Annotated in this window: 28 protein-coding genes, 2 tRNA genes and 2 pseudogenes; 11 read left to right on the forward strand and 21 right to left on the reverse strand. The window is 37.1% G+C overall.

From position 1 onward, the window contains the following. Positions 1–37: 37 nt before the first annotated feature. The 8 genes from R3F25_12855 to R3F25_12890 all read right to left on the reverse strand — a co-directional run bounded on the left by R3F25_12855 (position 38) and on the right by R3F25_12890 (position 16,205). A tRNA-Glu gene (locus tag R3F25_12855) sits at positions 38–113 on the reverse strand. Between the two features lie 38 nt (positions 114–151). Beyond that, positions 152–227 (reverse strand) — tRNA-Ala (locus R3F25_12860). A 77-nt stretch (positions 228–304) separates the two neighbouring features. Next, positions 305–1,900: an exodeoxyribonuclease V subunit alpha gene (gene recD, locus R3F25_12865; GenBank protein ID MEZ5497691.1), complete on the reverse strand. Its 1,596-nt coding sequence runs from the start codon at positions 1,898–1,900 to the stop codon at positions 305–307. Next, a complete protein-coding gene (gene recB / locus R3F25_12870; GenBank protein MEZ5497692.1) occupies positions 1,893–5,204 on the reverse strand; it encodes an exodeoxyribonuclease V subunit beta in 3,312 nt (1,103 codons plus the stop codon). The genes recD and recB overlap by 8 nt, the downstream gene beginning before the upstream one ends. Then, a complete protein-coding gene (locus R3F25_12875) occupies positions 5,191–6,003 on the reverse strand; it encodes a hypothetical protein (GenBank protein ID MEZ5497693.1) in 813 nt (270 codons plus the stop codon). Before R3F25_12875 ends, recB begins: the two co-directional genes overlap by 14 nt. Positions 6,004–6,036: 33 nt before the next feature. Beyond that, the gene (locus tag R3F25_12880; protein ID MEZ5497694.1) at positions 6,037–8,244 is read right to left on the reverse strand and encodes an exodeoxyribonuclease V subunit gamma; all 2,208 of its coding nucleotides are present in this window, start codon (positions 8,242–8,244) and stop codon (positions 6,037–6,039) included. A gap of 137 nt (positions 8,245–8,381) precedes the next feature. After that, complete coding sequence (locus R3F25_12885) at positions 8,382–10,352, reverse strand: caspase family protein (protein MEZ5497695.1); 1,971 nt, start codon at positions 10,350–10,352, stop codon at positions 8,382–8,384. Between the two features lie 21 nt (positions 10,353–10,373). Further along, positions 10,374–16,205 carry an autotransporter domain-containing protein gene (locus R3F25_12890; protein MEZ5497696.1) on the reverse strand — a complete coding sequence of 1,944 codons (5,832 nt, stop codon included), beginning with the start codon at positions 16,203–16,205 and terminating at the stop codon, positions 10,374–10,376. A 317-nt stretch (positions 16,206–16,522) separates the two neighbouring features. Between R3F25_12890 and R3F25_12895 the strand changes: the two genes are divergently transcribed. After that, positions 16,523–17,101: a PhnA domain-containing protein gene (locus R3F25_12895; protein ID MEZ5497697.1), complete on the forward strand. Its 579-nt coding sequence runs from the start codon at positions 16,523–16,525 to the stop codon at positions 17,099–17,101. A 7-nt stretch (positions 17,102–17,108) separates the two neighbouring features. On the opposite strand, the gene R3F25_12900 is transcribed toward R3F25_12895, so the two are convergent. Both R3F25_12900 and R3F25_12905 read right to left on the reverse strand, forming a co-directional pair. After that, positions 17,109–18,524: a pectate lyase precursor gene (locus R3F25_12900; protein MEZ5497698.1), complete on the reverse strand. Its 1,416-nt coding sequence runs from the start codon at positions 18,522–18,524 to the stop codon at positions 17,109–17,111. A gap of 132 nt (positions 18,525–18,656) precedes the next feature. Continuing rightward, positions 18,657–19,235 (reverse strand): Fe-Mn family superoxide dismutase, encoded by a 579-nt coding sequence (locus R3F25_12905; GenBank protein ID MEZ5497699.1) that lies wholly within the window; start codon positions 19,233–19,235, stop codon positions 18,657–18,659. Positions 19,236–19,451: 216 nt separating this feature from the next. Between R3F25_12905 and R3F25_12910 the strand changes: the two genes are divergently transcribed. From R3F25_12910 to R3F25_12920, 3 genes are read left to right on the forward strand one after another with little or no spacing between them, the layout of a single operon-like run. After that, positions 19,452–20,456, forward strand: a complete 1,005-nt coding sequence (locus tag R3F25_12910; protein MEZ5497700.1) for a tryptophan--tRNA ligase — start codon at positions 19,452–19,454, stop codon at positions 20,454–20,456. Positions 20,457–20,504: 48 nt separating this feature from the next. Beyond that, positions 20,505–21,509, forward strand: a complete 1,005-nt coding sequence (locus tag R3F25_12915) for a hypothetical protein (GenBank protein ID MEZ5497701.1) — start codon at positions 20,505–20,507, stop codon at positions 21,507–21,509. 41 nt (positions 21,510–21,550) lie between these two features. Then, complete coding sequence (locus tag R3F25_12920) at positions 21,551–22,387, forward strand: FkbM family methyltransferase (protein MEZ5497702.1); 837 nt, start codon at positions 21,551–21,553, stop codon at positions 22,385–22,387. Positions 22,388–22,710: 323 nt separating this feature from the next. On the opposite strand, the gene R3F25_12925 is transcribed toward R3F25_12920, so the two are convergent. The 5 genes and pseudogenes from R3F25_12925 to R3F25_12945 all read right to left on the reverse strand — a co-directional run bounded on the left by R3F25_12925 (position 22,711) and on the right by R3F25_12945 (position 27,012). Continuing rightward, the gene (locus R3F25_12925; GenBank protein MEZ5497703.1) at positions 22,711–23,511 is read right to left on the reverse strand and encodes an IS30 family transposase; all 801 of its coding nucleotides are present in this window, start codon (positions 23,509–23,511) and stop codon (positions 22,711–22,713) included. 210 nt (positions 23,512–23,721) lie between these two features. After that, complete coding sequence (locus tag R3F25_12930; protein MEZ5497704.1) at positions 23,722–24,144, reverse strand: hypothetical protein; 423 nt, start codon at positions 24,142–24,144, stop codon at positions 23,722–23,724. Positions 24,145–24,152: 8 nt separating this feature from the next. Beyond that, complete coding sequence (locus R3F25_12935; protein ID MEZ5497705.1) at positions 24,153–24,341, reverse strand: AraC family transcriptional regulator N-terminal domain-containing protein; 189 nt, start codon at positions 24,339–24,341, stop codon at positions 24,153–24,155. A 244-nt stretch (positions 24,342–24,585) separates the two neighbouring features. Continuing rightward, positions 24,586–25,658, reverse strand: a pseudogene (locus R3F25_12940) (IS3 family transposase). Positions 25,659–25,830: 172 nt separating this feature from the next. Continuing rightward, positions 25,831–27,012: pseudogene (locus R3F25_12945) on the reverse strand (IS3 family transposase). Positions 27,013–27,273: 261 nt separating this feature from the next. Between R3F25_12945 and R3F25_12950 the strand changes: the two are divergent. Next, positions 27,274–28,485, forward strand: coding sequence for a pyridoxal phosphate-dependent aminotransferase (locus R3F25_12950; GenBank protein MEZ5497706.1), 1,212 nt, complete (start codon positions 27,274–27,276; stop codon positions 28,483–28,485). Between the two features lie 2 nt (positions 28,486–28,487). Then, positions 28,488–28,679, forward strand: a complete 192-nt coding sequence (locus tag R3F25_12955) for a YwbE family protein (GenBank protein MEZ5497707.1) — start codon at positions 28,488–28,490, stop codon at positions 28,677–28,679. Between the two features lie 137 nt (positions 28,680–28,816). Here the strand turns inward: R3F25_12955 and R3F25_12960 are convergent, their stop codons facing one another. Genes R3F25_12960 through R3F25_12970 form a run of 3 tightly spaced genes read right to left on the reverse strand, consistent with a single transcriptional unit; the run spans position 28,817 to position 32,725 of the window. Next, entirely contained in the window at positions 28,817–29,401 is a 585-nt protein-coding gene (locus tag R3F25_12960; protein ID MEZ5497708.1) for an aminodeoxychorismate/anthranilate synthase component II, read from the reverse strand. Next, entirely contained in the window at positions 29,401–30,879 is a 1,479-nt protein-coding gene (gene trpE, locus R3F25_12965; protein MEZ5497709.1) for an anthranilate synthase component I, read from the reverse strand. Before trpE ends, R3F25_12960 begins: the two co-directional genes overlap by 1 nt. Positions 30,880–30,937: 58 nt before the next feature. After that, positions 30,938–32,725, reverse strand: a complete 1,788-nt coding sequence (locus tag R3F25_12970) for an LTA synthase family protein (GenBank protein ID MEZ5497710.1) — start codon at positions 32,723–32,725, stop codon at positions 30,938–30,940. A gap of 38 nt (positions 32,726–32,763) precedes the next feature. On the opposite strand from R3F25_12970, the gene metG reads away from it, so the two are divergent. The 4 genes from metG (at position 32,764) to R3F25_12990 (ending at position 40,842) form a co-directional block, all read left to right on the forward strand. Beyond that, a complete protein-coding gene (gene metG, locus R3F25_12975; GenBank protein MEZ5497711.1) occupies positions 32,764–34,824 on the forward strand; it encodes a methionine--tRNA ligase in 2,061 nt (686 codons plus the stop codon). A 55-nt stretch (positions 34,825–34,879) separates the two neighbouring features. After that, the gene (locus tag R3F25_12980) at positions 34,880–37,684 is read left to right on the forward strand and encodes a DUF748 domain-containing protein (GenBank protein ID MEZ5497712.1); all 2,805 of its coding nucleotides are present in this window, start codon (positions 34,880–34,882) and stop codon (positions 37,682–37,684) included. Positions 37,685–37,844: 160 nt separating this feature from the next. Beyond that, a complete protein-coding gene (gene recQ, locus R3F25_12985; protein ID MEZ5497713.1) occupies positions 37,845–39,983 on the forward strand; it encodes a DNA helicase RecQ in 2,139 nt (712 codons plus the stop codon). Next, positions 39,976–40,842, forward strand: coding sequence for a DUF368 domain-containing protein (locus tag R3F25_12990; GenBank protein MEZ5497714.1), 867 nt, complete (start codon positions 39,976–39,978; stop codon positions 40,840–40,842). Before recQ ends, R3F25_12990 begins: the two co-directional genes overlap by 8 nt. A gap of 475 nt (positions 40,843–41,317) precedes the next feature. On the opposite strand, the gene R3F25_12995 is transcribed toward R3F25_12990, so the two are convergent. Further along, positions 41,318–42,274, reverse strand: a complete 957-nt coding sequence (locus tag R3F25_12995; protein MEZ5497715.1) for a hypothetical protein — start codon at positions 42,272–42,274, stop codon at positions 41,318–41,320. Positions 42,275–42,770: 496 nt separating this feature from the next. Between R3F25_12995 and R3F25_13000 the strand changes: the two genes are divergently transcribed. Then, on the forward strand, positions 42,771–43,001 hold the full coding sequence (locus tag R3F25_13000; protein ID MEZ5497716.1) for a hypothetical protein: 231 nt from the start codon (positions 42,771–42,773) through the stop codon (positions 42,999–43,001). A 457-nt stretch (positions 43,002–43,458) separates the two neighbouring features. Here R3F25_13000 and R3F25_13005 read toward each other — a convergent pair whose 3' ends face one another. Beyond that, on the reverse strand, positions 43,459–43,971 hold the full coding sequence (locus R3F25_13005; GenBank protein ID MEZ5497717.1) for an excalibur calcium-binding domain-containing protein: 513 nt from the start codon (positions 43,969–43,971) through the stop codon (positions 43,459–43,461). A gap of 85 nt (positions 43,972–44,056) precedes the next feature. After that, positions 44,057–44,434, reverse strand: a 378-nt coding sequence (locus R3F25_13010) for a hypothetical protein (GenBank protein MEZ5497718.1), incomplete at its 5' end; no start/stop codon positions are given.

The raw sequence follows: 44,434 nt of genomic DNA on the forward strand, positions 1-44,434 counted from the left end.
CAGATTGAATTTAAAGGATTATTTTGAGCCGTTTGATTGGCGTCCCCTAGGGGGTTCGAACCCCTGTTGCCGCCGTGAAAGGGCGGAGTCCTAGGCCACTAGACGAAGGGGACGCAACAGAATTTTCTTTCGGGTTTTAGTGCAAAAAACTTGGTGGAGCTAAGCGGGATCGAACCGCTGACCTCAACACTGCCAGTGTTGCGCTCTCCCAGCTGAGCTATAGCCCCTCGAAAGAATGAGCATTATGCTTATTTGCTATCCGCTCGTCAACATTTTTTTTATAATTTTAATATTTTCTAATTGATTATTTAGCAGATAGAAAAGTTATCCTCTGATTACTCGCTTTCAATATCGTTTTGATGGTATTTTCTGAGCACCAAAGCTGTATAGTTTTCTTTGCCCGACTGACAGCGGTATAGAGTAATTCGCGATTTAAAAAATCTTCCTCGATGTTATCGGCAATAGTAATTAAGACATGATCATATTCTGACCCTTGAGATTTGTGAATACTGATTGCATGTGCTAATTGCCAATTTTTAATTGCATCAAGCAAAATATATTGCTGTTTCCCTTGAATATTGAATAAGGCATACCATTGCCCTTTTTTCTTTGAGATAAAACCGATATCTCCATTAAAAATCCCTAAAGTGTAATCATTCTGAGTGACTAAAACAGGCATTCCTTCGTTAATTTCAAAATTATCATGGAAAACTTCTCTGCTGAGTTGATTGAGTTCCTTGACGCTGTTTTCACCGGAATTTGTAGCTGCCAATAACATTGACGTTTCACCATTTTGATGACTCTCTACCCATTGATTTAGAAACTGACTTTTTTCAGATTTTTTCTTTGGGCTTTTCCAAGTAAAATGTGGATATTTTCGGCATTCTGCAAATTTCTCGTAATCCGTTAAAATAATTGATTCGCAAAGTGCAAATATAACTGAATCATCTGCAAAACGATAATTTTTCTTTAATTCAACAAAGTTACTGATTTTTGAAGTGATTATTGATTGATTATTTGAGATTTCATTAAGCAAATTATATCCGGATTGATTCTTCATCAGGTTGCATAAATCAGCAAAGACATTTCCAACATCAACTGCCGGAAGTTGATTTTTATCACCTAATAAAATCAATTGAGCATTTGGTTTTAGTGCTTTTAATAGACCGCACATCATACTGATATCCAGCATTGATGCTTCGTCGATGATAATTAAATTATAAGGTAAGTGATTATCGTTGTTATAAAAATTAGTATTGCTTCTCGGTTTATATTTGAGCAAACGGTGAATCGTCACAGCATTTTGCGGAATTCGGCTGATAATTTCATCAGAGATTTCACTTTGCTCAAGGTTTTGGCGAATGCTTTCAATCATACGATTCGCCGCTTTTCCTGTCGGTGCTGCCAGAGCGATTGAATTGTCAGGATACAATTGCAAATACAACTGCAACATTTTAATAATTGCTGTGGTTTTACCAGTTCCCGGACCGCCGCTCAGTATAAAACGGGAATGAAATAATGCCGCAATTGCAGCCTGCCACTGCCAGTCAATTTCTTCCGTATTTACATTGATTTTAGTGATATTTTTTAGTATGGATTGCAAACTAATTAGATCAACATTAATCGCATGTTCACTTAAAAAATTGTTTCTAATAAAAATCTCATCATTATACAAACGTCTGAAACCACTTTTGCCATTCGTTTGCACGATATAGCCATGAGTACCATCCTGACTGATTAAATCATGTTCATACTCTTGCATACCCGTAATCGCCGAGTGACCTGATTCCGATGCAATTTGTATTTCACGAGCCAAATTTATTACACCCTGATTATTTGTAATTGATTTAAAAAAATGTACGATTTCCGGTACTAGGCTTGAATTCTTTTGTTTATCCATGTGAAAACTCACTTAATATTTCATCAATCAGTTTTTTGTCCGGTTTGTTAAAATAGACTCCCTGCCCCGCTTCATCCGGTTTCATGCCTCGAATAAAAATATATGCCACTCCTCCAAAGTCACGAGAATAATCAAAATCGGGAATTTTGTTTTGCAAAAACCGCGTAAATGCCACAGTGTATAACAAATATTGCAAATCATAATAATGATGCTGCACCGATTTTTCCAAATTTAAAAAGCTATAATCTTCAAAGGATTTTCCAAGATAATTACTTTTATAATCAATAATATAAAACTTTTTATTAAACTCAACAATGAGATCAATAAAACCAGTCAAAAAGCCTTTCAGACTATCATTTGAGAATTCAGTGGATTTATTTCTATGTTGACTCAGCCATCGACTGATTATTACTTTATCAACAGTTTCTAAAGGTAAAAGAAACTCCATTTCGACAATTTTATTCCTGACATTCTTGAGTTCAAACCCATCATTCCACAGCTTGGTATTAAGCACAGTGTGTATTTGCTGAGCAAGACATTCTGACCACTTTAAATCATAACCATTTTCTTTAAGTTGCCTCTCTGACACTTGCTGAATAACTGACTTTGCTGCATTAAAATCCAATTCCTCCAATATATGATGTTGCATTGTTCCGCTTTTGGTACCACCAGGAAAATCGAAGAAACTCTCGAAATTTTCTTTTTTCTTACCTTCTTCATCAGTTTCTGCATAGTATTGATGGTTTTTTGTTAAAGAAGAGAAACTGTAAACGCTTAAAGGTTGACTAATTTCTCCCTTAAATGGAGTTAATATGAGTGCCGGAGTGATATTGGAATCGTTGAAATGATTCGTTCTTTCATCAATATCAATGATGAAGTCTTTTATATTCGCGGAATTTACTTCAAGGTTTTTAAATAATCTTGTTATCGCAAGCCTGTCCAAATTTTTATCAAAGTCTGCACCAAGATAAACTCTAAATTTCGCTCGTGTAATCGCAACATAAAGCACACGCATCAGTTCAGCTTCTTGTTCCAATTGAAATTTGGCGACAGCTTCTTCAGTACCTCTCCAATCAATAATGCCATTATTATCGTTATCATGTACAGCAACAATTGAGTTAAGAAGTTTTCCATCATTTAAACCAATCGGCTTGATTTTCTCAATATTGGGTATAAAAACAATCGGAAACTCCAAGCCTTTGGATTTATGAATAGTCATTATAGTAATTTTCTGCCCATCACTTTCCAGTCGCCGTTTCTGGTTTTCATTATTGTCATTGATATTTTCAGGCTTGGAAATTTGTTTAATCAGCCATTCGTAAAACTGCTCAAGACTCAAACCATTGTCTTGCTGTTGTTGAAATAACTCTAGAAGATGAATCAAATCAGTATAATGTCTTTCGCCATCATTTCTACTCAATAAATTTTCGTAAACATTTTTCTCCTGAAGGAATATATTGAGTGATTCTGATAAACCTTGCTGTTGGCTTTGGACTCTTAAAGCAATAAATTCAGACGTTAATTCCTCTATATTCAGCGAATGAATTTCAGCAATATTCATCTGAAAAAATATTCCCTGATAGGTTGTAAAAACATTTTCTTTGGAGGGAAATAGAATTGCACGAATCAAATAATGCAATTGTTTAGCAATCTCGGTTGTAAAAATACTGGCTTCGCTACTGAGTGTGACACTGAAATTTTCAGCAATCAAAAACTCGTATAATTCAACAGCTTCCCTGTTTGTTTTAACCAATATTGCGATGTCTTTTTCTTGTAACTTTCGTGTTTCACTCGCAGTCTGAATCTCAGCAAAATTTAATAACCTTAGCAATTCATTTTTTAGTTTCTCATGTCGATTCATTGCCGGACTGTTAATAACTGCTAAAGCATTTGAGTATTCTTTATCAATCAGTTGTGAGCTTTGATCGTCTTTAGATTTAGAAGGATGGAATGCAATCGCATTGAGCAAAAAAGAATTGTTAGAGTCAAACATAGAATTTGAAACATTCAACATTTCTTCGCTACTTCGCCAATTTGTTTCCAAGTTATATATTTCATCAACCGATAATTTCGCCTTTTCATAGACAAAAACATCAGCTCCACGAAAATCATAAATCGCTTGTTTAGGATCACCCACATAAATCAAACTATTTCGACCTTGATTAAAACAACTATTAAATATTTCAAATTGCAAGGCATCGGTATCCTGAAATTCATCAATCATGACACATTGCCATTGATTGCTGATACTATGTGCTAAATTTGAGTTTGTTTTAACAGCCTGATACACCAACCTAATTTGGTCGGAATAGCTATAAATTCCATTCTCCTGCAAATTTTTATCCAACCGTTCGAGAATATAATTCCAGCATTCTTGCAGAAACTGCGAAACAAATATTTCTCTCTCAGATATGATTGGTTCCAGTTGATGAAAAAAATCAGGAAATGTATAGACGGTTTGGTCTTTGTTTAGATTCGATTTTAGGCTTTCTGCTGTAAACTTTGATACATCTGTTAATTGACCATTGAGGAATTCTTCGATATCGTTTTTATATTTTTCTCGTGATTTTTTGGGATATTTATTACCACTAAATTTGCCGCAATAAATAAAATCCATTAATAATTCTTTATCGGATTCCCATAGTATTTTAAGATCTGATAGTGTCTCACCCAGAGATTTAGAATTGATCTCTATATCTCGAAAGCCAATGCTTTTATAATGGCTTTTACTTAATAACCATTTGAATTTATTAATTATTTTTTCAATATCAGGAATCAAAGCTAACAAATCAACCGACAATTCTTTTTGCTTGAAACGCCAGAAATCATAAACATAGTTTTTAATTTCATCGTCAGTATTTATAAGTTCTGCGAGTACAGGTGATTGGCATTCGCTATTGAAGTCATCAAGAATCTTCTGACAGAAAGAGTTGATGGTAAAAACTGAAGCCTGATCAAAACAAATGATAGCTAATGAAACCAGTTTTAAAGCATCAGGGTAGTGTTGTTCATTTTTATAGGATTCATAAAGTTCAAATAAATGCTTGTTGTCATCTTTTGAAACTTCATGGAAGCCTGATAAATGATTTTTACATTCGATTAGCTGTTGTCTTAATCGTCCTTTAAGTTCAGCAGTCGCCGCTTTGGTAAATGTAACAACCAAAATTTGATCCGGTGTCAATCGCTTTTCGACGATATAGCGAATATACAAACCGGACAATGTATATGTCTTTCCGGTTCCGGCACTGGCTTCAATCAGTTTTGTACCATTTAGAGAAACCTTATACAAATCAAACAGTTGCATCAATGACCTCCGAATAATCTACCAACTCGATTGATTCTAAAAGCGGTTTAATGTACTCCTCAACATCTGATTGATAATCGTAATCCAGTAGTTGTTGAAGAAAGTATCTCTGTCCTTCGGTTGCCGGAAGTCTTTCGTTTCCTTTGAGTGAATTGTAATAAGCTATCTCAGTAGCCAAAGCAATATCATTCGTCCTTACATTAACCATTGCAGCCGGGTGAAATAGCCAAGGTTGCTGATGAATCAACCTCCACTTCTCTAAGATTTTTGATAATAATTCCGTTGTATTTTGAATTGGATTGAATTTAACAATTTTATCTTCAAAATACAGATAACTTTCACTTTCAGGTTGAGAGCATAAATGATTAATCCAGTGCTTGGTAATATATTTTCCTTTAGCTTTGCCTGTTTTAAAATCAACCAGTTGTTTTTTATCATTTAAGTGAACCACTCCATAAAATTTAAATTCTTCAAAAATTAACTCAATATCTTGTGAATGAGTTTCTGTCTGTTGATATATTTCAGACAAAGAATAGAGTTCTTTTGAGAATTTGTTGTAGTAGTTATGACTCAATGGTGAATCAGCCAGCAATCCGGTTTTCTTTGCAGTTTCGATATCATGTTGGAAAATATGACTCTTTAATTTCCATTCTTCCAGTTTATCGGGTTGATACGTTTCTGTATTTTTTAACTCATTGGAATATATCTTTAATTGCAGTTCAGCGACATTCTCTATAAAAAATCTAAAGGGGTTACTGAAAAAATTCAGACAACTGCTGAATAGAGATGGCGGTTTCAAGCGTTTTATCAATCCGAATTTCTATATTATTATCTATAGGGGGCTATGCTGATAATATTTTTTTGCCAACTTAAAATTATTGAGAATATATGATTGTTGTTCTTTAGAGAAATAATATTGATTAAAACCGTGCATAAAATGATGCTGAATTGCAAATACATCGTTGGTTTTCTGCTTTAAATAGGTAACCAAATCTTCAACAACAGTCGATGCCGGTATGATTTCATTGGTACTTTGCTCATACCCGATATAGGTTAGTACCAGTTTATCAAGATTGCTTGTTAAAGCGGTTAACATTAAATTTTTGTCTGCGGCTCTTTTGGATTGATTTAATTGAGGTAACTTATTCTTAAATATATCCAAATCGTTTTTGGTATCATTTCCGGGAAACTTTCCTTCAGATAAACCCATAATAATCAATACTTTAGCATCTTCTATAAAAGTATTTTTCCAAGACTGAAAACGAATCCCTATTTTACCTTCATAGCGAATATCATTATCTGCAAGGGCTTTTTCAAGAACAGCTTTAATGACCGATAGTGGCAATTCAAATTCACAATCCAGAGTTTGTTCGCACAAACAGGTTCTGGCAATTTTAATAATTTTTAACTTTAATTCTTCATCAAAATCGCTATATAAAAAATCTTCACAAATAGATTCGACAAACTCAAACCACATCTCCGGTGTTTTATCAGAAAGGCTTTGTTCATAACATAAATACCACAAATCCAAAAACCGAAAAAAGCGAATAAATATGCTATTTTGCCCGGCTAAATCACCAAAAGTTGATAAGTAAGAAACATCTGAAGTGTCTCCCGATAGATATCCGCTCAACCAGCGATTTCTACCAAATTCCCATGTGTTACCGATATTTGCCTGAAAGTCCTTCTTCTCTTTGTGCTTTGACGAGTAGAAACTCCTAATATTTGAGTCTGTTATCCAGTTCTTTATACGTTCCAATTCTTCGTTGGTAAATTCAAATTTATCAGATATGCTTTTTAAGGATACTAATCCAAAGATATCCTCAGCTGACATTTCGCCTGAAAAGCTATTGATAATTTGCATTAGCGCATTGACGTATTCCTGTTCATCAAGGTTGCGATTCTGAATATGAAAAGGCAACATTCGACCCTGTTCATCAACCGGATAATTGAAAACTTTGGAAATGTGAGTGATATAGTCATCAATCTGAGGTGAAACAACGATGATTTCTTCAGGTTTGAGTTCTGGATGATTATTTAAGGCTTTTAAAACGGTATCATAAACAACCTCGACCTCGCGAAAGCGCGAATGACAACTATGAATTGTTATACTATCGTCAGTTTGGTAGCTCGCGGGATTTTCTTTCAACTGATAAATATCATTTTTGATACTTTTTAATAGTGAATCTGGAGGTAAAATCTCACAATCAAGCTCAATATCACTACAATTTTCGCTGTATAGCCTGTCAAAAAGAGACAATTTTGCATAGCCCAAATTCGCTAAAACAGGGTTCCCTTGAAAATCCAGATAGGAATACTCTTCATTAAAAATACTTTTCTTTATGCTTGTTTTTTCAGGAATCATGTCTAACCAATATTCCGCCGTCGGATTGGTTAGCATGATATGAATCGTTTTAAATTCTGAAAGTTTGAGCAATAAATTCATTTGCAATTCGTTGAATTGCTCAACGGCAAACACTATTATTTCATCAGGTAATTCCGTAACTGTTTCTTGAGATATATCCTCCAGAATACTTAAAACCGGATTTTTTTGTTCCGTATTTTCTGTAAAAGCATTCCATAAATTTATTTTCCAATCTTTTGAAGATTCATGATTCTTTTGCCAAGTTAAAGTCTCTTTTGGGTAATTTTCCAAGGCATTGAGATACATTGATGCCAGCTTTTCAGCCAAATTAAATTTTTTTAATGTAGTGAAGTGATGAAACTCGGGTACAAGATTTGAGCTTTCCAAGTGCTTATAAAGTTGCCATCTCATAGTGTCCGTGGAATAATAATTTTGCCTCTCATCTTTAAAAGCTACTTTTTTAAGGACTTCCCAAACAAAACCAAACTGTAAAATAAAATTTGTTTGAGCACAAATTCCTTGCTGAATAGCCAATGATTGCTGAAACCATCTCTTGCAGGATTGGTTAGGAACTACAACCCAGGATGGCGTAAATATTGAACGATTGCCCGATAATATTTTTCCGGCTTGTTCAAAGAGTTGCTTGTAGTTACTGGCTGTGTATAAATTGATCAAGTGGATAATTCCTTTACAAAAATATTATTTTGCACAATTTAATTCTCAAAAATTGAGAATTAAAGTCTCAGCAATTTATTTTAACAAAAAAAAAGGTTGGAAACTCCAACCTTTTCTTCTGATTACGAAATTTTCAACTAAATCGAATCAGGCATGAAATAATATTCGCTTCCCTCATGACCCGCATGTTTGATAGCACTGTATTCGGGAACCTGTTTTAAACCCGCGAGACTGGAACGAAGGCTGACTTGTTGGCTGAGAGCTTTATAAAGTCTGTAACCCTCCATCACACCATCATTTTCATTCAAAACATCGAGGAATGCTGATGCGAAGATCGAATGACCGTTTCCACCACTATCGAGAATTGGTTGTAAACCGCCGGATGTCAAAACAGTTCTGGCTTTAACTCTTGATGTGAATAAAATATCTTCATTCTCGACTTCATCAGGAAGAGGTGAAATGGATGAACCTGACAATGTTCCTGAATAACACGAATCCGCAACAACCATCACATGTTTCGCAGGCATTTCTGCCATAAAATCACTCACTGCTTTGTTTGGAATCCACTTGCTTTTGTCAGTTTTTCCAGCATCTGTAGGAATCCAATAGCCCTCTTTTGAATTATCGTCGATAAATCCATGACCTGCGTAATACACTAAAAGATTGTCGTATTTCCCAAGTTTGTTTTTGTACTCACTCAATGCAGTTAACATGGTGCTTTGATTAGCATTGGTGAGTAATTTAACCTGATAGCCATAACGATTTTTCAAAACATCGGCAATTTCAGTGGCATCCTCAACCGCTGTTTGCAAATTATCAATATTGGAATAATTGTTATTGCCGATAACTAAAGCGTGATATTCGCCTAAGTCTTCTCTAAAACGACGGGTAAACAGTTCGTCAAATTTTCGTGATTTAACAGGTTCGAATTGATTTCTAACCGCCACAAATTGTTTAATTGTTTTTGAACCGTCATTTCTTACCGCAACGATATTAACAGGAGTATCTCCAGTTTGGAGATTGATAGAACTTTCAAAAATACCACCTTCTGTCATCGAGTTTTTGATATCAGAGTTGTTTATCTTTAATGCAATGACTCCATCCGGAGGAGTGACACTTCCCATTATGTCTAGCTGTAAAGCATTGGGTTGCATTGGAATTGTTTCTATTCCACGAGTTAATATCACATCGGGAGTGATTACGTTAATACCTTCTTCACTATCATTTTGCGCAAGTTCAGTATTGGTATTTTTTTCAGTGACTTTAGTAACCAAGTTATTTATTAAGTTATTCTGTTTTTCTAGCTCACTGTTTTTCTTGTTGATTTCATCTTTCAACTGAGCAATTTTTGTGAGAATTGTATCGTCATTTTTATTCGATTTTAACTTAGCTTGTAGGTCTTTAAGTTTAGTATCTGCTTGCTCAACATATTTTTTGGTTAAATCATAGTCGCTTTTAACATCAGAAAGTTCTTGTCTCAATGTAGAAACTTCTTTCAAAAGCTGTATTCTTTGATGTTCTTTTGCACGACGTTCGCGAAGATTTTGCTCGGTTACGATTTCAATGTTGGAATCTGTAATACCCGATGCCTTACGGTAAAGATTAACCGCTTTTTCGGCATCTTTAGCAACACCCAAACCTTGTTCGTAAAGATTGCCCAAGTTTAACATTGCCGGAGTATAACCTTGATCGACCGCTTTCTGATACCACATTGCTGCTGCTTTATAGTCTGGTGTTCCATTGATGCCTTTTTCATATAATTCACCAAGATAAGATTGCGCTTTGGCATCACCACTTTGAGCTTCAGGCATCCACATTTTTGCTACATTAGCAAAATTGGCTTTATCATAGGCAACATATTCACCTCCACGAACCGCACAATCTCTTGCGCTTAATCTTGCCGGTTTTCTAGCTGATAGATATGAATAGTTTTGACCTAGCTGCCGGACTTGAGGTGGCAATAAACAATCAACAATATAGAGTTGATCGGGAGTAATTTGTCCTTTTTCCACAGTTTTGACCGGTGGAGCACCACAACCTATAACCAGCAAACTGATACATCCCGGAATAAGTAGTTTTTTCAATGTTGATTTATATGTTTTTTTCATAATTTTCCCCTATTTTCAAGGTCAGAATTCAAATCTGGCACCGAGGTTAAATGTTCCTCTGCTAAACCCTTCTAATCCCAATATGCTACGATAATTCAAGTAGGCTTGCTTACCATTTGAAGAGACATAAACAAAGCCTAATCCTGCTGAACCGTAGGTTCTGTCAGGTGAATCTGTTTCAATAATAAAGATTTCATCTGTTGGAGCTAAAATAAAGCGAGCTTCAATATCTTCGGCATCATTCATGCTTTCATAGTTGTAATCAAAGTCGAACTGAGGTGTTATCACTCCATTTTTCAAACTGATGGCTTTTGAAACACGCATACCGGCTGACCAGACTAAGGATTCAATTTCCTGATTAGAGTAAACGAAATTAAAAGCACCGGCTCCGGTTTCTACAAAACCATCAATCTTGGTTCTTACATATTGAATGGATGCGTTTGGAGTGATATTCCATGAGTTTTTATTGAAGTTATATCCGGCACTCATTGCAACAGTATATTGCTTGCCATCTGTTGAGCCACTGGCTGTCCGCTGAACTTGCACATCTCCTAAAGTGAAATCAATTTCACGTGTTTGCTCAAACTCAGGTTTTGCCATACTGATTCGGGCATCGACATAGAAATTATCATTCACGTTAAATGAACCATAAGCAGTCAGTGTCATGCCTGTTGATTTCAATTTGGCTTCATCTTCAATTTTGGAATCAAAGGATGCATAACCTAATGCCAAACCAACAACGCTATTAGAGTTAACACGATAATCCAAACCAGCTGTCAGACCATAAGTATCAAAATCAAAACCAAGTTCTCGTCCAGTTGCATCTCTTTCACCCATTGAGATACTTCCGTTGATAAAGAATCCCCAAGGTGATATAAAGTCATTATTGACGTTATTAACTTCTTTGAGTTCCTCTTCAGATTGATTGAGATAAGCCAAAGTATTTATCGGTAAGCTGCCATTTCCATATCTGGCAACAAGACCGGAAGAATTAAATCCACGACCACCACCATTTCTGATTTGTGCAAGGCGATTACCAACATTTCTAAACTGTGCCTGAGCAATCTCTGTCACCGAAGTCGATTGATTAATGATTTCGTTCGGAGTGATTTGCGACATCACTCTTTCAATAGTTTCACCATCGCCGGATAATGCGGTTTCGTACAATCTTTCACACATTCCTTCCAAAGCTGTGAAGTAACTTCTTTCACAGTAGCTGGCTACATTTTGTATAGCTCTAAAAATTTGCTCATTACCTCTACCAGCAAGTGCATTTCGCATTGCATTTTCGATTTCCTGTTCCGTTGGCGTTTCACTGGTAACATTAATTCCGGAACTTGCCGAATTATTGGAGTTATCCGGATCAGCTGTAGATGATGTAATTTGAGCGGTTATTTGAATGTTTTCAGGCTCATTGACATTTTCACTTGTTTTAACTCTAAATGTTAACGTCTGTTGATAACCCGATGACATTTGAGATTGGCTGAAACTACAATTCATATCGAGGTTATTTTCTGAGCAAGACCATCCAGTCACACTTGTTGGAACAATTTGATCAATAAATCCTGTGAATGATAAACTCAAATCAGGGCTATCAGCACTAGCTCCCCCATGATTTTTTACATCGACTGTCATTTCCATCCAGCTTCCTTGTGCAATATTTGGTTCAGCATCAATACTAACAGATAAGTCAGCACTGTTAACCGGAACCGGATTAACAGTAATGCTGGCTTCAGAGGTGTTGTTGGTTAAGTCATCATCGGTAGTTTCTGATTCTACAGAAACTGAATTCGCTAATGCACCTGATGCAACATTTGCTTTTCCATGAACTGTAATGGCAACAGACTGTTGGTTATTTATGTTCGAAATGGAACAAACAACAGCATTATCTGCAAATTGACAAGTACCTGAATCAGATTGAGCAGATATAAACTCAAATCCACTGGGCAATGTATCATTTACGACCACATTTTGCGCGGCATCAGGACCATTATTCAATACTTCAATACTCCAATCAAATTCACCACCACTTGTTACATCATTGTCTGTTGATTTAGTAACTTGCAAATCAGCAACAGCATTTCCTATTGGCGGATCAACCGGTGGCGTCACGGGACTATTTGTAATGTCAACACTTACTTGCGAAGTATTATTTGCGGAGTTTTGATCGGTATCTAACATACTGACATCAGCAGTATTTTGTATCAGTCCTAATTCTGCCGGTGCTGAAACATTTAGTATAATCTGTGAAGCAGAAGAAGGAGATAATGTTGCAAGACTACATGTTACTTGAACTAATCCCGAACAAGACCATCCCGCGGCATCTATGGATTTCAAAGTAATTCCTTGTGGTAAACTATCTGTGACAACAATAGCATTTGCTTCCGCAGTTCCTAAATTTGAAACAGTCAAAACATATTGAAATTCAGAAGATGGCAACATGCTTGTTGCAGAAGCTGTTTTTGCTATGCTCACATCATGTACTTGCGTATTGATTTGATTCACATTTAGAATCGAGTTATTCAATACCGGCTGTAATAAATTTGTACCTGTCAGAACTGCGTTATTGATGTAATCTGTTCCAATAACAGCCGGAGAAATCGCCTGAACTTGAGCTGTTATCATTTCGCTGCTGCCGACTGACAAGGCAGAATCAAACAAACAAGTCATCGCTAAACCGCTAGACGTACAGTTTGGAGTCGTTGGTAAAGTTGTATATGTAAACCCAGCAGGCAAAGTATTGACCAAAACCGGATTGAGAATATCTTCTGTTCCGGTATTTGTTAATGTCAGTTGTAAATCAAATAAACCTCCTTCATCCACAGGGTTAGGGTTTTGAGTTACAGTTAAAGTTGCTGAAGTATCCGTGATAAACAACGTATTTTGAGCTGTTTGTGCGACTGCATTATCCGCTGAAACAGTTGCTACATTTATTAATTGCAAATTTGTCGAGTTTGCATCATTTGTAACAAAAAATTCAATGGAACTACTTGTACCCGGTGACAAATCTCCGATAAATACACAATCATACTGCAAAGCAGAATTTGAACAATTCCATTCTTGAGTAGCTATAGAATCGACTGAAAGCGAATCGGGCATTAAATCGCTTAAGTGAAGCCCTTGAGCGTTTTCAGTTCCGGCATTTATCACATCAATTCGATAGACAAAGCTCGAGCCTCGTGATATTTGTGCGATTGGCACATTATCCAATAATGCTTGCTTGGTAATTGTTAGCACTGTTGGATTAACAGTTGGATTGACAATATCAATGATTGCCGGAGCAGAACTAATATTATCGCCATTTGTATTACTGGAGGCCGAAGCAGTATTTTGGATACCCAACCCTGAAACTGATGCTATTGCATTGATATCAACGGTCACAGTTTGACCGGGGCCTAATATATTATTTGCATCGTTTTGGCATGAAACCTCATGATTAACAGCATCATAATTACAATTAAACCCCATCGTAGTAGTGAAACTATCAAAAGCCACATTCACAGGCAAAGTGTCTTTAATAACCAAATCGTCATAGTTAATTGCAGCTGAATTATTTGATGCTGAAATTTGATAAAAGACCGTGTCTCCAACCGCAAATTCGTTAGTTGCTCCGCTTCCACTTCCCGCTGCAATTCCACCAGCAACAGTTTTATCAATTGATATCTCCCCCATTGGAGCGGCAACAATCTCAAATGAATCACTAACAGAAGTGTTATTGCCTGGATCAGCATCAGCATCAGCAGTAATATTTGCGGTATTTATCACAAATGTTCCAACACTTCCGGTAACTTGGACGGTAATTTCCAACCCATCCTCGGCCGTTGTAAAAGGCAATGAAGTTGCTGTACAGGTAACTTTGTTGTTTACAGAATCGAATGGATCACAAATAAAATTAGGACCCAAAGCACTGTGTGAAACATAAGTAACGCCCGCGGGCAATACATCCGTAATTCTTACATTTGAACCAGGAGCAGAAGTACTACTTAGGTTTTTTCCAAGAATTTTATATACAACCGTATCCCCTTGAATAGCAACAAAAGAACCTGCTCCACCAGTAACACCTGACTGAATTGTTTTAACAACTGTAATATCAGGGTCAGCCACAGGTTGATTAATATTTACCGTAGCAGGACTGGAAATATTATCATTATCGAATGGGTTGGAGTCTAATTCATCACTTGCAGCAACTGCGGTGTTTTCTTTTAAACCTGTCGTCAGACCAACAACCTGAAGTTTAATCACATCTGCGAAATTGGGTGAGCTCGCCGGAATTGAAGGGTGTGAACATTGAACTCCTTGTGAATTATTTTGATCGATAAAAGGATCGGCTATACAACTCCAATTCCCCGAAGATATATCTCCAACAAATTGAACACCGACAGGCAAAGGATCAGTAACTATTACATTTGTAGCTGATGTTAAAGACAAGTTATCGACATGAATATGATAAGCAAAATCAACTCCGACATCGACATCAGTTATTAAAGTCCCACCTAAATCTTTGACATACTTGGTAAGTCTAATATCTGTCTGCAACTCTGTCATTTCAATATCAAAAGCATCCATATTATCAGACAGAGAGACTTCTCTGCCTGACAAGTCTGTTACTTGAATATTTATTGAATTACCATAAACGCCAGATGTTGAAGGATAAGATGAAATATCAGCTGTTAGGGTTAATACATCTCCCGGATTTATTGAATCGTCTAATAAAGTACACAGTATTCCTCCTGTTTGAGGGACACAATCCCATATCCCAGCAATCTGAGCAGGTTGAACACTAGTATTGGAGACACTAAATGCAGGGTCAAAAGCCAGAAAAATCTCCACATCTGTAGTGAAAGTAGCATTTCCACTATTGCGAACTTCATAGACCAACGGTGTTGATGCTGTTGTTCCCAATGGGATTGACAACGGAACTGAAGCAGGGTCTATTCTTGTCAATGTCAAATCATAATTTCCGGCAACAACATCAATACTGGTAGATATTGTGTTATTTGAAGTATTTGTTTCAATTCCACCAAAATCTGTAAGTGTTGCGTTCAGATTGTAAGTACCAACTGAACTGACTAAAAAGTCCAGAGTAAAACTCGTGGCAGATCCTGATGCAACCGGATTAAAAGTCGAACAATCCAAGATTCCAGTCGATGGAAAACACGACCAACCTGATGGAATAACACTAGAACCTTGTTCAAATATTAAATTAATATCATCATAAATAATTGTTATTCCAACTCCTGAAGTTGCATCTCCCCCGAGGTTGTCAACTTTAAAATCTATACTCACAGGAGTTGTTTGATTTTCTACTGCATTATAAGTCGTAAGTGTAACTGAATCATTAAAGTCTAAATCCGGTTCAGTACCTAATATGGTTACATTGATTGCCGAAGTATCATTCAAAGCATTGGTATCTGTTTCAACAAAATCTTCAACTCTGACAGTAATTGCTTCCGGACCGAGAGAAGCACTTCCGGCAGTCAGATTGATTTGAACAGATTTCGAACCTGCAACATTTAAAACGGATGCTGATTCAACAACAATCTCGCCAGATACAGTTGATTCATCAGTCCAGTCGCCTCCTGTAACAGAATTTAATGTTGACTGCTCTATGATATTGGAAGGTGTTGAGCCATCCATGTTAATAATAATTCTTTGACCACTAGATGTAGTAACTCCTGATAAATCATCAATATTGGCAATGTCAATCAGGAGTGAATAACTAGTGCCTCCATTGATCGTTGTTCCTGGATTAATTTGAAAATTTGATACTGATAAATCCAGAGCATTCGCACAATTAGCAATGAAAATCAGAACAAGTACTTTAAGAAAATTTTGTATTTTATTGTTTTTCATGAAAATTCCCGATCCATTTAGTAACTTATTAATTATACACACATTTCAACTGTTGATTCTATTGCAAACAAAAATTTATTTGCAAAAAGAATCTTTTAACCCAAAGATGTCCCCACAACTGCAACTCTATCAGTTAAATTCACTCGGGGAAAACAGAAAATTATAAAATTTGTTAATATGTGACGAGTTTCACTTTTTTAACAGTAATTATATGTATCAAAAGCATTAATAACCTTAAAAGCAAATAATTTAAAGGCTATTGTGTAAACTTTGGTTATTTGCATTTATCATTCGCACTCTCTTGATAACAGTGAAAAATCGTGACGCAAACTGCTCTATTTGAAAGAAGTGACAACAAATGTGAATTATGTGGAAACACTAATAATTTGGAAGTATATACTTTACCACCGGACAACATCCCAAGTTTCGATAAAAGCATTCTTGTATGTGGTAGTTGCATGGAACAAATCAATCAAAAAAAACCTATGGATTCCAATCATTGGCGTTGCCTGACTGAAAGTATGTGGAACGAAAATTTACCTGTTCAAGTTATGTCCTATCGTTTGCTTTCACGATTAAATTCAGAAAGTTGGGCACAAGATGCACTAGATTTGATGTATCTGGATGATGACACATTGGCATGGGCAAAAGCGACCGTAGACGGTCAGAAAAAAGATGACTCACTCATTCATAGAGATAGCAATGGAGCTCAACTTGAGAATGGCGATACGGTTGTTTTAATTAAAGATTTGAATGTTAAGGGAACCAGTTTTACTGCAAAAAGAGGAACAGCGGTTCGTAAAATTTCCTTAGAACTGGACAATCCTGAACATATTTCAGGAAAAGTAAACGGGCAAACTATTGTTATTCTGACAAAATATGTTAAAAAATCCTGATTAGAATTTATTCAAAACCATTCTGAAATATTAAATCGCTCACCATCGCAGTCGCCACGCCATTGATATATTCTTCAATGGCTGTATAACCAGATGGCATAATGGTATTATAGTCATTGCCATTGTTTGGATTTAAACCGTTCTGATTTTCCCAACTGTCGGGCATTCCGTCATTATCTGAGTCCAGTGGCGGCGGTAAAACGGTTAATCCCTCCATCAAATCCGCTGGGCGAAAATTATCCCACTGCCCGCTTCGGGTTTGTAAATCATTGATAGATGTTCTGGATACAATATCTCTTGGAAATGCTCCAACCTGTTGTATCAACAAATCTTCAATGTCATTACTGCTATGCGTTGTTATGGACACACTTCCCTCAGAAGTAAAATCAAATTCTCCGCTTTGATTAAATTGACCGGATACAATACCGCAGCAGGCAAATGTGTATTCATTCTGAAATAATGTATTGGTCCATGGATTATTCACAACTCCATTAAATACACCCGGATCTTCGACAAGATTATCCTCCATCCAGTATTCAGTTAATATTGGAGGAGCCGGATTTTCAGGATCAAACCAGAATGGAGCCAATGAAATACTCGGACCAGCGATATATTTGTTGCCGATAATATTAAATTCATCGCTCGCAACAATATTATGATGAATAAATCCTTCTCTTCCATTGTAAATCACATTATTTCGTACATCAGCAGGGCCAACAGACAATGCCGGAGTTCGATTTCGAGCGTGAGCAAAATAATTATGATGAATGGAAATAAAACCACCGGGAAGTGAAGAATCATCACAACTATTATCATCCAGACAAGGTCTGTGGTTTAGAATGCCTTTATTGTGTGTCCATCCGTTAGCAACATCATAGATGGGATAGGATATATTCGACCACTGAACCGTTATATGGTTTGCTCCGCCCCAAAAATCGATATTCTCATCAGCACCATGAGAAACATCCACATGATCAAGAATTATATTGTTTGCTGTTGAAAATTGGATTCCATCATGCTGACTGGAAGGCCATGAAGCATCAGGATCAGGCGGTCTGACCCGAATATGCCTTATAATAATATTATTTGTATCGCTTCCATAAGTGGTATAAAGATGCCCAACAATTGTGATTCCTGCTCCAGGTGCAGTTTGCCCGGCGATAGTGACATCGCCATGAGGAATATGCACATCACCGGTAATGATTCCCGAAACATCAAATACGATAATTCTGGCACCGGATTGATCTAAAGCCCATTGCAATGAACCTGTTCCCGATGCATTTAAGTTTGTCACCTTCAAAACCACACCATTCCTGCCACCGGTTGCGTAGGCTCCAAACCCTTCGGACTCAGGAAATGATTTTAGTTGAGCAAATGAAATAATAGAATGTGTGCAAAGAAGTAAGATGACCGGAAGTTTCATAATAAAGCACCAAAGCAGTTTTACGAAATTATAAATTTATAGCAAATAAAAATTTGTGAATGATTTGTGCTTTTCAAAAAAAAGGGCAGAAACAAAGTTACCACCCTTAAAAATCTCACTCTGAAGTCTTAATCACTTCATTCTGGAAGCAACTTTATCCCAATCAACAATATTCCAGAAGTTTTTGATGTAACCTCCTCTGTCATTGCGAGTGTCAACATAATAGGCATGTTCCCAAACATCACAAGTTAAAAGTGCGTGTTTACCATCGGTCATTGGAGTTCCGGCATTGAACGTGTTCACCAGTTCCAGTTCACCATTTTCATCTTGAACCAACCAAACCCAGCCCGAACCAAAAGTTGCCAAACCTAAAGCATTGAATTTTGCAACAAACTCTGCAAATGAACCAAATTTCGCGTTGATTTTATCAGCGAGCTCACCTGTAGGTTCGCCGCCACCGTTTGCTGAGAACCCTTCAAAATAAAAAGTGTGATTCCAAACCTGAGCTGCATTGTTGAAAACACCACCATCAGAGTTCATGATGATTTCTTCTAAAGATTTTCCTTCAAAATCAGTACCTTTGATTAAGTTATTGAGATTCACAACGTAAGCATTATGATGCTTTCCATGGTGATAACTCAAAGTTTCTGCGGAAATATGGGGTTCAAGGGCGTCTTGTGCATAAGGCAAAGCCGGTAATTCAAAACTCATTCTTTTTCTCCTGAATTTAAGATGTAAATAAAAACGATTCTCATTATATCAAGCATTTATGTTCATTTGTGATAATTTCAAGAGATTGTCACCGTTTGTTTGAATTTAACGTATTAGTTGGGAGGAAATAGTTTTTCTTCATTTTGCTGAAAAATTGATTATTTGAAGAACAATGCTTATGATTTACGTTTTTTAAAATTACGGAAAAGTTCATTAATGAAGACTGTACTGACAGGAATAACAACGACAGGAACACCGCATTTAGGCAACTATGTTGGTGCGATTAAACCTGCAATTGAAAAAAGCAAAACTGGAGATTATCGTAGTTTTTTCTTTTTGGCTGATTTGCATGCATTAATTAAATGCTGGGACCCTAAACAAATTGCTCAATCAACCAAAGAAATCGCCGCAACCTGGTTGGCATTAGGACTGGATACTGATAAAGCGGTATTTTATCGTCAGTCTGATATTCCTGAAATTCCTGAACTCACATGGTTACTGACCTGTATGTGTGCGAAAGGTCTGATGAATCGCTCTCATGCGTATAAAGCATTAGTTCAAGAAAACACGGAAAATGGTGAAAATGACCCGGATAAAGGAATCACAATGGGATTGTTTTCCTATCCGATATTAATGACTGCTGATATTTTGATGTTTAATGCCGATGAAGTCCCTGTTGGCAAAGACCAGATTCAGCATCTTGAAATGGCAAGAGACATTGCAGGACGATTCAATCATCATTTTGGTAACAAATTTAAAATGCCACAAACGGTTGTTTCTGAAGATCAGGCGATTCTTCCCGGTCTTGATGGTCGTAAGATGAGTAAAAGTTATGATAACACCATACCGTTGTGGTTACCTGAGAAGCAATTCCGCAAACATATTATGAAAATCATTACTAACTCTTTGGAGCCGGGTGAACCCAAAGATCCGAATGATTCGCATGTGTTTGATATTTACAAAGCATTTGCAACAAAAGAACAAACCGAACAATTCAGACAAGCCTATTTAGACGGAATTTCCTGGGGAGCTGCCAAACAGGAGCTCTTTGAATTGATTAACAAAGAATTATCAGAACCGAGAGAACGATACAATGAATTAATTCAACAACCGGAACTGATAGAAAAAGAACTGCTAAAAGGAGCTGAAAGAGCCAGACAGTTTTCTGCCCCGTTTTTGCAAAAATTAAAGAAAGCAGTCGGAATTCGTAAAATCACATAACAGTATTTTACAGTTCCGGCGATTAAATTTGATATGAGGTAACAACAAATGATGGACTTTAAACTTGGAACAGTGATTTCCACTCTTTGGAAAACCAAAGAGTTTATGATTTTTCGATTTTTAATTTATTTTGCAATCACATTGGCTTATGTGATTGGCACAGGAACCGGAGCCGGCATTGGCTGGACGATTGGCAGTGCCGGTGACGAGCAAAGTCAGGCAACAGGCTTAATGTATGGCATGTTTGGTGGCTTTGCAGTCGTGTCCGGTGTGCTTTATTACGTCCGTGAATACTTGCTTTATATGGTCAAAGCCGGACACATCGCCGTGATCATGAAACACATGGATGGTGAAAAAATTCCATCCGGTAAAAGCCAGATTACTTATGCACAAGGTATAGTCAAAGAGCGTTTCAAAGAAGCCTCTGTATTATTTCTGGTCGATCAGGCGATTAAGAAAGTGGTTAAATTTATCACCGGATTATTCTCAGGAATAATGAGCTTTTTGCCGATTATCCCCAAACCAATTGTCAATTTTATCAATACCGTTGTTAAGAATTCAGTCACTTATGTGGATGAAATTATTTTAGCTTACAACATTCGTAACGAAGTTGATAATCCTTGGGAAGGCTCGAAAAAAGCAGTCGTTTTATATGCCCAAAATTATAAAACATTTCTGAAAAATGCTGTATTTGTAACCATCTTTAGCTGGATTTTGACATTATTGATGGTAATTATTTTGTGGGCGCCGGTCACAGCAATGTTTGCTATCGGTAATTTTGATCCCGGATATTTGCCATTAATTATCATCATTGTTGCCTCCATAAGTATTAAAGCAGCAATCATTGATCCATTTGCTATGACTGCGTTGATGCAGGTGTTTTTTAAAGTCACAGAAGGACAAGAACCCAACCCTGAATGGGAAGCCAAACTGGAAAAAGGCTCGAAGAAATTCCGTGAAATGAAAGACAAAGCAGCAGCGTGGGTTTCTTCTAAATTCGGTGGTAAAGATAAACCACAAAATCCGGATGCCGACTTGCCTCCACAAGCATAATTTAAAAAATTTACTGCGGGGATTTATTCCCCGCAACTTTTATGAACGATATCAAAAAGCCATTTGGAACATACACTCCGACTATAAAAGCTCAAAAGCAAATCAATTTTTGCCAAAAGCTTTCAAATAATTGGTTAGGCAAACAATTAGCTCAATACATACGCAAGAAAGTCATTAAAAACAACAAGATGCCATTAGATTTAACTTTAGAAAAAGTTAAAATGCGTTGCTATTTGACTGACAATATATCTGAAAGAGGTTTCGTATTTATGCCATGGCGATATGATTTCGAAGAAAGGAAGCTTCTACTAGAAAACCTTCCAAAAGATGGAGTGTTTATTGATATCGGCGCTAATGTCGGCATATATTCATGCATTGCCGCAACGCATCTCAGTGACAAGGGAAGAGTCATCGCAATTGAGCCTAATCCAATAGTTGCTGAAAGGTTGAGATTCAACCTCAATGCAACTACTGAAAACAAAGGCAAGTTTCCTCAATTTGTGGTTTTACCTTATGGTGTCAGTGATAAACCCGGCGAGTTCGATCTCTATTTAGATTCAAAAAACCTTGGTGCAAGTTCTCTTGTCGAAAAAAACTCCGGAAACATTATCAAAATCAAATGCAAAACTCTGATGCAAATTGTTGAAGAAGCAAAACTCAAGCAAATTAACGCCATAAAGTGTGATATTGAAGGAGCAGAAGATCAAGCTCTTGTCCCCTTTTTACAAAACTCACCCAAAGAATTATTGCCTGAAATTATTATTTTCGAAAATAACCTCCAACAATGGAAATACGATTTATTAAACACACTTTCGGATTCAGGTTATCAATTATTGAAACAAACTCGCTTGAATTTAGTTTATAAGCGTCTCTACTAAAGCTGAGATATTCATCAATAGTGAGGTTAGAATCAGGAATTGTTGGAAGAGTGAAGGAGGTTCACAATTGAACAATTTAATAAAAACAACAGCATCAGAAAACTGTTCCAAGTCAATAAAACTGCTAATTTAGATTAGTTTAATAAAAATCAAAGCTGGATTCAACAACGAAGTGCAACACTCCAGTTTCTAGATTTTACTTCAAGGGGAGTTAAAAAGCCTAATTTTTTTTCTGGGTCTGTTGTTCAAAGTGTCTTCAACAGCCTGAACTTCGTTTTCTGATAACTGATCAAGAGTCTTGTTTTTAGGGAAATACTGTCTGATTAAACCGTTAGTATTTTCATTCGTGCTCTCTCCCAGGAATGATAAGGTTTGGCAAAATAGATGTTTATTCCGATAGTATCACTAATCATTTCGTGTTTTGCGAATTCCAAACCGTTATCCAAAGTCAGGGTATGTGTGATTTCATCCTTTAGCTTTTCAATACAGGCTTGACTGACATCGGTTGCCAGTTTTCGGTTCAATGGTTTGATTTTGACTTCGAGTGATTTTCTGTCAACAAGAGTCAGTAGTGCTCCTCTGTGCTTGCTGCCAATAATTGTATCACCTTCATAGTCTCCAAGGCGTGAACGATTATTTGCAACCATAGGACGTTTATCAATATCTACGCGGTTGCTTATCTTTCCACGTCTGGTTTGACCGGAGTTGTATCGTTTTCTTCTTTGTTTTTGGCATCTCAGGTGTTTAAGCAATGAGGCTTTGTTCTCTTTGTTAGCATAAATGAATTGATAGATTCTTTCGATGCTGGGTACACCATCCCAACCATCGAGTTTTAAACGACCATTGATTTGTTCGGGGGAGAATTTCTTCTTTAGCAAGTGAGTCACATAAGCCCAACAGAAGTCGGTTATTTTATTGGCATTATCAGATTTCCGTTTAACCGCAAATTCATTGGCTTGTTTGGGTCTGTATCCTCGAAGTCCGGTATTGCGTTTAATTTCACGAATTACAGTGCTTTTATGACGATTTAGGATGTTTGCTATTTCAGTTTTGCTACAATTAGTTTTCAGCAGAGCTGATATCTGATATCTTTCTGCTTCAGTAAGATGTGAATAGTGTGACATTTGCAATCTCTTTTTGGGAAGTTCAACTGCAAGTGCAACACATCACATCTTACTTTTCAACTTCGATAAAAATTTTGTTGCACTTCGTTGTTGAATCCAGCAAATTAATTAAAGTTATATTCAGCTAATTAGATCTCTTTCATTTTTAATGTCTTTTAAGGAGGTATTCCAAACAGGCGACTGTATTCCCGACTAAATTGAGACGCACTTTCATATCCATGCTTCAGAGGCCGTCAAGCCTTTTGCTAGCATTAGCTGCCTAGCCTCATTGAGTCTTATTTTTTTTTGATATTGAATAGGACTCATTGCCGTTATGGCATTAAAGTGCTTGTAGAAAGCTGAAACACTAAGCCCTACTCGATTCGCCAGTTCATTTACACGAAGAGTTTTATTAAAGTTGTTTCTAAGCCAGTCCAAAGCTTGAACAATTCTATAGCTTTTACTTTCAGTAGAAACAATTTGTCTAAGCAGTGACCCTTGGTTACTAATTAACAATCTGTAAAAAATTTCTTTGCTGATAAGTGGTGATGAAACCTCACTTACCGCCATTCCTGTGAAATTTTGAGAATTATTCCGATGAATTCTCTTAAAACTCAACATTAACTTTGCAATTAACTTTAAATCAAGTTCCATAGTTAGCCCTAGATATGGTTTATCTGCGTGGCTGAAATTATTTGGGAAATAATTGGGAGATTCAAAGAAGTAATTAAAAAACTATTTGCATCATAAATAAATGAGCTCTCACCTAGTAATACTTTCTTTTGACCTTGACCAATTAAACAGACACTTGGTGGCAATGTATATATAACTTGTGGGATTTGTAGGCTCATCCCAACGATACAGAGTCAGCCCCGGTATAGCGGTATCCAGCTTATTATTACATCCAATCAACTGAGCAATTCTTTGACTTAAGCCCTCTGCTTTCATAAAAGAAACATTATCCGGAAAATCTTTTTTCATAATTATAAATTTTTATAGCTGTATAAAGTTGACAATATCAATAAACAACTAAAATAATAACAGTCATTGACCTTCTCCCCAAATTAATACCAGATTTTGGATGAGAATTTCATCTTATGCTGCCTGTTTTGCAAAGTCCACCGGTGATAAATAATTTAGTGAACTATGTGGTCTTTTTGTATTGTAATGATTCCTCCATTGCATGATTAATTCTTTGGCTTCTTCTATATTTTTGAACCAATATTGGTTCAGGCATTCACTTCTGAATTTACCGTTCAGACTTTCAACAAATGCATTCTGAATTGGTTTTCCAGGCTGAATAAAGCCCAACTTTACTCCTGTTTGTTGTTGCCAGTAATACATGGTCTTGCATGTAAATTCTGTGCCGTTATCACATGTTATCTGATTCGGTTTCTTTCTCTGATCAATCAGTCTGTCTAAAAAATCCGCTACTTGACGGCCATTTATTGAGAATGAAACCAGCTGACCGATAACCTGACGAGAATAATCATCTATGACATTAAGTACCCTGAACCGTCTTCCATTTGCCAGTTGATCACTGACAAAATCCATAGACCATCTCATATCCACTGATGAAGGCATCACCATTGGCAACCTTGGCCGAACCAGTTTTTCGTTTTCGTGTCCGTACTTGCAAAGCCAAGCTCTTTGTATATACGATAAGTCCGCTTGCGATTGCAAACCAAACCCTCTGTTTTTATAATACTGTGTAAAAACAAATAGCCATAACTGGGATGCCTTTTAGCTAATTCCAGCAAACGTAATCTGATACTTTTATCCTTGTCAGATTTATGATGATATCTGAAACCGCTCCGACTGATGCCTGCCAATTTACATGATGACCTTTCACTAAGATGAAAGGTTTTCTTCATGTGTTTGGCTATCTGCCTTTACCAACAGGCTTTACCACTTTTTGAGAGAACATCCCTCATTGCTTCATTCTCAAAGCTTTTCAGCCAGTAGCTTTTTCAATTTAGCATTTTCATGTTCCAATTCTTTGAGCCTTTTGGCTTCTGAAACTTCAATCCCGCATACTTGCTTCGCCAGTTGTAGAAAGTGCCGTTGGAAATTCCAAGCTGGCGACAGATGTCATCAACCTTTACTCCGGATTCATGCTGTTTAATAGCTCTGATTATTTGTTCTTCTGTAAATCGTTTTTTCTTCATTTTGAGATCTCCTGCGTTGTAGTTTAATTGGAAATCTCATCCTTGTCATGGTTCTTTTTTTGGGGGGAAGGTCATCATCAGCTATTTTATGGACTAATTTATTCTGCATTGAGAGAAATAGGCAAAAATCATATTGGATTATTCTACAGCTAATTATATTAAAGTGTAATGGTCAAGTTTTTCCGGACACATTTTTAGGCTGCTTTTTTAATTCGTTATATTTTTTGTTTGGTGTTGTGTATCCAATTGCTGAGTTCAGCCTTTTGTAGTTGTAAAAGTAGATATAACTCTCAACTTCAGCAATCACTGCTTCATGATTAATAAAGCTTAATGTGTTCAACCTTTCTGTTTTCAGATTTCTAAAAAAACGTTCCATAACTGCATTGTCCCAACAATTACCTCTGCGGCTCATACTTCTGATTATTTTGAGTTGGTCGCAATACACATCAAACATGTTTGATGTGTATTGCGTGCCTTGATCTGAATGAACCAGCAAGTTGCTGGTCATTGGTCGCTTACGATTGATGGCATTTTTCAATGCCAAGGTGGCAAGCTGTGCATCTGGTGTCTTTGACAGTGCCCAGCCTACAATTTCTTTGGCACCCAAATCAAGTACGGCAGCCAGGTAACTCCAGCATTGGTGGTTTCGTATATAAGTGATGTCTGTGACCCAATGAGTGTTGGCCTGTGGCTGATTAAACTGTCGATTTAAGACGTTTCCAACTTTTGTATTACTGATGCCACCATCAGGGTATTGGTGCTTTTTCTTAGGCCTGATTGCTACAATGTTTGCCTCTTTCATGAGACTGGCTGCTTTGTATTTGCCAATATTGAATCCTTCATTGTTTAGTTGCTTTTTCATTCTGCGTTTGCCGTAACTGTGATTGGTTTCAATAGCGTTTGTTTGATGATACGAAGCATTTGTTGCTTTTTCGCAGATATGGGCTTTTCTTTGACTTGGTCGTAATACGTACTGGTTGGAACGCTAAACACTTCGCAAAGTTCTTTGGTCTGATATTTTGGGTGCGCCATCTTTATTTTTTAATCATTTGACTTAATCCTTTCGAACAAAGATGGCTGCGGCCTTTTTTAGTATTTCATTGTCTCTTTTGGCACGCCATAATTCTTTTTTCAGCCTTTGGATTTCTTGTTGCTCAGCTGTCATTGCTTGAGTTCCTTGGGGTGTTTTTCCGTGAATTTCATCAATATATTGCTTTTTCCAGCGACTGACCGCTGTTTGACCTGCACCTGATATATCCATGACTTGCTTGTAGGTATAACCTTCTTCAACCATCAATTTGGCATAATCACGACGCTGCTCAACCGTAAATGATAATCTTTGTTTCTTTGACATTATCTAACCTCTGTTTTCAGTATTATATAGGCTAAAAATGTGTCCGAGTTTATTAGACCACTACAAATTGAGTTAACCAGTTTTTTTCAATAAAAATAGAGTTGTTTTTGTGCAAAACGCGGGGGGGTTGTGTGTATGATCTGTAAAAGATGTAATAATTTGTTTTTTTAACACATAAGCATGATTAAAAATTACAAATAGTCAGACAAATAATTTTTGTGATAATATTATAAAAAGCTCGATACAAAACTTACTCAACTCATGATAAAAAAATCCGATAAACTCAAGGGCGTTTGCTACGATATACGCGGTCCTGTTCTGGATGCGGCGAATGCCATGGAAAAGAATGGCCAGAAGATATTAAAACTAAACATTGGTAATCCGGGAGCTTTTGGTTTTGAAACGCCTGAGGATATTGTCAAGGATGTAATTCACAATTTGCCAAATGCCGAGGGGTATTGCGACTCCAAGGGTCTGTATTCAGCAAGAGTTGCCATTTATCAGCATTATCAGGAAAAAATTTCAAAGTTTAAATTTGAGCACATTTTTATCGGTAATGGTGTCAGTGAATTAATCCTGATGGCGATGCAGGCGTTATTGAATAACGGGGATGAAATATTGATTCCTGCTCCCGATTATCCGCTGTGGACAGCCGCTGTCAATCTTTCTGGAGGTCGAGCCGTTCATTATCTTTGTGATGAAGAAAAAGACTGGGAGCCCGATTTAGATGACATTGAGTCAAAAATCACTAAAAAAACCAGAGGAATTGTGGTCATTAATCCAAACAATCCGGCCGGTGCTGTTTACTCTGAAAAAACTCTGCTCAAGATCATTGAAATTGCCAGAAAACACAATCTGATAATCTTTAGCGATGAAATTTATGACAAAGTCCTGTATGACGATACGAAGTTTACCTCAACAGCCTCTCTCGCTGATGATTTGATGTTTGTGACTTTCAACGGTTTGTCAAAAAACTATCGTGCCGCCGGCTACCGAACCGGATGGATGGTCATCAGTGGCAAAACAGAGGATGCCACAGATTATATTCAGGGATTAGAAATGGTCTCTTCAATGCGCTTGTGTGCGAATGTTCCCACCCAATTTGCGATTCAAACAGCACTTGGAGGCTTTCAAAGCATTAATCAATTAGTTGCCGGAGAAGGTCGTCTCAATCAGCAAAGGCTCACTGCATACGATATGTTAAACAATATTCCCGGTGTTTCTACAACTAAACCAAAGGGAGCCATGTATTGCTTTGTGAAGGTGGATAAAGAAAGATTTAATATAAAAAATGATGAGCAAATGATTCTGGATTTATTAAAAAGCAAGCAAATTCTGTTGGTTCACGGAACAGGATTCAACTGGCCCAAACCCGACCATTTTCGCCTTGTCTTTTTGCCACACAAAGAAGTCCTCGAAGAAGCTATCAACCGCATGGCGGATTTTTTCAGCGATTATCAACAGAGGAATTAGCTATGGATGGAAAATCAAGAAAAAATATCCAAATAGGCTCTTCCGTTTCAGTGGTGCAAAAACACCACCAAAGAACTGGCGAACTCACCCAAGGAATTGTGAAAAACATCCTTACAAATTCTCCCAATCACCCTCATGGGATTAAAGTGAGACTGGAATCGGGAGTTGTTGGGAGAGTGAAAGAGGTTTATTGATTGATACTCAATTGTTGAGTTAAATTATTACTAGTACAATTGTTTCAGTTTTACCATGAAGAACATGGAGTTCATGAAGATAATTTCACTTTTTAACCTTCATGTCCTTCAAGACCTTCATGGTTATTAGCCCTTTTTTAATACTTCCCGTCCAGAAAGTTCTGCAACATCTGATGTCCCTGCTCTGTCAGGATGCTTTCGGGATGAAATTGAACACCTGAAATTGCATATTCTTTATGACGAAAACCCATGATTTCGTCAAAGTTGCCGTTTTCATCTTCAGTCCATGCGGTGATTTCCAGACAATCCGGTAAGGATTCTTTTTCTACTACCAGCGAGTGATAACGCGTGACTTTAACCGGATTTTCAATTCCGGTGAAAACCGAGCTATTGTTGTGATAAACCGGAGATGTTTTGCCATGCATTATTTGTTTGGCTCGAATCACTTTACCACCAAAAACCTGTCCTATCGATTGATGACCAAGACAAACACCCAGAAGTGGAATTTTACCGGCGCAGGCTTTGATCATTTGCATGGAAATTCCTGCTAAATCCGGATCACAGGGACCCGGTGAAATTACAACTTGTTCAGGATTTAAGGCTAATGCATCTTCTACGGAGATTTCATCATTTCTGAAAACCTTGACTTTACAACCGAGTTCGCCAAAATATTGCACCAGGTTGTAAGTAAATGAATCATAATTATCAATCATCAATAGCATCAAATTTCTCCTTTTGCAGCCACTTCAACGGCTTTAAACACGGCTTTGCCTTTATTTATGGTTTCTTCCCACTCTTTTGTCGGATTGCTGTCTGCAACGATACCTGCGCCTGCTTGAACATGTAGTTTTTCATCTTTAATTACTGCGGTACGAATCGCAATCGCCCAATCCATATCATCATGCCAGCCCCAATATCCAACCGCTCCGGCATAGACATTACGTTTCACCGGCTCCATTTCAGCAATCACCTCCATTGCCCTGACTTTGGCAGCACCTGAAAGTGTCCCCGCAGGAAAAACGGCCTTAATCACATCAATATTGTCTTTGTCTTTTTGCAACTTGCCCTGAACTTCGGAAACAATATGCATTACATGTGAATAGTGTTCGATTATCATTTTATCGACCAACTCTACCGAACCAATTTTTGCCACTCTGCCAACATCATTTCGACCTAAATCAATCAACATCAGGTGTTCCGCAAGCTCTTTGGGATCATTAAGTAATTCTTGTTCAAACTTTTCATCTTCTTCAACGGTTGCACCTCTTGGACGTGTTCCCGCAATGGGTCTGAGGGTAACTTTATCAACGTGCTTACGCACCAATACTTCAGGAGAAGAACCCACAACCTGATAATCCTGAAAATCCATAAAATACATGTAAGGGCTGGGATTAGATGCTCGCAATGCCCGATAAACATCCATCGGACGCGCTGTGAATGGCATACTCATACGTTGTGAGAGAACAACCTGCATAATATCACCTGCGGCAATCAGTTCTTTACAATCAGTGACTGCTTTTTCAAATTCAGCTTGCGAAAAGCTCATCTCAATATCGGAATCTCCCGGCAAACCATGATTAATCATTTCCGCATAACCTGTGGAACCACTGCGAAGACGATGAGTGAGTTCTTCCAGTCTTTTCTGCCCTTTTGCATAAGCCATATTATCTTCGGGATTGACATGAATAATTATCCAGACTTTACCTGACAGATTATCAAAAACAGCAATTTCTTCTGCTACCATCAGATTGACATCAGGAATTTTTAATTTGTCTATTGGTGCTTTGTTTTTGAGCTTATCTTCAATGTGTTCGATGATTTCATAACCCAGATAACCAACCAATCCACCATTAAATGCAGGAAGCTCATCAATCTTTGGGACTTTATACTCCTGTTTAATTGCTCTAAGTTCGTCAAGTACATTTTCACAAGTATAAGATTCTTCAATTTCACCCAGAACATATTTGGTAATTTCATCTCCTCTGGCAATATAGTTAGTATCAGCTGATAATCCGATGATAGAATATCGCCCCCAGCGAGATCCACCCACCACAGATTCCAATAAAAATGTATTGCGTCCGTTTGCAAGCTTAAGCCATGCGCTTAATGGTGTGTCCAAATCAGCTGAAACACATTTATAAACAGGAACCCTGTTGTAACCTTGCTGTCTGAAATTTTCGAATTGTTGCTGAGTTAACATATTTCTTAAGTTGATTTGCTATTGACTGTATTTGAATTGATAGAGAAAAAGAATTCAATTATTTTGACAGCATTCTGAGATATTCTTCATGTCTTTTTTTAGCAGAAATTCTCGAAGCATTAATGTAATCAATAATTTCGCTTTCATTTTTTAATTTTCCTGAAATTTTTTTTGTATTATCACCATCTAATTTAATGACTGCTGACTCTTTTCCATCATCACAGTAAACATCAATTTCATCTCTAAAATCCCCCCTGCTATGGTAAATACATTCAGAAGACTTTGCCGGAGTTGAAAATATATTTCCTTCACCGTTTCTCATACAATGTTGCTCTGAAATTAAATATTCAAAAGAGTTTAAAAAATCAGACTGTTGCAGGTATTGCTCACTTATCTGATTCGAAATTGCTTTTCTGTCAACTACAACTAAAGGAATTCTTGATACAGCTTCTCTGCCAAATTTCTCCAATTCTTGTTTTGAAACTGGTGTCATACTTCTATGATCGCTTGTAATGACTAAAATACCATCTTCAAAAAAATTTTCTTGTTCTAGTTTTAAATAAAATTCGTATAAACTTTTATCTGCAAATCTTGTTGTTTTTTCAATTGATTTCTCTCGTGTTACTGGGTCAATATATGGAGCATGAGTTGAAACAGTAATTACTGTAATAAAGTAATTTTTATCTAGTGTTTTTATATAATCAATGACCCGATTAAACAAAACATTGTCAGCAACAGACCTGAATCCAAATCTGGGGAAACCTTTATAGCCTTTGTATGATTGACCTTCCACATAATCAAACCCTAAATTTCTCATAAACTCACCGGTATTAGTAAATTTCAAACTGGCTCCATCAAGAAATGCGGTATGATATTCATTATCGTTAAATATTATTGGAACGTTTCTTTCCAGATTCAAATAACCCACTCGCCCCCTGTCAACTGTCATTGCTGCAATATCTCTGAATGTTTTCTCACCAGTCAACAACGCCAAGCGCCCTTCCAGACTGGTAAAATTGTTGGCAAAGAAATTGGTATAATATCTGTTTTCTTGCGCTAAGTGATCTAAATTTGGCGTCCAATCATTCAATCCTGAAAATAATTTACTTTGATACATTGATAGAGATTCCCAAACAACCAAAATAATATTTGGTCGAGAAACATTGTTGTTTTGGGAACATGTGAGCGCATTGAATTTGTTATTTTTCTTTAGCGACTCATTCTCAATTTTTAAACTGTAATTAACAGCTGAAGATGTCTTCAGATTTATATCAACAATATTTCTTATTGTCACATCATTTATATAGTCTATTCTTTTTACAAAAAAAATCATCCCCAAAAGAGTGAGAAAGATCATTCCAGAAAAAACTTTATCTTTATTTTTAAAAGTGAGTGGTTGATGTTTAAACACGAAAAGGAAAATGCTGAGGGAACTGATTAACAGAATTAAGACCGATGCTAACTTATTGTTTTTATTCAATATTTCAACAATTAAATCAAAATTGAAGTAAATCCAAATATCTGAAAACATTAATCTTTGATTCAAAAATTTATAAAGATAAATATCAATCAAGCTATAAATAAGATAAATAACAAAAACTAATCTTGAACTAAATCTAATCAAATAAGTTTTAGAAAAAAAGCCAAAAAACAATATTATAAATGCAAATATTGCCACTCTGGAATCAACACTGATAATCCAGTATTTATAACAACCCAAACAATCTGTTAACTTCCCTAGTGACTTATCAACCACTACTCCACGATAATTAATCATCATAAATATAAAGATTGAAAAGGTATAGAAAAGGATATTATTGATTGGCTTTATTGTTTTATAAGTCATTAAATATACAAAATAATCAATAAATGAGATAATACCAAATTCGGTATTTTAAATCACAGATATTAATGCAAAAAGAAAAGAAACTTTTTATTACATCAGCTTTGCCTTATGCAAATGGAGCTTTGCACTTAGGACATATTCTGGAGCACACTCAGTCGGATATTTGGGCGAGAATTCATCGTTCTATCGGTCGTAAAGTGCGTTATTTGTGTGCGGAAGATGCTCATGGTGCACCGATTATGCTGCGAGCGGAGAAAGAAGGAGTCACGCCTGAGGAGTTTGTTGCAGGAACTCGCGAAGAGCATTGGCAAATTTTGCAAGGTTTCAATATTTCTTATGATCATTACCATACCACTCACTCTCCTGAAAATCAGGAAATGGTCAATCGTATTTATAATGGACTGAAAGCCAATGGACACATTGAAACTGAAGTTGTTGAACAACTTTTTGATACCGAAAAAAATATGTTTCTCGCAGATCGTTTTGTTAAAGGTGAATGCCCAAAATGCGGAACAGCAGACCAGTACGGTGATAATTGCGAAAACTGTGCGGCAACATACAATGCTATAGAGCTAAAAAATCCACGTTCAGTAATTTCTGGTGGAACACCAATCATTAAAGAATCGCTTCATTATTTCGTCAATTTACAAAATTTTGAGGATATGCTCAAAGATTGGATGAATCAAGGAGCTTTACAAGAGCAAGTCATCAACAAACTACAGGAATGGTTTGAAATGGGCTTACAATCCTGGGACATTTCTCGTGATGCTCCCTATTTTGGTTTTAAAATCCCAGAAACAGAGGATAAATATTTCTATGTCTGGTTGGATGCGCCGGTAGGTTATTTAGGCAGCTTGAAATATTACTGCGAACAACACAATGAAGATTTTGAGGACTGGATTGCTCCGGACGCAAATACGGAAATGGTACATTTTATCGGCAAAGATATTCTTTATTTTCACAGTTTATTCTGGCCGGCGATGTTATACGGCTCAGGAATCAAAGTTCCGGATTCAGTTTATGTGCATGGTTTTATCACGGTAAATGGCAAAAAAATGTCTAAATCTCGCGGAACTTTCATCAACGCATCAACCTATTTGAAACACTTGCAACCGGATTATTTGAGATATTATTACGCTTCAAAATTATCGGAAAATATCGTAGATATTGACCTTAATCTAGAAGATTTTGTAGCAAAAGTTAATTCTGATTTGGTTGGTAAAATTGTTAATATCGCCAGTCGTTGTGCGGGTTTTGTCACCAAGAAGTTTAATTCAACTCTTTCTTCTGAGATGAATAATTCTGAACTTTATCAACAGTTTATCGAAAGTTCTGAAGAAATATTACAATTATTCAAAGACAGAAAGTATTCCAAGGCTATCAAGATAATCATGTCGTTAGCGGATTCTGCCAATCAATACATTTCAGATATGGCTCCGTGGCAAGCAATTAAGGATGAAAACAACTTGGAACTGGTTCATAAAGTTTGCTCTGATGGTATCAATCTGTTCCGTGTCCTCATGTCGTGGCTTTCTGCGGTGGTTCCGGATACTGCCGAAAAAGCTGAGGAATTTTTAAATATCCGTTTTGCCAACTGGCATGATATTGAACAACCTCTTTTTAATCACCAAATTAACAAATTCAAACCTTTAATTACTCGAATTGAAATGTCATCCGTTGAAAGTATTATCGAAGATTCCAAGCAAGATTTGGAGTCACTGGAGCAAGAAACCGGCAATTTATCCAAACATTTAACAAACGACCCGATAAATGAAACCATAAATTTTGATGATTTTGCCAAAGTCGATTTAAGAGTCGTTAAAATCATTAATGCTGAGCATGTTGAAGGAGCTGATAAGTTATTGCAATTAACGTTGGATTTGGGTGGTGAGAAAAGAAATGTCTTTGCCGGAATCAAATCAGCCTACAAACCGGAAGATTTAATCGGCAAAAATACGGTTATGGTGGCAAATCTGGCACCACGAAAAATGCGCTTTGGAGTTTCTGAAGGCATGGTATTGGCAGCAGGACCGGGTGGTGAAGATATTTTTATTCTGAATCCGGATAATGGCGCAGAACCCGGAATGAGAGTTAAATAAAACTTTAACTTCAAATTAACATATTATTAACTCACGATTAGGTAGAATACAAAATATGGACAGTAAAAAGCCAATCTACAAATCCATCCCTTTTTGGATTGTGGTTTTAATACTCCTCTACTCTTCTCTCGGGTTTTTTACTGTTCCATATTTTGCAAAAGACCCGCTTCAGGATTTTGTTTCAAAAAATCTAAATTCATCAATTACTTACAAGGATTTTAAATTTAATCCATTTAGCTTTTCTACGACCATTGAAGACATTGAATTAAAATCAAATGACGGAACACCTTGGTTTCATTCCGATAAAATTTATGCCAATCTCAATTTCTGGCAAACACTTTTTTCAGATTTTAGCTTTTCATCGATTCAGTTTGAGAAACCACATTACCGGCTTCAAACTGAAAATAACTCAGCAAAATATCCGCAATTATCAACTCAAAAGTCTAGTGACGGCTTCGATGAATTTGCTTTATACATCGGTGAAATTGGTATTGACAAAGGTTCTGTTGATTATATCGACTCCAGTCAAAATAAAACCATCAATCTTGAATTAAAACAAATTCTCTTTAACCATCAAAAGTTTACAACCGCTGATGTCAATACGAATTTCAATTTATCTTTCATAACCAATCATGATGAAAAAGCAAATATACACGGAACATTGAATTTTGCTAAACTCAATGTGATTGCGGAGTGGCAGCTCGAAAACTGGAAAGTGAAGACGGTGGGTGAGTTTATCAGTGATGAAGAAAACGAATTGTTTGGATTTAATGAATTTTCAGGTCAGATTGACTCAAATGGTACTGTTTCTACAACTAATCTTGTGAATAATCCTCCATTGATAAGTATTCAAAATTTAGTTGTTTCAAATTTTAAGGCAAATCCAAATGATGAACAACACCCTAAAGTCGAGATTCCTCGAATCCAAATCAACAATGCAACTTTAGAATCAGAAAAAAATAATCTGACAATTGAATCTATCTCAAGTACAGATGCCAAGTTTTCTGTCACCATAGACGAAAGTTATCAGCTTTTAATGAAAGGTTTTGGTGCACAGTCTCCACTAGTTGAAAATGAATCGAGTCAAACCAAAGATTTTTCTTTTAAAATCAATAATATCAAAGCCGTTAACACTTTATTGAAGACCAATAAAATTAAGCAGAGTGCAACATTTCAACAAGATTTTACGCTTCAATCCCTGGAAATTAACAACCTGACAAATCTGGATTCACAAAAAACAACTCTAACCACAATTATCAATACCGGGTCAAATCAAAATATTGACGTTTCAAGCGAGTTGACACTGGTTCCTTTTACTTTAGATTCTAATCTCAATGCACAAAATGTTTCCATCGAAGAATACAACTCGTGGATTCCTGAGGCTGTTAAATTATCTGTTGAGAAAGGTTCGTTATCCGCTCAACAAAAAATCAGCTTCGATGATAAACAATTCACTTCAACAGGGACATTTGCAGTTGATGAACTCAGACTTTTGGATAGCAATGATGAATTATTTCTTGGTGTTAACAACTTAAATATCAATGAATCATCGATTGACTTTATGCAAAAATCAATCTTGCTGAATCAAATTCAGATCAATCAAGCCAGCGGAACTTTAACAGTTTCAGAAGAGAAACAACTCAATCTCTCTAACATTACTAACAATGAAGAGAATGAAAGTAGCCCTACAGATAAAGACTGGTTAATTGAAATCAAGCAAATTGAGTTTATCGATGGACAAACCCGATTACTAGACAAAAGCATTACACCAAACTATTCAGCGCAACTGAGCAAGTTGAATGGCACAGTTAAAGGGTTATCCAGTGAAAATCTCAGCAAAGCAGATGTTGATTTAACCGGATTACTTGATGATTATGCCGATTTAAAAATTAATGGACAAATCAATCCTCTTTCAGACGAAGCATACACAGATATCAAAATTCAGGTTCAGGATTTAGGTCTGCAAAATTTTAGTGCTTATAGCGGAAAATATCTGGGGTTTCCGGTCAATCGTGGCAAAGTGGATTTGGACTTATCTTATAAATTGAACAAAAATATTCTCAAAGGCGAAAACAATCTGCAATTCAAACAGTTGGAATTAGGTGATAAAACAAATAGCAAAGAGGCTGTTAATATTCCCTTAAAACTAGCTGTCAGTCTTCTCACTGACGGTAAAGGTATTATGAAAATAAATTTACCGGTAAGCGGTAATATTGATGATCCTGATTTTAGTTATGGCGGACTTGTCATCAAAGCTTTCTTTAAACTGATCACCGGAATTGTAGCCTCACCATTTAAAATTTTGGGCAAATTGGTTCCCAATGGTGACAATATCGACCTTTCAGGAATTAGCTTCATCCCAGGTTCAGATCAGTTAAGCGAAGCAGAAAGCAATAAACTCAATGCAATTGATGAAATCCTCAAAAAAAGACCTGCATTAATTCTGGAAATGTCATCAAACCCGAATTCAATTGAAGACATTCAAGCCATAAAACAAAAATTATTATTACAAAAACTGGGAATCTCCGAAAAACCTGAGTTTTCACAGGAAATTGAATTGAAGCCTTTGAAGCAACAATTTATCACCATTTTTGGTAAAGATAAATTCGAAGAAGCCGAAGTCCAATTCACCAATGAAAATCAACTCGATAAAGCTAAACTCTCGCAATATTTGTGGGAACAACTGATCAATGAAGAACATCCTGTTGAGCAACTACAAGCTCTTGCCAAAAGTCGTATGCAAATCGTTCAAAGTAAACTCATTGAAGAATTCAACATATCTGAGAACAGAATTTTCCTAAAAGCAAATGCAGAAATTCCAGCCGATTCTCAACATATACAATTTAGCATTGCTCACTAAATCATTTATCACCGTAAAAAGCATTAATTTCAGGTATGGTAAAAAAGTTCTCGGTATTGTATACTAATTAAAATTGTAAACCCGAACCCAATTGATTTATATGATTATCTGTCTGGTTCACCTTCAAAAAACCGCCAGATAACAGTATTGAGAATATCGCATGCAACGAGCAAGAAAAGTCTTAAAAGATGTGTTTGGCTACAGTGAATTCAGACATCATCAGGAAAATATTATCGACACTGTTCTGAATTCAGATTCAGACGTCTTGGTATTAATGCCAACCGGTGGCGGGAAATCAATCTGCTATCAAATTCCATCCCTTATTTTAAAAGGTACTGGAATTGTTATATCGCCGCTGATAGCGCTCATGCAAGATCAGGTTGAAGCACTCCAACAATTGGGAATTCGAGCCGCATTCATCAATTCCAGCCAAACCGTTAAACAAAATGACGAAGTCAAACAAATGCTTCTGGATGATAAACTGGATTTGCTCTATCTATCGCCGGAAAGACTTCTCAAAGATGAAACGATGGAGTTACTTAAAAATTCTAAAATCTCCTTATTTGCTATTGATGAAGCTCACTGTGTCTCGGAGTGGGGACATGATTTCAGACAAGTTTATCAGGAACTCAAAGTCCTGACCGATGAGTTTCCCGAGACTCCGAAAATTGCTTTAACAGCAACTGCCGATGAAAAAATCAAAAATGAAATCGTTAAGCAATTAAAATTACAAAACACCAAAATTTTTGTTAATAGTTTTGATCGTCCAAATGTTAAATATGAAATCGTAGAACGAGAAAGTGGTTTTCAGCAACTGAATAAATTTCTTAAAAACAACCATCCCAATGATTCAGGGATTGTTTATTGTCTTTCCCGTAAAAAAGTCGAAGAAACTGCCGACTTCCTCAACAAAAAAGGTCGAAATGCTCTGCCCTATCATGCCGGAATGAGTTCAGCCAAAAGGGCGGAGTATCAAAAGAGATTTCTTGCAGAGGATAATATAATTATTGTTGCGACAATCGCTTTTGGTATGGGAATCGACAAACCGGACGTGCGATTTGTGGCTCATTACAGCTTACCTAAAAATATTGAATCGTACTATCAGGAAACCGGGCGTGCCGGTCGTGACGGAATGCCCTCGAATGCCTGGATGGCATATAGTTACAAAGATGTGGTATTGCTACGTCAGTTTATCACCGGTTCCAATGCTGAGGACGCACATAAACGAGTTCTCAACAATAAACTCGATTCATTGATAGACTTATGCGAACAAAGCTCCTGTCGAAGACAAACTCTTCTCGCTTACTTTGGTGAGGAAATGGAAAAACCTTGCGGCAATTGTGATAATTGCCTCAATCCACCGGAAAAAATCAACGTCACCGAATCTGCCAAAACTGCTTTATCTGTTGTAAAAGCCACTGGAGAAAGATTCGGAATTATGTACCTGATTGATGTTCTGACAGGTAAAAAAGATGAGCGAATTCTTGAAAACAGACATGATAAGCTCAGTGTTTTCGGTGTCGGTGGGAATGAAACCAAAGGTTGCTGGAGAACGATTTTCAGGCAACTCATTACTCATCAATACTTGCTTATCAACGAAGAACAGCACAATGCGCTCAATCTCACCGATAAGTGCGAACAACTGCTTAATGGTGATGACGAATTCTTCATAAAGAAAGTCACTAAGAAAACCAAGAAAACAGTTAGCAAGGAAGAACATGCCAGCGATTATGAGTTGAAAAACTATGACCAACCGTTATGGAAAGCATTGAAAGAACTTCGCACCGAATTAGCCACCGAGCAAGGTGTGCCTCCATACATTATTTTTACCGATGCATCCATGCTGCAAATGGTCAAATCCAGACCCACCGACAAAGATCAGTTCAAGTACATTACAGGCGTCGGTGAATTCAAATCTGAGAAGTATGGTGACCGTTTTTGTGCTTTAATCAATAAATTCGACAACCAGCAAGATGTTAACGCCAGACTCAGTGATAACAGTAAAGAAACCATTTATCTTTTCAATCAGGGACACACTCCGGAAGATATTGCCGAAGAACGTGATATCAACCTCAACATGGTTTATTCACATCTTGCCGAAGCTGTCAAATATGGTTCTCTGGAACTGACTAAAGTCGTAGGACTGCCGCAAGATGAAATTGATGAAATCATATCAGTTGCCGAAATTACCGGCTACCTCGAAGATAATAAACTAAAACCGGTATTCGATATGCTAGATGGTGAATATAGTTACGGCGTTTTAAGATGTGTATTGGCAGGCTTATCCTCTGATGTTTGATAAATTACTGATCGCGGCAAAAGGTGTCGCAATGGGAGCTGCTGATGTTGTTCCCGGAGTTTCAGGTGGGACTATCGCATTAATGACCGGAATTTATCCGCGTTTAATCAATGCTATTGCCAGTTTCGATATTGAATGTATAAAACTGTTTTTCAGCGGTCGATTTAAAGAATTTTGGAAGCACATAGACAGCAGTTTCCTGCTCCCTTTGCTTCTTGGCATTCTAACGGCTTTTGTGCTGCTTGCGCACTCCATCAAATATGCCATAGCTAATCATCCTGTGCCAACTTGGTCGTTTTTCTTCGGACTCATTATAGCTTCTGCAATTTTAATCATTCAGCATATCAAACATAAAAAAGCAGTTCATTTTTTATGGCTCATTCCGGGAATTGCTTTCGGATATTGGATTGGTTCAATGACATCAATTCCATTCCCGGATAACAACACCGCCGTTTTTATTGCCGGAGGTATCGCTATTTGCGCAATGATACTTCCCGGAATTTCAGGTAGTTTTATATTATTACTCATAGGTATGTATGAAACCCTAATCAATGCAGTTGCTGACAGAGATTTTGCGGTACTGTCCATATTTGCAATTGGTGCGGTAATAGGCTTATTAATCTTTACCCGAGTGATTAAATTGGTCCTCGCCAGATTTTACGAAGCCTCTGTTTTTTTTCTCAGCGGACTCATGCTCGGTTCACTGGTCAAAGTCTGGCCCTGGAAAACAGAAACCACCAACATCCTCCCGAATCTTCATCCACAACCACAAACCACACTGGCAATTTCCATGATGATTTTAGCTTTTGTGATTGTGTTTGGAGTTGATTATTTGGGGAGAAAGTTAAGTACAAAATAGTTAGGTATTTGAGCTTATATTCAGTGTATTTTCTGACTGGCTCTTGATAGGAGTTTAATACTTTATGATACTTTTGCCTGTGCGAAAAGTAACACAAAACACACCCCAAACTCTCAGCCGTTGGCTTCCCTTAATATTTTTTCAAATTTGGCGTTTGCAAAAAACTCACATTGCAAGCAATGCTCAGACACTTGCAAACGTAATTCCAAATTCTTCAGAAATATTTCGGTGAGAGTAAAGGGGTTTATATGAACCACAGTCATACTGAGCGAAGTGGACGAAGTCCACGAAGTCGTAAGACCAAACGGCAGGATAGCCGTTTTGCCACGCGAAGCGACCCGAAGGGCTCGTAGCAGGAGCGAAGAGACAATCTCATCAAATTACTCGTCATGCCGTTATTTCAGCATCTCCTAACGATTCCCTGATTTATAACATGACTTTTGGGTTGTTGGCCTTAGCCAACCTTCCAATGAAACTAACCATCTCCAGCTTCAATCGTACCGTCATCCACCATCATTTGTTTGATTCTTGCCATCGCTTGCGAATCACTTTCACCGTTATTGGCATGATACTTGTAGCGTTTACCGCCGACTCCAAGTTTCATCATCTTCATGGTTGATGAATGAACATTTTGTGGTGACCATGTTGCCATACTATCATTACGATTAACAGCTACAGTTCTTGAACAATTGGTGTCATTCAACCCGTTCACACCCTCACACTTGGCTGGGTAAAAATTAATCACATCATCATCCGGATTAGCCATTGCTTTAAACTTCAAGGGGATACCGGCATCGGCACTCAAGCCGTTTTGTGTGTGTTTATCTCCGCTGACGGTATACATCATCACCGTTCTTTTGATCGGATCATGAACCAGTAAGATCCAAAATCTGTTAGAATTATTCCCATACATATAAGGCTCATAAGCATCGACTGCGGCCGTATCATAGTTAAAAAACGAAACCACTCTATAAGAATGCTTAATATCACTGATATAGTAAACATACTCAGGCTTATCTCCCACATAAGCCATCACCTGTGGATGCAATGAAATATCATCAAACACTTCAAAACCGGTATTTATGTTATCATTAAAAATAAACTTTGATGAAGTTGTATCGGTATTTCCACTGTTATCATAACCACTCGCACTACCGGTAATATGCCATGTGTAATCAGTCACCCAATCCATAGACGGAGTGTGTAAATTGTCTCTCCAGCCGAATTTTACATATTCATAGGTACGACCGGCAATGGTAAACTCCAAATGCCCGGGGTCTCTGAATAATAAATGCACCGGATAGGAATCCACAATCACAGCCGGATGAATAGTTGCAGAACCAACAGGAACCCCGTCATCCATTACATTACAATCAGCATCAAATTCAGCCATCACCGGGGATTCATTATGGTTCTGTTCTTTAATGCCCATTCATAGCCCGTGATTTTAGCGTTATTGGTGTGGAATCAATAATCGAAATAAAGTCTTTACATTTCTTTTTATGTTTGGATGAGAACTGACCCATCTAGAACTTCAAATTCATTTAAAGGCTCGATACTTCTTTTGCTTAATGCTTCTGAAAATGTAGAGCGTTTCACTTTTAGTGCATATGATAGTGGCTATTTGTGTGAGTATTAAAACCACTGATCACTCTTCTACCCAGTGATTTGGTTTGAGTAATCTGTCCGTAAACAACCCGTATTAATAAATCCCAGGTTTTGAATGATTTTAGGTATCTGTCTGCTTTTTTCGTTGGCAATTATTTTTTAAATGCATTTTTGAAATGGTTCAATAACTGAGAAAATCGTGTCATACTCTTCATAGTTGCAATGTTTGTGTTTTTTAAGTCTGAAAACTTGGTTATATACCGCAAAACCAAACATTGCAATGCTTTCAGAACATACTCTAAAAATTTAACCGGACACTAGTGGAATTTATTTCAGCATCTCCTAACGATTCCGTGATTTATTACATGACTTTTGGGTCGTTGGCATTAGCCAAAGTTGTCTTAGGAACACAGAGATCACACAGAAGACACGGAGTTGCACAGAGCTTTTTTATTTATAAACCGACATACGTTCCAAACCGTCATACCTGCGTAGGCAGGTATCTCAATAATTTTATATCTCGCTCCAATGCTCAGCGTTGGAGTATTTAGCATACGTTCCCACGCGGAACGTGGGAACGAGATTAAAAAGTCCGGCGCGTTTCTTTCTTTTGAAGAATCCAATCTTGATTCATTAATAGTCATTTCCCTTGCACATAATGTGGAGCTAACCTGCTAGTCTTTTCATGGTCAGGATGGCCATGGAAGGCTCTTTGTTGATAGGTGGCGCAGCCATTTGAGCACTCGGTCATATATTTTGCTCCGTTTCTGTTTTATCTTTTTAGTTTAAGATAACTCAAGCCACCGGTCAAATAAACTTTGTTTTAAAATCCAACTCCGAATATCATCGAAGGAAACAGGTTAGCTCCACAATAGATTGGCGCAGGGATGCGCCAATCTATCGCATTGCTCAGCGGCATGGTACAGTTGGCGACTTTTTGGCCAGCGAAGCGATGCCGAAAAGGTGCCAACTGAACCATGTCCGTTGCAGCAACTTGTTAGGCATTTTTTAGTCGCACCACTGCATTTCACATGGTATTCCATCATTGTCACCGTCAATATTTACATTTGGACAATTGTTTAAATAAAATATTGCTTCTGCGCATGAATTCATTTGATTACAATGTTGTTTTCCTTGGCAACTAAAATTACTTACATTGCCTACTCTATCAATTTTGCTGTCCAATATTTGCGTAGAACCTGAACCCGCCATAAAAAACTTAAAGAAATAGCTACAAACAATAGCCATAATAAGGAAAGCAAATATATAAATTTTGTTACTTCTTTTTCTCCTACCACGGTTTACTTGAGTTACCCCTTCAATACGTGCATTTTCCGCACGTGTTTTACCATCTTTACCCTCAACCAAATCAAAATATATAAAATCACCAACCAAGGGTTTTCTACTTATCTGCTTTAACGCGGAAATATGAATAAATACTTCTTTATTTAAAGTATCTGACTTAATAAAACCAAAACCACGGTCTTCATTCCACCGGATTAGTTTACCTTTATAGTTCATTATTTCTCCGATGCCCTAAGCCTAACGACCAAGCTCACCGGCGGCAATGGAGCGTAGCGGAATTGCCGTCCGGTGCAGCGCCTTGTTAGCTGCTTTTCCTTTTTGCTGCATCACGGATTGCTTTTTCAATGTTGTCATCCTTCAATTCAAACCTGTTTAACTGGCTCACATTATCATCCTTTACATGAAGCTGGCCTTCGTTTCCTTTATTTCCTCGATGTTGTCCCTTTGAGTAAAGAGGGTGATTTAACACTTCATCTGAACTCATAATCCATAGGACGATTTCATCGCGGAAGACCGCAACCCAAATAAAAACATCGCAGCACTGCGGCTTTAGCTGCTGAAAATTCATTAAAAACCGTTTCTTTGTGTGCCTAGAAAGGGCTTTCATATAAAGAGGCTCATCGCTATCACTATCTACGGCGCGAGATGCCTTTACTTCGATAGTTATTCCGTCTAGCCA

The sequence above is a fragment of the Gammaproteobacteria bacterium genome (genome assembly GCA_041395445.1).
In the GTDB taxonomy this organism is placed as follows: domain Bacteria; phylum Pseudomonadota; class Gammaproteobacteria; order Xanthomonadales; family Marinicellaceae; genus NORP309.

Coding starts and splice junctions, on each gene's coding strand:
- recD (MEZ5497691.1), bottom strand. CDS start 1,900: ATGGATAAACAAAAGAATTCAAGCCTAGTACCGGAAATCGTACATTTT.
- recB (MEZ5497692.1), bottom strand. CDS start 5,204: ATGCAACTGTTTGATTTGTATAAGGTTTCTCTAAATGGTACAAAACTG.
- R3F25_12885 (MEZ5497695.1), bottom strand. CDS start 10,352: ATGAAAAAAACATATAAATCAACATTGAAAAAACTACTTATTCCGGGA.
- R3F25_12890 (MEZ5497696.1), bottom strand. CDS start 16,205: ATGAAAAACAATAAAATACAAAATTTTCTTAAAGTACTTGTTCTGATT.
- R3F25_12900 (MEZ5497698.1), bottom strand. CDS start 18,524: ATGAAACTTCCGGTCATCTTACTTCTTTGCACACATTCTATTATTTCA.
- R3F25_12905 (MEZ5497699.1), bottom strand. CDS start 19,235: ATGAGTTTTGAATTACCGGCTTTGCCTTATGCACAAGACGCCCTTGAA.
- R3F25_12910 (MEZ5497700.1), top strand. CDS start 19,452: ATGAAGACTGTACTGACAGGAATAACAACGACAGGAACACCGCATTTA.
- R3F25_12915 (MEZ5497701.1), top strand. CDS start 20,505: ATGATGGACTTTAAACTTGGAACAGTGATTTCCACTCTTTGGAAAACC.
- R3F25_12920 (MEZ5497702.1), top strand. CDS start 21,551: ATGAACGATATCAAAAAGCCATTTGGAACATACACTCCGACTATAAAA.
- R3F25_12925 (MEZ5497703.1), bottom strand. CDS start 23,511: ATGTCACACTATTCACATCTTACTGAAGCAGAAAGATATCAGATATCA.
- R3F25_12930 (MEZ5497704.1), bottom strand. CDS start 24,144: ATGGAACTTGATTTAAAGTTAATTGCAAAGTTAATGTTGAGTTTTAAG.
- R3F25_12935 (MEZ5497705.1), bottom strand. CDS start 24,341: ATGAGCCTACAAATCCCACAAGTTATATATACATTGCCACCAAGTGTC.
- R3F25_12950 (MEZ5497706.1), top strand. CDS start 27,274: ATGATAAAAAAATCCGATAAACTCAAGGGCGTTTGCTACGATATACGC.
- R3F25_12955 (MEZ5497707.1), top strand. CDS start 28,488: ATGGATGGAAAATCAAGAAAAAATATCCAAATAGGCTCTTCCGTTTCA.
- R3F25_12960 (MEZ5497708.1), bottom strand. CDS start 29,401: ATGCTATTGATGATTGATAATTATGATTCATTTACTTACAACCTGGTG.
- trpE (MEZ5497709.1), bottom strand. CDS start 30,879: ATGTTAACTCAGCAACAATTCGAAAATTTCAGACAGCAAGGTTACAAC.
- R3F25_12970 (MEZ5497710.1), bottom strand. CDS start 32,725: ATGACTTATAAAACAATAAAGCCAATCAATAATATCCTTTTCTATACC.
- R3F25_12980 (MEZ5497712.1), top strand. CDS start 34,880: ATGGACAGTAAAAAGCCAATCTACAAATCCATCCCTTTTTGGATTGTG.
- recQ (MEZ5497713.1), top strand. CDS start 37,845: ATGCAACGAGCAAGAAAAGTCTTAAAAGATGTGTTTGGCTACAGTGAA.
- R3F25_12990 (MEZ5497714.1), top strand. CDS start 39,976: ATGTTTGATAAATTACTGATCGCGGCAAAAGGTGTCGCAATGGGAGCT.
- R3F25_12995 (MEZ5497715.1), bottom strand. CDS start 42,274: ATGGGCATTAAAGAACAGAACCATAATGAATCCCCGGTGATGGCTGAA.
- R3F25_13005 (MEZ5497717.1), bottom strand. CDS start 43,971: ATGAACTATAAAGGTAAACTAATCCGGTGGAATGAAGACCGTGGTTTT.